This window comes from Amycolatopsis sp. NPDC049253 (assembly GCF_040678995.1).
Classification (GTDB): Bacteria; Actinomycetota; Actinomycetes; order Mycobacteriales; family Pseudonocardiaceae; genus Amycolatopsis.
This window is the reverse complement of the sequence record NZ_JBFAQX010000014.1, coordinates 56,110-112,454: the sequence shown is the minus strand read 5'-3', so window position 1 is coordinate 112,454 and position 56,345 is coordinate 56,110. Positions and strand designations below refer to the sequence as shown.

At 70.6% G+C, this 56,345-nt stretch carries 53 protein-coding genes and 2 pseudogenes (2 of these 55 only partly in view); 22 read left to right on the top strand and 33 right to left on the bottom strand.

Annotated features, from left to right (window positions below):
• Positions 1-2,985 carry the 5' portion of a S8 family serine peptidase gene (locus AB0K15_RS28525; RefSeq protein ID WP_364056890.1) on the bottom strand. The gene continues 720 nt to the left of window position 1, outside the view, so the window shows 2,985 of its 3,705 coding nt (coding positions 1-2,985); it begins with the start codon at positions 2,983-2,985; its stop codon lies off the left edge, out of view.
• A gap of 156 nt (positions 2,986-3,141) precedes the next feature.
• Here AB0K15_RS28525 and AB0K15_RS28520 point away from each other — a divergent pair, with 156 nt between their 5' ends.
• Positions 3,142-4,137 carry a helix-turn-helix domain-containing protein gene (locus AB0K15_RS28520; RefSeq protein WP_364056887.1) on the top strand — a complete coding sequence of 332 codons (996 nt, stop codon included), beginning with the start codon at positions 3,142-3,144 and terminating at the stop codon, positions 4,135-4,137.
• 41 nt (positions 4,138-4,178) lie between these two features.
• Positions 4,179-4,928: an MBL fold metallo-hydrolase gene (locus tag AB0K15_RS28515; protein ID WP_364056884.1), complete on the top strand. Its 750-nt coding sequence runs from the start codon at positions 4,179-4,181 to the stop codon at positions 4,926-4,928.
• A 316-nt stretch (positions 4,929-5,244) separates the two neighbouring features.
• Here AB0K15_RS28515 and AB0K15_RS28510 read toward each other — a convergent pair whose 3' ends face one another.
• The 5 genes and pseudogenes from AB0K15_RS28510 to AB0K15_RS28490 form a co-directional block, all read right to left on the bottom strand.
• Positions 5,245-6,267 carry an FAD-dependent oxidoreductase gene (locus tag AB0K15_RS28510; protein ID WP_364056881.1) on the bottom strand — a complete coding sequence of 341 codons (1,023 nt, stop codon included), beginning with the start codon at positions 6,265-6,267 and terminating at the stop codon, positions 5,245-5,247.
• A 113-nt stretch (positions 6,268-6,380) separates the two neighbouring features.
• Positions 6,381-6,665, bottom strand: coding sequence for a dienelactone hydrolase family protein (locus tag AB0K15_RS28505; protein ID WP_364056878.1), 285 nt, complete (start codon positions 6,663-6,665; stop codon positions 6,381-6,383).
• 481 nt (positions 6,666-7,146) lie between these two features.
• Positions 7,147-7,338 (bottom strand): annotated as a pseudogene (locus tag AB0K15_RS28500) (dienelactone hydrolase family protein); the annotation flags it as partial.
• A 309-nt stretch (positions 7,339-7,647) separates the two neighbouring features.
• Positions 7,648-7,899 (bottom strand): hypothetical protein, encoded by a 252-nt coding sequence (locus tag AB0K15_RS28495; protein WP_364056875.1) that lies wholly within the window; start codon positions 7,897-7,899, stop codon positions 7,648-7,650.
• Between the two features lie 744 nt (positions 7,900-8,643).
• Positions 8,644-9,573: an NADP-dependent oxidoreductase gene (locus AB0K15_RS28490; RefSeq protein WP_364056872.1), complete on the bottom strand. Its 930-nt coding sequence runs from the start codon at positions 9,571-9,573 to the stop codon at positions 8,644-8,646.
• Positions 9,574-9,656: 83 nt separating this feature from the next.
• Here AB0K15_RS28490 and AB0K15_RS28485 point away from each other — a divergent pair, with 83 nt between their 5' ends.
• A complete protein-coding gene (locus tag AB0K15_RS28485) occupies positions 9,657-10,226 on the top strand; it encodes a helix-turn-helix domain-containing protein (RefSeq protein ID WP_364056869.1) in 570 nt (189 codons plus the stop codon).
• Between the two features lie 97 nt (positions 10,227-10,323).
• Here AB0K15_RS28485 and AB0K15_RS28480 read toward each other — a convergent pair whose 3' ends face one another.
• The 4 genes and pseudogenes from AB0K15_RS28480 to AB0K15_RS28465 form a co-directional block, all read right to left on the bottom strand.
• Positions 10,324-10,509, bottom strand: coding sequence for a hypothetical protein (locus tag AB0K15_RS28480; protein WP_364056866.1), 186 nt, complete (start codon positions 10,507-10,509; stop codon positions 10,324-10,326).
• Positions 10,510-10,608: 99 nt separating this feature from the next.
• Positions 10,609-11,580: a hypothetical protein gene (locus AB0K15_RS28475; RefSeq protein WP_364056863.1), complete on the bottom strand. Its 972-nt coding sequence runs from the start codon at positions 11,578-11,580 to the stop codon at positions 10,609-10,611.
• A gap of 214 nt (positions 11,581-11,794) precedes the next feature.
• Positions 11,795-12,167, bottom strand: a pseudogene (locus AB0K15_RS28470) (PHP domain-containing protein); the annotation flags it as partial.
• 146 nt (positions 12,168-12,313) lie between these two features.
• The gene (locus AB0K15_RS28465; protein ID WP_364056860.1) at positions 12,314-12,949 is read right to left on the bottom strand and encodes a hypothetical protein; all 636 of its coding nucleotides are present in this window, start codon (positions 12,947-12,949) and stop codon (positions 12,314-12,316) included.
• Positions 12,950-13,331: 382 nt separating this feature from the next.
• On the opposite strand from AB0K15_RS28465, the gene AB0K15_RS28460 reads away from it, so the two are divergent.
• Positions 13,332-14,348, top strand: a complete 1,017-nt coding sequence (locus AB0K15_RS28460) for a terpene synthase family protein (protein ID WP_364056857.1) — start codon at positions 13,332-13,334, stop codon at positions 14,346-14,348.
• Positions 14,345-15,115 carry a squalene/phytoene synthase family protein gene (locus tag AB0K15_RS28455; RefSeq protein ID WP_364056854.1) on the top strand — a complete coding sequence of 257 codons (771 nt, stop codon included), beginning with the start codon at positions 14,345-14,347 and terminating at the stop codon, positions 15,113-15,115. Before AB0K15_RS28460 ends, AB0K15_RS28455 begins: the two co-directional genes overlap by 4 nt.
• 434 nt (positions 15,116-15,549) lie before the next feature.
• Here AB0K15_RS28455 and AB0K15_RS28450 read toward each other — a convergent pair whose 3' ends face one another.
• The 4 genes from AB0K15_RS28450 to AB0K15_RS28435 form a co-directional block, all read right to left on the bottom strand.
• On the bottom strand, positions 15,550-16,602 hold the full coding sequence (locus AB0K15_RS28450) for a hypothetical protein (protein WP_364056851.1): 1,053 nt from the start codon (positions 16,600-16,602) through the stop codon (positions 15,550-15,552).
• A 427-nt stretch (positions 16,603-17,029) separates the two neighbouring features.
• Complete coding sequence (locus AB0K15_RS28445) at positions 17,030-17,521, bottom strand: hypothetical protein (protein ID WP_364056848.1); 492 nt, start codon at positions 17,519-17,521, stop codon at positions 17,030-17,032.
• 522 nt (positions 17,522-18,043) lie between these two features.
• A complete protein-coding gene (locus AB0K15_RS28440) occupies positions 18,044-18,223 on the bottom strand; it encodes a hypothetical protein (protein WP_364056845.1) in 180 nt (59 codons plus the stop codon).
• Positions 18,224-18,308: 85 nt separating this feature from the next.
• Entirely contained in the window at positions 18,309-18,857 is a 549-nt protein-coding gene (locus tag AB0K15_RS28435) for a CGNR zinc finger domain-containing protein (RefSeq protein WP_364056842.1), read from the bottom strand.
• Between the two features lie 124 nt (positions 18,858-18,981).
• On the opposite strand from AB0K15_RS28435, the gene AB0K15_RS28430 reads away from it, so the two are divergent.
• A complete protein-coding gene (locus tag AB0K15_RS28430) occupies positions 18,982-19,989 on the top strand; it encodes a zinc-dependent alcohol dehydrogenase family protein (protein ID WP_364056839.1) in 1,008 nt (335 codons plus the stop codon).
• A 266-nt stretch (positions 19,990-20,255) separates the two neighbouring features.
• Here the strand turns inward: AB0K15_RS28430 and AB0K15_RS28425 are convergent, their stop codons facing one another.
• Positions 20,256-20,606 carry a hypothetical protein gene (locus AB0K15_RS28425; protein ID WP_364056836.1) on the bottom strand — a complete coding sequence of 117 codons (351 nt, stop codon included), beginning with the start codon at positions 20,604-20,606 and terminating at the stop codon, positions 20,256-20,258.
• A gap of 164 nt (positions 20,607-20,770) precedes the next feature.
• The gene (locus tag AB0K15_RS28420) at positions 20,771-21,430 is read right to left on the bottom strand and encodes a dienelactone hydrolase family protein (protein ID WP_364056833.1); all 660 of its coding nucleotides are present in this window, start codon (positions 21,428-21,430) and stop codon (positions 20,771-20,773) included.
• 93 nt (positions 21,431-21,523) lie between these two features.
• Between AB0K15_RS28420 and AB0K15_RS28415 the strand changes: the two genes are divergently transcribed.
• Positions 21,524-22,876, top strand: coding sequence for a TrpB-like pyridoxal phosphate-dependent enzyme (locus AB0K15_RS28415; protein WP_364056830.1), 1,353 nt, complete (start codon positions 21,524-21,526; stop codon positions 22,874-22,876).
• 42 nt (positions 22,877-22,918) lie between these two features.
• Here AB0K15_RS28415 and AB0K15_RS28410 read toward each other — a convergent pair whose 3' ends face one another.
• Both AB0K15_RS28410 and AB0K15_RS28405 read right to left on the bottom strand, forming a co-directional pair.
• Positions 22,919-24,511, bottom strand: coding sequence for a hypothetical protein (locus tag AB0K15_RS28410; protein WP_364056827.1), 1,593 nt, complete (start codon positions 24,509-24,511; stop codon positions 22,919-22,921).
• Positions 24,487-25,239 (bottom strand): ABC transporter ATP-binding protein, encoded by a 753-nt coding sequence (locus tag AB0K15_RS28405; protein ID WP_364057131.1) that lies wholly within the window; start codon positions 25,237-25,239, stop codon positions 24,487-24,489. Before AB0K15_RS28405 ends, AB0K15_RS28410 begins: the two co-directional genes overlap by 25 nt.
• 211 nt (positions 25,240-25,450) lie before the next feature.
• Between AB0K15_RS28405 and AB0K15_RS28400 the strand changes: the two genes are divergently transcribed.
• Positions 25,451-25,939: a hypothetical protein gene (locus tag AB0K15_RS28400; protein WP_364056824.1), complete on the top strand. Its 489-nt coding sequence runs from the start codon at positions 25,451-25,453 to the stop codon at positions 25,937-25,939.
• Positions 25,940-25,984: 45 nt separating this feature from the next.
• Here AB0K15_RS28400 and AB0K15_RS28395 read toward each other — a convergent pair whose 3' ends face one another.
• The 3 genes from AB0K15_RS28395 to araD form a co-directional block, all read right to left on the bottom strand.
• A complete protein-coding gene (locus AB0K15_RS28395; protein ID WP_364056821.1) occupies positions 25,985-26,224 on the bottom strand; it encodes a hypothetical protein in 240 nt (79 codons plus the stop codon).
• Positions 26,224-27,987: a VanW family protein gene (locus AB0K15_RS28390; RefSeq protein ID WP_364056818.1), complete on the bottom strand. Its 1,764-nt coding sequence runs from the start codon at positions 27,985-27,987 to the stop codon at positions 26,224-26,226. Before AB0K15_RS28390 ends, AB0K15_RS28395 begins: the two co-directional genes overlap by 1 nt.
• A gap of 90 nt (positions 27,988-28,077) precedes the next feature.
• Complete coding sequence (gene araD / locus AB0K15_RS28385) at positions 28,078-29,796, bottom strand: L-arabinonate dehydratase (protein WP_364056815.1); 1,719 nt, start codon at positions 29,794-29,796, stop codon at positions 28,078-28,080.
• A gap of 145 nt (positions 29,797-29,941) precedes the next feature.
• On the opposite strand from araD, the gene AB0K15_RS28380 reads away from it, so the two are divergent.
• From AB0K15_RS28380 to AB0K15_RS28370, 3 genes are read left to right on the top strand one after another with little or no spacing between them, the layout of a single operon-like run.
• Positions 29,942-30,601: a GntR family transcriptional regulator gene (locus tag AB0K15_RS28380; RefSeq protein WP_364056812.1), complete on the top strand. Its 660-nt coding sequence runs from the start codon at positions 29,942-29,944 to the stop codon at positions 30,599-30,601.
• 5 nt (positions 30,602-30,606) lie between these two features.
• Entirely contained in the window at positions 30,607-31,110 is a 504-nt protein-coding gene (locus tag AB0K15_RS28375; protein ID WP_364056810.1) for a metallophosphoesterase, read from the top strand.
• Positions 31,111-31,128: 18 nt separating this feature from the next.
• Entirely contained in the window at positions 31,129-32,127 is a 999-nt protein-coding gene (locus tag AB0K15_RS28370) for a PHP domain-containing protein (protein ID WP_364056808.1), read from the top strand.
• Here AB0K15_RS28370 and AB0K15_RS28365 read toward each other — a convergent pair.
• The 3 genes from AB0K15_RS28365 to AB0K15_RS28355 all read right to left on the bottom strand — a co-directional run bounded on the left by AB0K15_RS28365 (position 32,114) and on the right by AB0K15_RS28355 (position 35,179).
• Positions 32,114-32,797, bottom strand: a complete 684-nt coding sequence (locus tag AB0K15_RS28365) for a L,D-transpeptidase family protein (RefSeq protein ID WP_364056806.1) — start codon at positions 32,795-32,797, stop codon at positions 32,114-32,116. The two genes, AB0K15_RS28370 and AB0K15_RS28365, sit on opposite strands and share 14 nt — an antisense overlap.
• Positions 32,798-32,860: 63 nt before the next feature.
• A complete protein-coding gene (locus tag AB0K15_RS28360; protein ID WP_364056803.1) occupies positions 32,861-33,712 on the bottom strand; it encodes a chitosanase in 852 nt (283 codons plus the stop codon).
• 306 nt (positions 33,713-34,018) lie between these two features.
• Complete coding sequence (locus tag AB0K15_RS28355) at positions 34,019-35,179, bottom strand: saccharopine dehydrogenase NADP-binding domain-containing protein (RefSeq protein WP_364056800.1); 1,161 nt, start codon at positions 35,177-35,179, stop codon at positions 34,019-34,021.
• 75 nt (positions 35,180-35,254) lie between these two features.
• Here AB0K15_RS28355 and AB0K15_RS28350 point away from each other — a divergent pair, with 75 nt between their 5' ends.
• From AB0K15_RS28350 to hrpA, 4 genes are all read left to right on the top strand, one after another.
• Positions 35,255-36,106 (top strand): LLM class flavin-dependent oxidoreductase, encoded by an 852-nt coding sequence (locus AB0K15_RS28350; protein WP_364056797.1) that lies wholly within the window; start codon positions 35,255-35,257, stop codon positions 36,104-36,106.
• 283 nt (positions 36,107-36,389) lie between these two features.
• Positions 36,390-36,704 (top strand): hypothetical protein, encoded by a 315-nt coding sequence (locus AB0K15_RS28345; protein WP_364056794.1) that lies wholly within the window; start codon positions 36,390-36,392, stop codon positions 36,702-36,704.
• A 43-nt stretch (positions 36,705-36,747) separates the two neighbouring features.
• Positions 36,748-37,929, top strand: coding sequence for a cation:proton antiporter (locus AB0K15_RS28340; protein WP_364056791.1), 1,182 nt, complete (start codon positions 36,748-36,750; stop codon positions 37,927-37,929).
• A 62-nt stretch (positions 37,930-37,991) separates the two neighbouring features.
• Positions 37,992-41,873, top strand: coding sequence for an ATP-dependent RNA helicase HrpA (gene hrpA / locus AB0K15_RS28335; RefSeq protein WP_364056788.1), 3,882 nt, complete (start codon positions 37,992-37,994; stop codon positions 41,871-41,873).
• On the opposite strand, the gene AB0K15_RS28330 is transcribed toward hrpA, so the two are convergent.
• A complete protein-coding gene (locus AB0K15_RS28330; protein ID WP_364056785.1) occupies positions 41,866-42,183 on the bottom strand; it encodes a hypothetical protein in 318 nt (105 codons plus the stop codon). The two genes, hrpA and AB0K15_RS28330, sit on opposite strands and share 8 nt — an antisense overlap.
• Before the next feature lie 132 nt (positions 42,184-42,315).
• Positions 42,316-43,188, bottom strand: coding sequence for an AraC family transcriptional regulator (locus tag AB0K15_RS28325; protein WP_364056782.1), 873 nt, complete (start codon positions 43,186-43,188; stop codon positions 42,316-42,318).
• Between the two features lie 152 nt (positions 43,189-43,340).
• Between AB0K15_RS28325 and AB0K15_RS28320 the strand changes: the two genes are divergently transcribed.
• A complete protein-coding gene (locus AB0K15_RS28320) occupies positions 43,341-44,423 on the top strand; it encodes an aldo/keto reductase (protein ID WP_364056779.1) in 1,083 nt (360 codons plus the stop codon).
• A gap of 3 nt (positions 44,424-44,426) precedes the next feature.
• Here the strand turns inward: AB0K15_RS28320 and AB0K15_RS28315 are convergent, their stop codons facing one another.
• The 4 genes from AB0K15_RS28315 to AB0K15_RS28300 form a co-directional block, all read right to left on the bottom strand.
• Positions 44,427-44,864, bottom strand: coding sequence for a hypothetical protein (locus AB0K15_RS28315; RefSeq protein WP_364056776.1), 438 nt, complete (start codon positions 44,862-44,864; stop codon positions 44,427-44,429).
• A gap of 69 nt (positions 44,865-44,933) precedes the next feature.
• Entirely contained in the window at positions 44,934-45,401 is a 468-nt protein-coding gene (locus tag AB0K15_RS28310) for a hypothetical protein (RefSeq protein WP_364056773.1), read from the bottom strand.
• Positions 45,402-45,468: 67 nt separating this feature from the next.
• Positions 45,469-45,903 (bottom strand): hypothetical protein, encoded by a 435-nt coding sequence (locus AB0K15_RS28305; RefSeq protein ID WP_364056770.1) that lies wholly within the window; start codon positions 45,901-45,903, stop codon positions 45,469-45,471.
• A gap of 29 nt (positions 45,904-45,932) precedes the next feature.
• Positions 45,933-47,624 (bottom strand): bifunctional 3'-5' exonuclease/DNA polymerase, encoded by a 1,692-nt coding sequence (locus AB0K15_RS28300; protein WP_364057128.1) that lies wholly within the window; start codon positions 47,622-47,624, stop codon positions 45,933-45,935.
• A 152-nt stretch (positions 47,625-47,776) separates the two neighbouring features.
• Here AB0K15_RS28300 and AB0K15_RS28295 point away from each other — a divergent pair, with 152 nt between their 5' ends.
• Positions 47,777-49,414 carry an acyl-CoA synthetase gene (locus AB0K15_RS28295; protein ID WP_364056767.1) on the top strand — a complete coding sequence of 546 codons (1,638 nt, stop codon included), beginning with the start codon at positions 47,777-47,779 and terminating at the stop codon, positions 49,412-49,414.
• 6 nt (positions 49,415-49,420) lie between these two features.
• Here AB0K15_RS28295 and AB0K15_RS28290 read toward each other — a convergent pair whose 3' ends face one another.
• Complete coding sequence (locus AB0K15_RS28290) at positions 49,421-50,344, bottom strand: hypothetical protein (RefSeq protein WP_364056764.1); 924 nt, start codon at positions 50,342-50,344, stop codon at positions 49,421-49,423.
• 413 nt (positions 50,345-50,757) lie between these two features.
• On the opposite strand from AB0K15_RS28290, the gene AB0K15_RS28285 reads away from it, so the two are divergent.
• The 4 genes from AB0K15_RS28285 to AB0K15_RS28270 are packed head-to-tail and all read left to right on the top strand — an operon-like array spanning position 50,758 to position 53,913.
• On the top strand, positions 50,758-51,510 hold the full coding sequence (locus AB0K15_RS28285; protein WP_364056761.1) for an SDR family oxidoreductase: 753 nt from the start codon (positions 50,758-50,760) through the stop codon (positions 51,508-51,510).
• A gap of 20 nt (positions 51,511-51,530) precedes the next feature.
• The gene (locus AB0K15_RS28280) at positions 51,531-52,187 is read left to right on the top strand and encodes a histidine phosphatase family protein (RefSeq protein WP_364056758.1); all 657 of its coding nucleotides are present in this window, start codon (positions 51,531-51,533) and stop codon (positions 52,185-52,187) included.
• Positions 52,188-52,197: 10 nt separating this feature from the next.
• Positions 52,198-53,115, top strand: coding sequence for an SMP-30/gluconolactonase/LRE family protein (locus AB0K15_RS28275; RefSeq protein WP_364056755.1), 918 nt, complete (start codon positions 52,198-52,200; stop codon positions 53,113-53,115).
• 42 nt (positions 53,116-53,157) lie between these two features.
• Entirely contained in the window at positions 53,158-53,913 is a 756-nt protein-coding gene (locus AB0K15_RS28270) for a fumarylacetoacetate hydrolase family protein (protein WP_364056752.1), read from the top strand.
• 63 nt (positions 53,914-53,976) lie between these two features.
• Here the strand turns inward: AB0K15_RS28270 and AB0K15_RS28265 are convergent, their stop codons facing one another.
• Together AB0K15_RS28265 and AB0K15_RS28260 are read right to left on the bottom strand one after the other, a co-directional pair.
• Positions 53,977-54,804: an enoyl-CoA hydratase family protein gene (locus AB0K15_RS28265; protein WP_364056749.1), complete on the bottom strand. Its 828-nt coding sequence runs from the start codon at positions 54,802-54,804 to the stop codon at positions 53,977-53,979.
• A complete protein-coding gene (locus AB0K15_RS28260; protein ID WP_364056746.1) occupies positions 54,801-55,493 on the bottom strand; it encodes an SDR family oxidoreductase in 693 nt (230 codons plus the stop codon). The genes AB0K15_RS28265 and AB0K15_RS28260 overlap by 4 nt, the downstream gene beginning before the upstream one ends.
• Before the next feature lie 68 nt (positions 55,494-55,561).
• Here AB0K15_RS28260 and AB0K15_RS28255 point away from each other — a divergent pair, with 68 nt between their 5' ends.
• Positions 55,562-56,345, top strand: partial view of a PaaX family transcriptional regulator C-terminal domain-containing protein gene (locus tag AB0K15_RS28255; protein ID WP_364056743.1) — the 5' portion only. The gene runs 62 nt beyond the window's last position; only the first 784 of its 846 coding nucleotides appear in the window; the start codon lies at positions 55,562-55,564; its stop codon lies beyond the right edge, outside the window.

Sequence of the window (56,345 nt, the reverse complement as noted above, 5' to 3'; positions counted from 1 at the left end):
CGCGACGCCCCACTCGCCCAGCACGCCGTCGGTGACCTCGTGGCCCCACCGGTTCGCGCCGTCGGTGGTGACCCAGTCGGTGCGGTGGCCCCCGGCGGCCATCGCGACGTAGGTCCCGATGCCCCACTCCGAGTACGTCGGGAAGTCGTACCGCCACTCCTCACCGCCGCCGCTGGGGACGGCACCCGCGAACGTCTCGTCGACCCGCGCGAGGTTCTTGCCCGACGCGTGGACGACCATGTCCCGGGGCAGGTCGTCGTCCCACGTGTGCATGAGGTCGTAGAGGTACGCCGGCGCCGGGTGCGACTCCGTGCGCAGCGTCGCGTTGTGCTGCTTTGCCTGGGCGATCAGCTTGGCGCCCTCGTCGGGGCTGAGGAGCCCGACGTCGATCGGACTCGGGTGCAGCGAGTCCGTGCCGAAGAACAGGCTCTGCCGCCCGGGCCGGTCGTTGGCCACCAGCAGCAGCTTGGCACCGGCGTCGGCCGCGGCCTTGGCCAGCTCGGCGGGGTTCGCCGACGCGGTGCGCCCGACGACCACCGCCTTGCCCCGCGCGCCGAGACCGGCGTAGTCCGACGGCGCGCCATTACCCGCGAAGACGAGCGGCAGGTTCCGGGTTCCGTCGGGCAGCGGGGTGACACCTGCCTGCCGCAGGACGTCGGTGTAGTCGGTGCCCCGGGCGGAAAGCGTCAGCGCCGGCTGTTCCTTGCGCCACCGCGCGCCGACGATGAAGTCGCCGTGCGTGACCTTGCCCTGCGGCTGGATCCACAGGCTGTCCACGCCCGTGTCGGCGAGACCGAAGTCGTGCCAGCGGCCGTCCTGGTTGAGCATCCGCGAGTACTCGAGCCGCAGGTAGCTGGGGACGCCGGGCTGCGGGGTGGTCTCGTCGACCAGCCGGACGTGCCGGGCGTCGAGCGTGATCGTGCGATCCCCGTCGAACGTGAAGTCGGGGTCGCCGAGCAGCGCCACGCCTTGGGAGTTCGGGCCGTGGACACCGGGCACGGCCAGGTAGCCGAGCGCCGAGTACTGGTCGTCGGGCGTGTAGAAGCTCACGCTGCCGTCGACCGGCACGGGGATCGGGTTCGGATCTCCCGCGCGGAGCACGATGACGAAGGCGGACGCGGGCCGGCCGGCGGCGTCCTTGACGTCGATGGTCAGCAGGTGCGTCGGCGCGCCGAGCGAGACGGCGGTGTGCGCGGCGAGCGCGCCGTCTCCTCCGGTGGCCAGGATCTGGGCGGTGACGCCGTCGGAGGCGCCGGGCGCGGCGTGCGGGTCGATGGTCACGGTGACCGCGGCGGTGCCGTGCGCGGGCACGGTGACCCGGTCTGCCGAGAGCGTGAACATGCCCTGGGGCACGCCGGTCCCGGCGATCGAGAGGGCGAGGTTCACCGGAGTGGCACCGAAGTTGGTGTAGGTCACCGGGCGGCGGACCGCGCCGGACCCGTCCTGCCCGGCGTACGCGGTGGCCGAGGCGAAGATTCCGGCGCGAGCGGCGGCCGCCACGTCCACGCGGCCGCTGCCGGCCTGGAACGCCGTGTAGTCGGGAGTCTGCTTCGCCGTGCTGGTCAGCAGGTCCTTCAGCTGGGCGCCGGTGAGCTCGGGGTGCTTCGCGGCGAGCAGCGCGGCGGCGCCGACCACGTGCGGCGTGGACATCGACGTGCCGCTGAGCGTCTGGTAGAAGCCCTCGCCTTCGGCCGCGTACTGCGAGCGCGCGGCGAGGATGTCGACGCCGGGGGCGGTGATCTCCGGTTTGAGCGCGCCGTCGCCGACCCGGGGACCTTGGCTCGAGAACTCGGCGAGGTGGTCGGTGCTGTCCACGGCGCCCACGGTCAGCGCCGCGTCGGCGGCGCCGGGCGAGCTGACGGTGCCGGGGCCGGAGGTGTTGCCCGCGGCGATCACGAACAGGGCGCCGGTCTGCGCGCTGAGCCGGTTCACCGCCTGCGACATCGGATCCGTGCCGTCGGAGGGCTCCTGCGTGCCCAGGCTCATGTTGATGATCTTGGCGTGCTCGTCGACCGCGGCCCACTCCATGCCGGCGAGGATCTCGGAGTCGCTGCCGGAGCCGGAGTTCGCCAGCACCTTGCCGATGTGCAGGCGAGCACCCGGGGCGACACCCTTCTCGGTGCCGCCGGACGCCGCACCCGTGCCGGCGATGGTGGAGGCGACGTGGGTGCCGTGGCCGTGGAGGTCCTCGACGTCCTCGCCGGGGACGAAGCTGCGCGTGTCGACGATGCGTCCCGCCAGGTCGGGGTGGCCCTCGTCCACGCCCGTGTCGAGCACCGCGACGTCGACGCCCTGCCCGGTGTCACCACCGGTCCAGACCTCGGGCGCGCCGATCTGCGCGGTCGATTCGGCGAGGTCGGCGTAGACCTTGCCGTCGAGCCAGATCTGCTTGATGCCGTCGGCGAACGCCCGTGAGGCTGCGAAGGACGACGGCGTCCCCGCCGTCACGGCGGCCCAGAAGTCCCGCGCCTGCGCGTGGTTCTCGGTGACGGCGGCGCCGTCGACGCTCGCCAGTGGCCGGACCAGAGCCGAGCCGCGGGGCGCGGTGTTCGCGCGAAATCCCGGGGCAGGGTTGGTGTAGGAGACGATCAACGGCAGGTCGGCGCGGTGCGCGTCGTCGTAGCCGGCGGCGATCAGGTCGGTGACGTCGAAGAGACGGCGGTCCAGGATCCCCTGGGCGAGGTAGGACATCGCCGAGGTCGGGTAGACGTACACGTCGCCCGCCGACTCCAGGATCCGCGCGTCGGCGGGGCCGCCGTCGGGCCCCTTGACCGAGATCGTCCCCCCGCTGTCAACGGTGTCGCCGGTCGTGTTCACCGTGACGACATCACCGGTGACCAGGGTGACGGTGTGGGTTGACGGGGCCGTGGGCCCCGAGGCTCTGCCGGGAGCGGCCGAGGCCGGACCGGCGACCAGAATCGAGCTGAGCGACGACGCGAGGCACGCGGCCGCCGCGACGGCCCGACGCTTGCGTGAAGTTCTCAACGAGGGGATTCCTTTCTGCGCAGGGGCAGACCGGCGGGCGCACTTGCCACGCCGGAACGGCCGAACAGTGCCAGCCGCCGGAACCCGTCACAAGATCCCCGCGTGGCTGCTCACTGCCACCTGGCACAATCCCGACAACTCGGGTAGGACATTCGCATGGAGCTCGGGGTCCTGGGGTTGTCCGCCGACGAGGAACGGGTCTATGAAGCGCTCGTCGCCCTGCCCGGGTCGACGGTCGCCGCGCTCGCCGACCACCTGTCGAACCCGCCGGACCCGGTGCAGCGGACGCTCGACGCTCTCGTCGGCAAGCACCTCGTGGCCGCCAGCGGCAGCCCGGCGCGGTACCTGGCCGCTCCGCCGGACATCGCGATCAACCAGCTCGTGCAGCAGCGGGAACGCGAACTGAGCGCGGCGCGGGCGAAAGTGCACGCGCTGTCGGAGATCCACCGCAGTGCGCACCGCACGAGCCCCGAGCTCGTGATCGAGCAGCTCACCGATCGCGAAACGATCGCCGCGGCCGTCGCGCACCTGGAATCCGAGGCGCTGCACCAGGTCCGCGTCTTCGACACGCCGCCGTACTACGAGCCGCCCGGGGGCGAAGGCGCCGCCCGCAACACCCAGGCGCAGATCGCCCGCCACCAGAACGACGGCGTCGCGCACCGCGTGATCTACAGCCTCGACGCGGTGGCCTGGCCCCGGAAACTGGAAACCGACATCCTGCCCGCCGTACGCGGCGGCGAAGAAGCCCGGACCCGCCGGACCCTGCCCATCAAACTCATCATCCGCGACGACCAGGACGCCCTCATCCCGTTCGACCTCAGCCAAAGCGGCCTGCAGGTCGCCTACCTCGTCCGGCGCTCCCCGCTCCTCACCGCGCTCGAAGCCCTCTTCGAAGGCGAATGGGCGCAGGCCGCTCCGCTCGACGCGTCCGCGGTGACGCCGGGTGGTTTCGGCAGCGGCCCCCGGCCGGACGACGAAACCCGCGCCCTGCTCACGATGATGATGGCGGGCCTCACCGACACGGCCATCGCGCGCGTGAACGGCTGGAGCACCCGGACGACGTACCGGCGGCTTCAGCGCCTGATGACGGAGCTGGGCGCGTCGACCCGGTTTCAGGCCGGCAGCCTGGCGGAACGCCGCGGCTGGCTGTGAACGTCCTCGCTTCGGGTCCGGGCACCTGACACAGTGGACCGATGCTGAATCAGGTGGCCGACGGCGTCTGGGTGCGGCAGAGCTCCTGGGTCTGGAGCAACGCGACGGTCGTGCGCGGGGAGGACGGGCTCGTCCTGGTCGACCCCGGCATCAGCGGCGCCGACCTGGACGAGCTCGCCGACGACGTGGCGCGGCTCGACGTCCCGGTGGTGGCCGGGTTCGCGACCCATCCCCACTGGGACCACCTGCTCTGGCATTCCCGGTTCGGTGACGTGCCGCGCTACGCCACCGCCGCCTGCGCCGAGGTCGCGAGCGGAGCCCGGGAGCGGGCGCGGGCGATGGCGGCGGAGAGCGCGTCGGGCATCCCGCTCGAACTGGTCGCGCTGCTGACCCCGCTGCCCGCGGACGGAGGCCCGCTGCCGGGCGAGCTCGTCGAGCACGAGGCACACGCGGCCGGCCACGCCGCGCTCCTGCTGGCGGACCGGGGCGTCCTGCTCGCCGGCGACATGCTCTCCGACGTCTTGATCCCGCTGCTGGACCCGCGCCGTCCCGGCCAGGTCGACGCCTACGCGGCGGCCCTCGACCGGCTGGCCGAGGCCGCCCGGCAGGTCGACGTCCTGGTCCCCGGCCACGGCGCCGTCGCCTCGGGGCCTGAGGTGGCGGCCCGCCTCGCCGCCGACCGTGCGTATCTCGACGCACTGCGACGAGACGAGGAGCCGGTGGACTTGCGGCTCGAACAGGAGTGGCTCGCGGGCCCGCACCAGGCGAACCTGGAGCAGGCCCGGCGCTAGCCCGGCTGACTGTGCCGTCAGGCCGGCGACGTCCGCCCCAAAACCACCGTCAGGTTCCCGAGCCGCTGCCTCCACCACGGCGACATCCGAACGCCACCGCGGCGGAGTGCCTTTCGTTCACCTGGCGTGACCTGCGCGACGGACACCAACCGCCGCGGCGTCTGAGGCCGGGCGCAAATGCCGTTTCCCCCAAGGAAATCCGGGGACAGGAGGACTTGATCCCAGGACTCACCGTGTCGCTCGGTGATCTCCGGGTCCTGGTCGCTGGTCGGCTTCGCCCATGGGTGACGAGAGCCCGTGATGCGGATTCGGGGCACTAGAAGCGGTGGAGGCGGCAGCCCGCCAGCGCGGGCTCGACGGTGCCGTCGACCAGTTCCCGCGCGACCAGGTGGCCTACGGCCGCGGCGAGCGTGACCGCCGAGTGCATGACCGCCAGGTAGAGGCCGGGCACTTCGGGAACCGGGCCGATGATCGGCTCGCCGTCGGCCGGCATGGGGCGCGCGCCGACCCGTGCGCTGAGCAGCTCGACTTCCGCGGCGCCGCGGAAAGTCGACCCGACGGCGGCGAGAGTCCGCTCGGGCGAGTCCGCGGCGGCGTGGAGCCGGTCCGGGGCGACCTGCCGGAGATCGAAGTCCCCGTTGTGGACCACGGTGCGGACCAGCCCGGCCGGGGCGCGGAGCCGGAGGAGCGTCGCCGGTGACGGGTCGACCGGGACGCGAATGCCGAGCGGCGCGGCCAGCGCGGCGGTGGCCACTCCGGCCGCGAGCACCACCGTCGCACCGGCGAGAGGCCCCGCGGCCGTCTCGACCCCGGCAACCCGCCCCGCGGCGTCCCGACGGACCGCGACGACCGGGGTGTCCGGGTGAACCCGGGCGCCGTGGTCGCGGGCGCCCGCGACCAGCCGCTCGACCACACCCACCGGGTCGGCGGCGCCGTCACCGGGTGCCCAGACGGCCCACTCCGGGGGCCGGCGCAGGGTGGGCTCGAGCCTCGCCACGGTCGCCGCGTCCACGATCTCCTGCCCTGGCCCGGCCTCCGGCGCGGTGTCCGCCGCGCCCCAGGACAGGGAGCCCGACCAGGTCACGGGGAGTCCCGGCAGCTCGGCCTCGAGCCGGCGGTACTCCGTCGCCGCGGTCACCCGCAGCCCGGCGGCCGGACCGGTGCGCACACCGGCCGCTCCGATCCAGGCGAACGACCCCGCCGTCACCCCGGCGCCCGGCCGCCCGCCGTCGACCAGCGTCACGACCGCCCCGGCCCGAGCGGCGTGATAGGCCACCGAGGCGCCGACGATGCCGCCGCCGACGACCACCAGGTTCCCGCTCACCAGTGGGCTCACCACGTTGACGATCTTACGGTCAGCAGGCTCCGCCGCCGCTCTGTTCCGAGGCGGGTGTTCAAAGCGGCAGGGTCGTGGTCATCTCTTCCCGTCGCCACCCAAGGGCCGGTGGCACCTCAACCCAGTCGTCCCGCAGCCGGAGGCGTTACCGGCAGGGTTCGCGCCAAGAACTCCACTGTCAGGTCCCACGCCCGAGCCGCCGCCTCCGGCCGGTGGAACATCGGCGCCACCCGGTTGTGGAAGGCGTGGCCCGCGTCCTCCTGCACGTGGATCTCCGCCCCGGGGTGCGAGGCCACCGCAGCCTCCACCACGCGCACGTCGGGCCGCGGGATGAACGGGTCCTGCCCGCCGAGGCGGAGTGGGTTTTGTTTACGTACTCGTGTCTCGCGCGAAGCGGTCACTTTGGACGTGCCGTCTTGGCTTGTAGCCGCGGCGGCGACAACCGGGCGCCGCTCACGAGTCGGCCCATCGTCCCTTCTTTGGCTGGGTGAACCACTCGGCAGCGCGCCGCGCCAGGTCCTCGACTGACGAGCCGTTCGCTGGGAAACACAGACCGTCGGGTCCTGGCAGGTCGATCAAGGCCTCCTCGGCCCTCACCCCATCGTCCCAATTGGGGCATGACGGACTCCAGCCGCCGCGGAGGCCGCGGCGGTCGAAGTCCACTCGCAGAGCGTCGCGAATGACGTGTTCCTCGATCAGATCCAGGGACGCCAGGAGCCAGGGCGTGCCGTCGTCGCGTGCAGCCAGTAGTCCAGTCCTGGAGCCAGTGCGTTGAGCGACGTCGCGAAGGCGAGTTCCTCTGCAATCGGCCCACCCTCGCGCTGTCAACCCCGTCAACGAGCTCGGCGGTCCCCAGCTGACCCTACAGTCGTAGTTCCGCCTTCACGCTGGCAATGTGCGCGCCAAGAATTCCACCGTCAGGTCCCAAGCCCGGGCCGCCGCTTCCGGCCGGTAGAACATCGGCGCCACCCGGTTGTGGAACGCGTGCCCGGCGTCCTCCTGCACGTGGATCTCGGCGCCGGGATGCGTAGCCACCGCCGCTTCCACCACCGCAGCATCCGTGCGCGGAATGAACTGGTCCCGGCCCCGAGGAGGAGTGAATCTTGTTTACATATCGTGACTCGTCAAGCTGTAAAGCGAATCGGGGCCGGGGAAAGTCGCGGGCTCCTCAGGGAGGGTTGCACGTAGGCGACTATGGGTAACTCGCTGACATGTGGCGTACGTCAGGGCTGCTGGGCGGGCGGTTGTCGTTGCTCACTCGATGCGCTGCCTGCCACTCGGACTCCCTGCGCCGGGGACTGCCATCACTCAGCTTGCGGTGCTGGCGCCGTGGTTTCCGCTCTTGGTTTCGTCGGTGGTGCCACTGATGGCTTGTTTATCTCCTCATCGCGCGCGGGACTCGGCTTCCTTGATCGCCAAGTAGCGGTCGTGCATGTCGGAATTCCCAACGTGTGTGATGGCGGCGTCGAGCACGCCGTCCATCCATAGCCGCTTGACGCCGCGCATCTGCCGGTCTCCCTCGTCCAAGAGCGTTCGAGCGGTTGCCTGATCGCGCACCAGGGGGACGAGCAGGAAGTGCTCTTTGACGAAGTAGCGCCAGAGTCCTGCGTTCTTCCAGAACGGATCGGAGGACATGGCACCGGCGCATTCACGCAGCGTCGCCCAGGTGCCCTCGAAGTCGCCCGACGTTCCTCCACTAATTCCAGTAGTAAAAAGCAGGACTATAGAAGCCCCTGACTCCGATTCTACGGAGCCAGGGGATTCTCGTCATCCTGATGGGGAAAGCGTAGCCCATTCGCCTTGAGGGCGCCAGGGTTTCACTCGGGAAGTTCACCATTCCACGGCGATCGGAAACTCATTTTTGAGTTGAACTCTCGGCAATTTCTCGGTTGGCAAATGCCGCGTTTTCACAGGTGGTGGCTCCGCCGGTTGGCACCGCTGGGTTCCCGTGGTGCTTCGGTGGTGGTGTTTACGCAGGTCAGATCGGATATCGCTCGGCCGCTGCCGCCCGGGACCCGGCGGGAGGGTGGTTCGTTGGTGCTTGCGCTGGTCAGGGTGATGAGTCGCAGCAGGAGGAGCATGGCCCCGCGCTGCGATCACTGGGGTTCGCCGCCCAGCCATGCATCCGACGAGGCTGTGCGCGTACTCGACGCTCTCGCCCGCGACGTAGTGGGGCCGGTGCACTGCGTTGGCTCTGCAAGCACAACGCCGTCCGCGGCGAGGTGCCGCTGGGGGCTACTGCCCACCGGGGTGTCCCAAGCACCGGCGGTGCAGGTTCTCAGATCTCGTGACATATCGATCTTGGTTTACCGGCGGTTTCGTCGGTTGTCTCACTGGATGTCATGCGGATTGGTCTCAGTTTCGTGGCATTTCTTCGGTTCACAGTGTGATCACGAGTTTGCCGTGGACATGGCGTCCGGCTTGCTGTGTCACAGCGTCGCGGATCTTCTCGATCGGGAAGGTAGCGGCGATCGGCACGGTGATCTCGCCGGCGAGGATCGCGTCGGTGATCCGCTGAGCGGCGCCAGGAACCGCGTCGAAGCCGCCGGTCGCGCGCACGCCGCCTGGCGGGTTGGGCCCCGCGGCAATGGTGGAGATCCGCTCGGGCGGCACGCCGAGTGCAAGCGCGGTCTCCGCCGTCTCGGTGCCGAACAGGTCGGTTGCCGCGGTCACGCCCTCGGGGGCGAGTGTCCGTACGCGGTCGGCCAGCCCGGGGCCGTATGTCACGAGCTCGGTGCCGAGCTGGCGCAGGAAGTCGAACGTGCTCTCCGAGGCGGTCCCGATCACCCGGGCGTCGGCGAGCTTCGCGAGTTGTACGGCGAACACGCCCACGCCGCCCGCGGCGCCGCCGACCAGAACGGTGTCGCCCGCCCGCAGATCAATGGCCGCCAACGCGGCGGCGGCGGTCATGCCGGCCACCGGAAGCGTGGCCGCGACCTCGTCGCTGATGCCCTCCGGCGTAGGCCAAAGAGCCTCGGACGCCACAGTGGGCGTCTTGACCACCACGAAATCGGCAACCGCCCTGCCCAGCGCGCCGCCGTAGACACGCTCGCCCACCGCGAAATCCGTGACGCTGTCGCCGACCTCGTCCACAACGCCGGCGAAGTCGTATCCGAAGCCGGAGGGCACGGTGATGCCGAACTGGGCCGCCGCTTCGGGCCGTGAGGCAATACCCCAGTCCATGGGGTTCAGCCCGGCGGCCGTGACGCGGACGCGGACCTCGCCGGGCCCGGCGTGCGGTTCCGGAACCTCCCGCAACTCCAGTACTTCGGGACCACCAAACGTTTCGTAGATGACAGCTCGGCTCATGGGAACCTCCAACAGGCACGGTGATGAGACTTGGTCCCATCACCGTACACGAGTGACGGGACCAAGTGCCGTAAGCTGTCCCCATGGCCCGCTGGCAGCCCAACGCATCACAGCGACTCGTCACTGCTGCCCTGGAACTGTTCGAGGAGCGGGGCTACGAGAACACGACGGTGATCGAGATCGCCGAACGCGCCGGGCTCACCAAGAGCACCTTCTTCCGTCATTTCCCGGACAAGCGGGAGGTGCTCTTCGGCGGGGGCACGATGACCGGACTGGTCGTCCAGGGGATCGCCGCGGCGCCGGCCGGGGCCGGTCCGCTCGAAGCGGTGGCTCATGCTCTGGACGTGATCGGGAAAGAAGCCTTCACGCTCGATCGTCGTGAATTCGGCGCCCGGCGGCAGGCAGTGATCACCGCCAACCCCGAACTGCGAGAACGCGAAGCGCTGAAGGGACTTGGCCTCACCGCATCGATGGTCGACGCGCTCAAGCGCCGCGGCGTTCCCGCCCTGACCGCACACGTAGCCGCCGAACTGGGCGCGCTCGCCTGGAAGATCGCCTACGAGCGCTGGAGTGACACGACCAACGACGAGGAGTTCGGCGAACTCGCACGGCAAACACTCGCCGAAGTCCAAGCAGCCAGCGCCTTGTGCTGACGGCAGACTCTCGGCAACACCACCCAGTCTCAACCACGCTTCGCAAATGAAGCCGAGAGGAAAACGCCGCTGAGAAAATGAAGTCAGTTTGGAGACGCTACAGGCGGGCAGCAGTCCTGTGAACGGTCACCGAAAGTCGCGGGGACGCTGCGGCGAGACTCTTCAGGTCCAGCGGGGTGACCTGGTCGGCGACGAGGGACACGGTGCCCGGCCCGACCTGGGCGATGCCGCGCACGAGCAGAGCCGGGCTGGACAGCCACAGCTGCCGGTGCCGGCGCCACACCGTTGACCGGATTACGGGGCGACACGCCGGTGCACCGTCGGCTGCGTGAGCCCGGCTGGACGCAGCATGCGGAGACATGTCGGACAGGCCCCGCTGGTTTCAGGCATGGGCAGCGATCAACCGCTCCATCACTTCGACGGGGAGTGACGGGTTGGCGACCGCGTGTCGGGCCAGGCTCGGGTCTTCCACGAGTTCGATCAGGACGTCGGTAGGCAGATTCGGGTGCTCCGCGGCCCCCCGTCGCGCGACGTCGTCCCCAAGGCAGAGCAGGAGGGTTTCCGCGCGGGTGTTCGGGTGTTCGGCAATCGCGCGGTAGGTCCGGCGTGCGGTGGCGTTGCGCGCCACGTGATGCAGCAGCTCCGGGTCGCAATGGGGGTTCGTCGCGAGCATGCGGAACAGGCTCGGCCCGTGCCGCGCGGCGAGTGCCCGCAGCCGGTCCGCTGACAGGGCGGGGTGCGGGGCGATCCCTTTGACGACACGGATGTCGTTGTCCTTCACGAGCACTTCGAAGACGTCCGCGGGCAAAGCGGTGCGCTGGGCGACCAACATGCGGACCCGTGCGGACTGTGACACCGCGAGAAGACGCAGTTCCTCGTCGGTCGCCGCCATGACGCGGGCCAACAGGTTTGGCCCGATCCGGGTCGACTCGGCCAGGTGCGTGAGCACGTCCAGCGGGACGGACGGGTTGTGCGCCACGCTTCGCCGCACGTCCGCGTACTCATCGTTCGCCAGCTCGCGCAGGATCGACTCCGACACCACGGCGGGGTTAGCGGCCAGGTCCGCACGGACACCAGCTGTGCGATCGGTCGCCAGCCGTTTCCTGGGCCCGCGAGGCAGGTCCGGCAGGCCAGCGAGTGTCCACCGAAAAATCATGCTGTTGTGGTCCAGCAGGGCGATCACCTCGTCCAACGGTGTGGCCGAATCAACTGCCCGAGCGACGTCCGGCTCGTCGTGCCAGGCTGTGTCGTGCGGCGATGCCGCCGGTCGGTCGGGCAGGCGTGCGCGCAGGTGGTTGGGCAAAGCCGGGTTTGCCGTCAGGCCGAGCAGGATGTCTCGGGCTTGTTCGTCCACTCCGCACTCCGGTCGGATCGCCGCGGTTCGCGGGTCCGCCTGGCGCGGAACAGTCCAGGGTACGGCCAGCACGGCACGCAGAACGCGACCCAGCTGGCAATCAGCCTGTACATCGTCTACAACGTGGAATCATTGAAGCGACCCCGTCGAGCACTTCCGAAGGGTCGGGCGCCTAACCCCAAGGAGGCGACGGGTGGCCCGTCACCTTCCGACGGGACAACCTGAGTGACAGTTCGGCGCCGTGGCCGGTGCGGATGCCGAGCTCGCGGCCGGCCTCGGCGAAGCGGACCGCGCCATACATGCCGTCGTGATCAGCCAGCACGACCGCGTCCAGCCCGCCGCGCGGCTTCTTCGACGAGTTGTTCGGGGTGGCTGGCGCCGTCGAGGAAGCTGAAGTTCGAGTGGCAATGCAGCTCCGCGTACGGCACCCGCGCGCTGGCGGCCTCGACATCCGCGCGCGGCCGCAGGCCCTGGGGCGGCTGGTAGCCCTCCCTCTTGTGCGAGCGTGGCGCCTCCTCGTCACCGACCGGCCGCGCGGGCGGCACTCCCCGGCCGGACGCGATCCTCTCCAGCTCCGACCTGGGCATCGGGGGTTGTTGAAGGCCATCGACGGCTCCCACTACGTCTTCGCCGTGGGGAGCCGGCAATCAGGTTCTTTCTCGAACGTGTGTTCGTATAGTGTGCCTGATGTGTGCTGATCGCAACATGCCCATCGTCACTGTGACTGTGACTTCTACTTGTCACTTGTGAGCGGAATCTGTCGCCGCCGCGCGTACGGCAGGTGCTGGGCTGAGATGTCATCGAGTTGGGCGGCGAGTCGCTGGGCGTAGGGCTCGAGCGCGTGGAGAAGCGCGAGAGTGTGGCTACCGCGGCCGCCATGGACACCGCGGCGGCCGTACATCATCAGCTTGTAGGCGAGGTTGCGAAACGGCAGGTCGGTCGGGCGGACGTGCGTGCGGTTTCGGAACAGCGGCAGGGCTGTGTAGTCGCTTCGGGTGATCGTCGCGGCGACGATGAGCGACGCGCAGTCCCGTTTACGTGGCCCCCAGTCGGTTCTGAGGAGCCTGAGGACCTCGTGCTCAGCCTCGGCGCGACGGAGCGGCTCGGTGAGGGCGTCCCAGTCGTTCGCGGGGATCAGCCACCCGTCGAGCCGGCGCCGCCGGTGCCGGTAGTTGATGGCTGGTGGGTCGGCGTTGAGGCTGTTGATGGTCGCGGCGGCGGCGGGGGCGTCGACTGCGGCTGCGGAGCTGTGCTGGTCGGCCCAGTTTTTGACCGCGTGCACGGCGGCGATGCCGAACGCGTCGGGAAGGTCCAGCTCGGCGTTGGCCTGCGCGACGGTGACGCCGAAGCCTGAGCACAGGCTGCTCACGGCGGCGAACCGGTGTTGTACACCACCCACAGCTGTCCGGGACGGATTCCGGCGATTGTCTCGCGGTTCCGGTGCGGCATTTCCCACGTGAGCGCCTTTTCGCCGCAACGGCACCCGATCCGGTGACCTCAGTGGCCCCAGGAATCTCGATCGGTGGGTTTCCTGGATCTGGCGTGATCACTTCGTCACCCAGACAGGGAGGGCCGACGAACCTGCTCGGCGGTCCCGTGCCGGTCAGCCCGGGCACCACACTTGTTCGGTGGCCTGGACTTCGCCGGGGGATACGGTTGCTGTCCATTGTCGAGGTCCGTCGAAGTCCGAGCTGTAGGAGGCTGATCATGTACAACGTGCGCGTCCCGTCTTCCGTGGGCAGGTGGTGACTGTGGCGGAGTTGTACTTCCCGTTTCCCGTCCACTCCGAGATCGGGCACGAGGAATACGACCGGGAAGCCGCGAAGTGGTTATCCCGATACAGCGACCTACCACAGGAGCAAGTGGATTCGATCGTGCGGTCGCGCACGGCCGCGGTCATGGCATTCCTGGTGGATCCGGCAAGCGCGGAGCGTCTCGAGCCGACCGTGGTGTGGGGCCCGGTGTACTTCCTGGTCGACGACGTCCTCGAAGCGGCATCCGCCGAGGATGCCGCGATCATAGCCGCCTGTGGCCAGCGCATCTGGGACGACCCGGACGCGCCTGCACCCGACACTCCGATCACCGCCATGGTCCGGCAGAACGCCCGGGAACTCCTGGCGCTGGCAACACCCGTGCAGCGGCAGCGGTTGAGGTCGGCCCACCAGCGGTACTTCGCCGCGATCGTCTCGGAGCACCTGCTCGAGGCCGCGGAACAACCGCCGTCGGTGGAGGTGTACACCGGGGTGCGCGAAGCCGCGTCCATCATGCCGGCAATGTCGGCCGTGGTGGAGTTCGCTACCGGAATGGAAATTCCCGAGCACGAATTCCACAGTCGATCGGTACAGGCGTTCTTCCAGGCCGTCCACCTCGCGACGAGCTGGGGCAACGACGTCGCCACCATCGCCAAGGATTTCCGGGAAGGCCACCACAACCTGGTCACCGTGCTGGCCCATCGATCCGGTTGTGGCGTCAGGGAAGCGGTCGACGAGGCAATCGCGGTGATCAGCAGCGTCTTTCATGCCATGGACGTGTTGTCCCACGAATTGACGCGTGACGGCGGGCCGGCGCTGCGCGCGTACGTGCGGTCCATGATCCGCATGGAGGGCGCGTTCATCCCGTGGCAGCTCTACTCCTCGCGATACTCGGACGTGCTGGCCGACGACCCCCTGACCATCACCCACACTCCCCCCCACGGTGTCGAGACACCACCGGACATCGCGGCGATCGCCTGGTGGTGGGACCACCTCCCCGTGCGGGACGCGGTATGACCGCGCCGGCGCTGATCGAGGCGCACCGGATGCTGCGCCGCTACTCCACCACCTGGTACGAACCGACGCTGGCCATGCCGGCGGGGCTTGACGAGGCGATCACGGGCGCTTACCTGTGCCTGCGCGCGATCGACGAGATCGAGGACCACCCCGAACTCGGCGCGGACGATCGGAGCACCCTGCTGATCGGGGTGGCCCGCACCCTGGAGTCCTCGATCACCGACCCCCGGTTGGACCGCGTGTTCGGCCCGCACCGCGAGAGTCTGCCCGAAGTCACTCTGCGCCTGGCCGAGTGGGCGGCGGTGATCCCGGACAGTATCCAAGCCCGGGCGCTGGAGACGGTCGCCGTCATGGCCGCCCGCATGTCCGGCTGGTGCCGTCCGGGCGTGACCATCCGGACCGAGCAGGACCTCGACCGCTACACCTACGCAGTGTCCGGCACCGTCGTGATGCTGTACAGCGACTTCTGGTCCTGGTACGACGGAACCGACACCGACCGCACCAACGGGCTGCACTACGGCAGAGCACTGCAAGCAGGCAACATCTACCTCGACCACGACGAAGACCTCACCCGCGGGGCAGACTACTGGCCGAACGGCTGGCACGCGGCCGAGATGATCCGCTACATCCGCGGCAACCTGGCCGGCGCGCAGGCCTACATCGATGCCATGCCCGAGGAGAGCCACGCCCGCCGCTTCTTCGGACCACCCCTGCAGCGTTACCTGGGCAAGCTGGCTGAGGTACAGCAAGCGAGCCACACGGGGTGACCAGCTTGATCGGGCTGCTTGCAGTGCGGCGCTAGCAGCCGGCGGCTAGGTCGATGACCCGTCGTCTTCGCCGATCGCGCCGAGAGCGAGGTGTTCCGCCGAGGGCATCGGCGCCGCTCTACGGTGGCGTCGAGTTGAGTGACGAGTTGCCGACAGACCCCAGCCCCACCGGCAGCCCACGGCCCGCGAGGACCGCCGCCTGGCTGCACCGCATTCAACGCCTGCATGCCGTTTGGTGACAGAAACCGTGCAAACTTGGTGACAACTGCTGAGCAAGCACGCCGCCGAACGCCGCGACTTGGTGGTGATCAGGTGACAACTACCGCGCACAGTCACAGTCACTGTGACCGTGATTTTTCTCTGTCACTTGTGAGCGGTATCTGTCACCGGCGTTGCTGGTGCGGTCCCGGTAGAGCACCGGTGTTACGGCCTGCTCAGGTGAGTCGGACCGCGCCCATGACCGCATGGCCCGGGATGCCGGCGATCGCGGACTTGCCGGGAAGCGGCACCCCGGCGATCCACAGCTGCCCGGTCGTGGCCGTCGCGAGGCCGAACGCGACGGCCACGTTCCGCATTCGGAAGCCGACCGTGCGGCCGTCGGGCAGGACGGCCCGGCCCTGGAGGCGGACGAGACCACGGCCGTTGATCGAGACCGGCCGGTCGAGCACCACGGCCAGCTCGGTCCAGGTGTCGGCCGCGAGTGGAGCGCGCAGCCGCACCGCGCGGACCACCACAATCAGCGCTAGAACACCGATGAACGCCGCGATGAACACTGCTCCGCTGCTGGCCGTTTGAAGGGCCCGCTCCTCCGGCAGGTCCGCCGCCGCCCAGCCCGCGAGGACGGCGATGACGCCGTATACCGCCGCCGGGTACCAACACAGGCGTGCGAGGTAGCGCCGATAGGCCGTGAGCACCGGATCGAGGCGTGGCGAGGTCGGCTCCCGGGCGCCGATCGGCAGTACCCGCGCACCAGGCGGCGGGCCGTCGGTGATCCGCGCCGCCCCGAGAACGCCGGACCCCGGCAACGTGATCATCGCCCGCTCACCCACCCGCAGCAGCCACAGCCGGCGCTCACCGGCCAGCTGCACCCGCAGCGGTGCAGGCATCCTGGTGCGCAGCCACCGGCCGTCGGGCAGGCGGACGCCGACCTCGCGACCCGCGAGGACCACCCCGTCCGGCGGGCAGTCGACTGGTTCGAACCGGGCCCCGAGGAACGGCACCGCCCGGCGGAGTGTCGCGAGAATGGCGATGGCCGCGACCAGGGCGATGCCGAAGAACACGACGAGGAAGAGTGGCGCGGCGACACCCTTGCCGGCGAAGAACAGGCCTATCCCGCCGATCACGAACGGCAGCGGGAAAAACAGGCTCGCAGCCGCACGGCGGCGCGCGGCCGCGTGAAGCTCGCCGAACACCGGTAGCGCGCCCGCAGGCACGGCGGGATCCGGCTCCCAGAGCCGGACGCGAACGGATTCCGGACGAACGGTCATTTCTCTCCCAACGTGCGCACAAGGTCAACCGATCGTCGGTACCCAGGCGAGCGGCGTTACTCGGCGACCTGATCAAGCTCCGGGTCGGCGTTGTACTCGGTGGCGTCGTTGGTGCCGGCAGGTGGAGGTGATCACGGGGAAGCCCTCAGGGTGGACGGAGGCGGGGCTGCCTTCTACGCATCGGGTTTCGCGCCGTCGTTCTTGTGGACCGAGGGCCAGTTTCGTGAGCGCGGCCTCCGGCCTGACGGCGGTGTCTGCGCGTTCGTCGATTCCGAGTACGGGCCGGCGGCGTTGTACCTGATCAGCGAATCCGCGCTGGCCGACCCCCCAGCCTGGCCGCCGAGCCGCGACGACGTCCCTTGCACCCCCTGGGTGAGGAGGCTGTGGTGGCCCCCGCCCGGGGGTGCGAAAGGTCGAGCAGCGGACGTCAGCCGGCGGCCGAGTCGGCGGGGCCTTCGATGCGAAGGATGCCTTCGTCTTCCTGGGCCAGGTACAGCGCCCTTGACGTCGGCTCAAGGTCGATGAGCACAGGCCGGCCGAGAGAGTCGAAGCAGCGGATCGGCTCGCGGGTGGTGCCGTCGGAGAACACCACGATCATGCCCGGCGGCGCCGGGGTGAACGGCCCGCGGATCCCGGTTGGCCCCGCGGTAGTGCGCGGTGGCTTGATGCCTTCGAAGGTCTCGTGCTGGCGGGCGGCGTGGCGAGCCCGCACCAAGCGTCCGAGCCCTTCGTTCAAGACGAGCGCGTACCGGTCGGCGGTGAAGCCGTGCACCGTTGCGGTGCGCTCGTCGCCGGTCTCGTCGTGGCGATAGACAGCTTCGAGTGGTTCCGCGGCCGGGATGGCCACGTGGCCGTCGAACTTCGGCAGGTTGTCAACATCGACTTGGGCGCGATCGCTGACCACTACCTCGTCGGTCAAGGGCGCTCCTCGTGTTCGGGCTGCAGGCCACGACCTCCAACGGAGAGAGCGCAGCCCGAGTTCCCCGCGAAGAGCCGCCGACGACGACTCCAGATCACGTGGACTCCTCGCTGCCCCTCGACCGGGTCGCTGGGGCGGTCGTCTGGTCGTGTGTCCAGCGGCCGGTCGCCGACCGCAGCGCTGCGCGGAGGTCGTCGCGGTCCGCGTGCCGGCGGCGACGTCGCGCTGGGCCGTGAACAGGTCCGTGGTGTCGATCAGGACGTCGCCTTCGGCGACGAGGTTTTCCAGGTCCCCGTCGCTGGGGATCGGCGTCGGGCGCGTGGCCGGGTCGTTGTGGCGGAAGCGGGTTTCCTTGACATAGTGCGATTTCCGGCGCAGGAGTTTGGCCAGGTCGTTGACCTTCGCTCCGGCGGTGTAGCCCTTGACCTCGACGAGTGCTTCCCACCCGGGCTGGGGTGTGGGGGTCGCGTACGCGCAGGTTCTTCGAGTCGCTGGCCGGGTGGGTTGACCTGGTCCCTGTCCTCACGGTGAAGCCCAGGTCTCGAGTGCGGTCTGGACCGCGTGTGCGAGGTCGTCGCCGTCGGCGGTGAGCAGACGGGCCGGACCTGCCGCCGCGGCGGCGTCCTCTTCGGCGACGCGTTCACGAGCGGCGGTCAGATCGCGGTCGAGCTCCTGCCACGCGAAGCTCGGGGTCGGCTGCATTGACCTCGTCGGGTTCGGAGTCGCCGACACCGCGGTGCAGCTCGACCTCCACCACGCGCACCGGACGCGCTCGGCGCCGCCTCGCTCACTTCGAGTGCTTGGTCCGCTTCCGGTACGTGGCGACGTTGACGCGGTTCCCGCAGATCTCGTAGGAGTGCCAACGCTGGGTGCGGCTGCGTGTGCTGTCGTAGAAAGCGTGGGAGCAGTCCGTGTTGGCGCACAGCCGGATGCGGGAGAACGTGCCGGCCGCGACGAGGTCCGCGATGGCACGAACGACCGCGCCGACGGCCGGTGACCCGGACACCTGCCGCAGCTCGACCCGCCCGTCGCCGAACATGGGGTGGAACGCGACGGAGGCGGCCGGCTGGTTCACCGCGACCCACGCGTCCTCCGCGCCAAACCGGCCGACCACCTCGACCAAACCGTCTCGCAGTGCCCGCACCTGCGGGAGATCGTCCTCGGCCAACGGCTGCGCGAGGAGCGGCTGCAGCAGCAGGTTGGCGGCCTCCGGGTCCGTGAGCGTTTCGTCGGAACGCGGAGTGGCGTGCGGGCGCGTGTTCAGCAGATTCACGATCGTCTTCGCGAGTACCGGCTCCTGCCGTGGCACCGCACCCGTCGCGTTTTCGCCCGCCATGTCCCCAGCGTACGGCGACATGGTCTTTTTGGCAAAGACCTTTACGGCAGCTCCGCGGCCCTGCTAGAAAGAACATGGTCATCTTTTCAAAGACAATTACATCTCAGCTAAAGGAACAACTTCCATGAGCCAGCTCATCCTCACCGCCATCGGTGGCGACCTCGCCGACACCGTCGAAGCGGCCGAGCACCAAGACCTGACCGTCGGCCGGCAGGACGTCCTGGTCGAGGTCGACGCCGCGCCGGTCAACAACGCGGATCTGCTGTTCACCATGGGATGGTTCTCCGTCACGCCCCAGCTGCCGCAGCCGCTGGGGGCCGAAGGCGTCGGCCGGGTCGTGCGCACGGGCGAGGACGTCGACCGGACGTTGGTCGGCCGGCGCGTGCTGATCCTGCCCACGTTCGTCCACGGCACGTGGACCGACCGGGTCGTGGTTCCGGCGAGCACTGTCATCCCACTGTCCACGTCGGACACCACTGAGGTGCTGCAACTCGCGATGCTCCCGGTCAACCCCGCCACGGCCTACGCACTGATCCACGACTACGCCACGCTTGACCGCGGCGACTGGATCGGCTTGAACCTCGCGAATTCCGCGGTCGGGCACCACGTCATCGCCCTGGCGAAGCGGGCCGGGATCAGGACTCTCGCCGTCGTCCGGCGGGAGGGGGCCGCCGAGCAGGTCCGGGCGCTCGGCGCCGATGCCGTCGTCGTCGACGGTCCGGACCTGGGCGACCGCATCGCCGCCGCATTGTCCGGTGAACAGCTGCGGCTGGCTCTGGAGGGCACGGCCGACCCCGAGCAGGCCGCCGCACTGGTGCAGTCGCTGGAGGACGGCGGCACCGTCGTCACCTTCGCTGCGGCAACCGGGCAGGCACCGGCCATCCCCGTGGGCGACTTGATCTACCGCGGCATCGTGCTGCGCGCGTTCTTCATCCTCAACTGGATCCGCGACACGCCACGCCACGAACTCGAGCGCGTGTACGGCGAACTCGCCTCCTTGGTCGAACAGGGCGTGCTCATGGCGCCGGTCGAGGCGACCTATTCCTTGAGCGACCACCGCACCGCACTGGCCCACGCGGCACGCCCCGAACGCTCCGGCAAGGTCCTCTTCGTGCCGAACGACCGGAGCTGACCTCTTCGGCGCCGTCCGCCAGCGTGGCCGGACGGCGCAACACCTCGCGCTCGTCCACTGGGGCTGAGCGCGGAGCCGGGCAACCCGGGGCCGCGGTGCGTCTCGTCGCCGCCCCGCGTGCTCAGTTACTGGCCCACAAGAAACACATCGACCGGGGCAGGTCTGTCAGATCTGCCCCGGTCGATCCAGCGGCTACTCGCCCGAGTCATCAACAACCAGCGCGACTCGACCGTCCTGGTCGCGGGGCGCATGCGGAACGACTTCGCTCACAGGGCGAAAGAGCTGCGGCGCGCCTGGTCGATCTCGGCCGGGCCGAGGCGTAGCACCGCACCTTGCACCGCGAGATGATCCTGAGCGAGCTGACACTGGTCAGGGTGACGTGGCCGTCCCTGGCGTCGTGTCGAGGGCTTGCCCAAGTGCCGGCAGATGGTGGGTCGGGTGATGCCGAACTCGGCGGCGATCTGGGCGACGGTGTAGCGGCGTTTGCCGTCGTCGTCACGCTCGTCGTACATCTGCCGGGCCAGCTGCACCCGGCGGGACCCGGGCTTCGGTTTCTGCCCGCTGGGGCGACTGCGTGCCCGGGCTGCGGCCAGGCCGCCCATCGTCCGCTCGGACATCAGGGCGTGCTCGAACTCGGCGATCGAGCCGAGGAGCTGGAAGACATCCGCCCGACCGCGGTGGAGGTGTCGATGCCCTGGTCGAGGACCACCAGGTCCACACCTTTCGCCTACAGCGTCGAGGATGAGGTGCGGATGACGAGCGAGGGTTGGGGTGCGTCGGTTCAGAGTTCCGTTGCGGCTTCCCGCAGATACGCCTCGAGCTGTCTGCTCGGGGCGGTCACGCCTCTGGTACCGAGCCGGCAGGTGCAGAGACGACGGACGATGGTGGGCTGCCGCATCGGGAGAACCACCACGCTCGGCGGAGCGTCCAGCACCAACAACCGCGGCAGCAGGGCGACGCCGAGGCCTGCTGAGACGACCACCTCGTCCAGCGAAGCAATCTCCGCGGCCACCGTCGAGCCGTAGAACGACACCGCCGTATCGGGCGTGCCCGCCGCGGCAGCGGCGAAGGCGAGAGATCCGCCCAGGCAGAAGCCCAGCACGCCGGCGCCGGAGGTCATCGCGCGCAGGTGCGCGAGGGTCGCCAGGACGTCCGACAGTGCCAGCGCGGGGTCCAGCTGACCGGAGACCTCCATCGACCGGGCGACGCCGGCCTCGTCGTGGGCCGACGACCAGCCCGGCGCGAAGCGGTGGAACAGCTCGGGCACGGCGACCACGTAACCCAGGTCCGCGAGATCGGACGCGACGCCGGAGAGATAAGCGTCCAGGCCGAAGATCTCCTGGACCAGCACCAGGCCGGGGCCGCGGCCGCCGGCGGGGAGCCACACGGGCAGGTCGACGGGGCCGTCGGCCAGCTGCAGGCGATCGACGCGAGTGGGCAAGTTTCCTCCCAAGTAGATCCACTGTGGACAATCAGGCTGGCCCACCGGGCCCCCGGCGATCTATCTTGAGTTTTCCAGATCTCAGGAGGCGTGATGGCGGAGCGCACCAAGTACATCCTGGACGAAGCCGATCTCCCGACGCAGTGGTACAACGTGGTGCCCGACCTGCCGGAGCCACCGCCCCCGCCGCTGCACCCGGGCACGCGCGAGCCCGTGGGACCCGAGGACCTGGCGCCGCTGTTCCCGCAGGCGCTGATCGCTCAGGAGGTGAGCACGGAGCGTTACGTGGACATTCCCGAGGAGGTCCGCGACGTCTACCGCCTGTGGCGCCCCTCGCCGCTCTACCGCGCGCACCGGCTGGAGAAGGCGCTGGGCACGCCGGCGCGGATCTACTACAAGTACGAGGGCGTCAGCCCGGTCGGCTCGCACAAGCCGAACACCGCGGTGCCGCAGGCGTTCTACAACGCCGCGGAGGGCGTCACGCGCCTGACGACCGAGACGGGCGCCGGCCAGTGGGGCAGCGCGCTCGCGTTCGCGTGTGCGCAGTACGGGCTCGAGTGCGAGGTGTGGCAGGTCCGCGCCTCCTACGACCAGAAGCCCTACCGCAAGCTCATGATGGAGACGTTCGGCGCGACCGTGCACCCGAGCCCGTCGGCGCTCACCGAGTCCGGACGGAAGATCCTCGCCGACGACCCCGAGTCCACCGGCAGCCTCGGCATCGCGATCAGCGAGGCCGTGGAGCAGGCCGCGGCCGATCCGAACGCTCGGTACGCGCTCGGCAGCGTGCTCAACCACGTGCTGATGCACCAGACGGTGATCGGCGAGGAGACGCTCAAGCAGTTCGAGCTCGCCGGCGACACCCCGGACATCCTCGTCGGCTGCACCGGCGGCGGCTCCAACTTCGGCGGGCTCGCGTTCCCGTTCCTGCGCGAGAAGCTGGCGGGCCGGATGAACCCGGTGATCCGCGCCGTCGAGCCGGCGGCGTGCCCGACGCTCACGCGCGGCACGTACGCGTACGACTTCGGCGACACGGCGGGGCTCACCCCGCTGCTGAAGATGCACACGCTCGGCCACGGCTTCATCCCCGACCCGATCCACGCGGGCGGCCTGCGCTACCACGGGATGTCGCCGCTCATCTCGCACATCTACGAGCTGGGCCTGATCGAGGCGATCGCCGTCGGGCAGCGCGAGTGTTTCGCCGCGGGCGTGCGTTTCGCCCGTGCGGAGGGCATCGTCCCGGCGCCCGAGCCGACGCACGCGCTGGCCGCGTGCATCCAGGAAGCGTTGCGCTGCAGGGAAACCGGGGAGGAGAAGGTGATCCTCACCGCGCTGTGCGGCCACGCGCACCTCGACCTGCCCGCGTACGGCGCCTATCTCTCGGGCGAGATGGTGGACAACGAGCTGTCCGACGACGTGCTCGCCACTTCGTTGGCCGAGTTGCCGTGAACACCGCGGGCCGCGGGTCACGTCGACCCTTCGGCCCCCGGTTCACTGCTCCTTCGACACCGTCGCCAGCAGCTCGGGGCCGCGCGTCGCCAGGCGTTGGCGCGCGAGCCCGCCCCACCACCACGCCAGCACGGCGCCGACCACGATCCCGACCGGCACGCCGAGCCACTGCAGCACCGGCGAGCCGAGCACCGCGCCGGTGATGCACAGCGCGAGCACCGGCAGCGCCCCCGCGGCGACCAGCAGCATCGTCGCGAACATCTGCAGCACCCGGGCGCAGCCCGGGCGGCCGCCGGAGGACCAGGGGCTCGAGCTCCTGCGCTGGTCGGGCAGCGGGTACGCGAGGTACACCGACTGCAGCATCAGCACGCCCGCACCGGCGCCAAGCAGCGACGGCACCAGGCCGAACACCCACGGGTACGCGCCGGTCTCGCCGACCGCGCCGGGCAGGACCGCGGCCAGCACCAGCGCCACCGGCGCGACGATCAGCGCCCACGCGAGCTGCCGGCCGCGGACGTCGGCGCGTTCGGCGCCGGGCACGGTGAGCGTGTGCCACAGGGCGCTGCCGTCGAAGCCGTAGAGGTTGCCCGACTGCATGCACGCGAAGAACACCACCGCGACGCCGAGGTAGGGCACGATCGCGGGCCGCCCGCCGCCGGACAGCGCCGGGAGCACGGTGACCACGACCCCGACGATCAGCGTCGACAGCAGCGCGACGCGCCGGCGGGCGTCACGCCACCACGTGAACAGCTCCTTGCGCGCCACGGCACCCACGGGCGTCTCGGGCAGCAGGCTGCGGCGCACGCGCGCGCCCTCGGCCCGCACCTTCGTGCGCGACGCGCCGCGGAACGACGGGCTCGTCACCTGCCGCGCGAGCAGCGCGCCCCACGCCGCGATCAGCACGGCGATCAGCGCGAGCATCGCGACCAGCAGCCCGAGCGCGGTGCCCCACTCGCCGGTGCCCGCCGCGTGCACGGCGACCGTGCCCCAGCCGGACGGCAGCACGTGCATCACGTTCACGAAACCCGGCACGCGGCCGTTGATGATCGCGGGGCCGAGGCTGTTGATCGCCAGGTTCACGCCGACGCCGGACAGACCGGTGAGCGCGACCAGGATGATGCCGAGTTCTTTGCCCTTGCGGGACGTCAGCAGCGCGCCCAGCGCGGCCATCACCACGCGGTAGAGCAGCACCACGAACGCCAGCTGCAGCACCGTGAACACGAGCCCGACCAGCGCCGCGCCCGCGCCGAGGCGCAGGCCGTAGAAGAACAGGCCGAGGAACGCGACCAGGCTGACCAGCGTCGTCACGCCGACGAAGCTCGCGGCCAGCAGCCCGACGGCAAGCTTGCGCCGCCCGATCGGCAGCAGCGCGAAGTGCTCCGGCCGCAGCGTGTCGTCTCCGCCGCCGGTGGCGATGGGCGCGAGCACCCAGCCGGCCGCCCAGCCCGCGTAGATCGTGCTCAGCAGATCGACGGTGATCCCGCTGCCGCCGCGGATCGGCACGAGGGCCAGCACGATCGTCAGCACGGCGGCCGTCAGCCCGATCACCCCGCCGACGACCATGCCCGCGACGCGGCTGCCGCGCAGGGAATTGCGCAGCACGCGCAGCTTCAGTCGGACGAGGACGCCAACCACGACAGCCCTTCCGCTCCGCCGGTGCGCCCGCCCACGATGTGCACGAACGCGTCTTCCAGGCTCCCGCCGCCCCGCACGTCGTCCACGGCGCCCGCCGCGACCACCCGGCCGCGCGTGATCACCGCGACGTGGCTGCACAGCTGCTCGACCAGCGCCATCACGTGGCTAGAGAGCACCACCGCGCCACCCGAGCCGACGAACCGCTGCAGGATCGTCCGGATCGTCGACGCCGACACCGGGTCCACCGCCTCGAACGGCTCGTCCAGCACCAGCAGCCGCGGCCCGTGCAGCAGCGCCATCGCGAGCCCGATCTTCTTGCGCATGCCCGCGGAGTAGTCGATCACGAGCGTGCGCTCGGCCTCCAGCAGCTCCAGCACGCCGAGCAGCTCCTGCGCCCGCTCCGCGACCGTGTTCGGCGGAAGTCCCCGGAGAAGTCCCATGTAGGTCAACAGCTCGCGGCCCGTGAGGCGCTCCGGAATGGACAGTCCGTCCGGCAGCACGCCGATCAGGCTTTTCGCCCGCTCCGGCTCGCGCCACACGTCGACGCCGAACACGTTCGCCTGCCCCTGATCCGGCCGCAACAACCCCACCGCCATCGACAGCGACGTGGTCTTGCCCGCGCCGTTCGGCCCCACGAGCCCGAAGAACGAGCCCCGCGGAACCTCCAAGGTGACGCTGTCGACTGCGAGCGTGGTGCCGAACCGTTTGGTGAGCCCGTACAGGCCCATTGCGGCGTCCGCGCCGGTTTCGGCCACGAGTGCCCCCTTCCGTGGTCTGGATGGGGAGATTACGCGGGTTGGGGGAGCTGTGCGCGGTGTTTGCGGTGTGTTGGTGGGGTGCGGTTGGGGTGGGTTGCGGGTTGATGCTGGGTGGTTACGTTCGGTGACGGTTCCGGCTGGTCGACGTTCATTCCGCGCCGGGCTATACCTTGAACCCGTCATGAGGCAGCACGACTCGGAGGTTCGCTTGCCGGACAAGCGCCCCGTCGGCGATGCGCTCGCCATCGCTCGAGGTCTGGTTGTCGGGGACGGCCCAGTCGGCCCGCCCGTGCCGGCTCTTGTCGAGCTGGCCCGCAGGTTCTTCGCGACGGAGTTCGACGTGCCAGCCGGCCAGGATGCGGACGGACTTCTCTTTGAGTACGGGCCAGTCGGCTGGCTGCCATCGCCTACGTTGGTCGTCGGCATGGTCCGGCAATTGGAGGTTTGCGATCCGGCCGGTGCACACGAGGCTTTTTCGCAGGTGCAGTTCGAGTACAGATATGATCTGGACCGCGATCTGGAAGCTGCCGGGAGATTTTCGGATTGGTGGTTTCCTGACGGTGGGACGCCCCTCGAATTCTGGCTGGACACCGTCTCGAGGGTGCCTATTGGTGATCTTCTCGCGAGCAGGGAACCAAGAGAATTCTTGGTCTGGCACGATCGGGTGTGATCGTCGATATCAGGGGTGATCTTCAGGTCGAAACGCGCCACCGCGTCAGTCGACCTGCGCCGAGGCGACGAACCAGGAGCCCGACTCGACGTCGATGGGCTCGCCGACCCACGGCTGCACGATGGCGGCGATCGCCGCCGTCATCGGCCACTCGTTCATGATCCAGCCCTCGGGCGTCATGTCGACCTGCCCGCGCAAGGGCTCGACGACCTCCGCCGGCAGGGTCCACTCCCGTTCGAGGAACTCGTCCGCACCGAACTTCTCGACCAGGTTGACCACACACATCAGGCCTCGCAGGTGATCTTCGGCTGCGGGTTGTACCGCACCGTCCGCGTGTGGCGTGAGACTTCCTGCCCCGTGGCGGCGTCCTTCAGCACCCGGGTGTCCGTCGTCGTGAACCCGGGCGCGCCGTTCGACGGGTGGCAGTTCTCCGCCGGCCCCGGCTTCGTGGGTGGTGGAGTCGGATTGGTTCGCTCCCCGGGGATCGACTCCACCGAGTACCGCTTCGTGCCCCACAACTTCACCGTCAGCGACGAAGGCGACCAGATGGTCTGAATGGCGATCCCCGTCGCGGAGTCGTTCGTGAACTTCAGGTCGATCACACTCGACCCGTTCGGGTTCTGGAAGACCGTCGCCTCGCGAGCCGCCGGATAGCGGCTGATGTAGTAACTGTGCTCCTTGTGCCCCGCGTCCTTCATGCCCGCGAAGTACGCCGCGTTGTACAGCGTCGTCGCGAACTGGGAGATGCCGCCGCCGACTTCGCGGGCCGGGGCGCCGTTTTCGATGACGCCGGCCTCGACGTAGCCCTGGGGTTTGCCGCGGGGACCGGTGAAGCCGTTGAGGCTGAAGGTCTCGCCGGGCTTCACGATGGCGCCGTTGACCTTCTGGGCGACGACGCGGATGTTGACGCCCGAGTCGGGAGCGAAGCCGCCGGTGGTGAACTCGCCGACGACCTCCTTCACGCCCAGCGCGTTGGCCTGCTCGGTCGTCACCTTGGCCGGGCTGTTCTTGTACACGGCCTTCAGCGAACGACCGTCAGCGCGCTTCAGCACGTCGGGCAGCGGCTTGAGGCTCGGCTCCCAGTCGACGGTCTTGCCGTCCACCGAAGGCTCGACGGTCGGCTTCCCCCCGCTGAACCCGATGGTCGCCTCCTTGCCCTCCTTCTCGGTGGACTTCAGCTGCGGGCCGGCGACCGCGACGACCTTCTTCTGGTCCACGACCGGCACGAGCCCGCCGCCGTCGGCAGGCGCAAAAGTCAAAGCCGCGGCGATGTCACGGGGCTCCAGCACGGCCGAGGCGCCCTCGCCGTCGACCTTCACCGGCGCCGCCACCGCGGGCCGGGCGAACTGCTCCAGAGCCGCCTGCACCCCGGCGGCAGTGGTCCGCACCGGCGCCGCCGCCACGGGCAGAGCCAGCTCGGACCCCGAAGCCCACTGGCTCAGCACGGCGGCCTTCGCCGCGGCGACGTCGAGCTTCTGCCCCGGCTGCGGCGCCACGGCGACCGGCGTGGTGCCGTCGAACCGCACGGTGCCCTCCACCGCGGCACGATCCACCCGCCCGCGCAGATCCTCCAGCGCCGGATCCAGCCGATCGCCCTCGGCGTGCGAGACGACGCCGATCTCGTGCGTCGAGAAGAACGACGCCAGCCGCGTGAACGGGTTCAGCGGCTGGTCACCGGCCTGGTCCAGAGTCGCCGACCAGTCGAGGCGCAAGCCGGCCAGCGTCGGCGACAAGGTGGTCCGAGCCGCGCCCGCGGTCACCGTCAGCGGCTGCGTCAGCCGCGGCTCGATGAGCCCCCGCAGCTCCCGCTCGGCCACCGGCCGGTCGAGGCCACCGACGTCGACGCCCGCCACCGTGGTCCCGCGCGGCACGCTGCCCTGGCTGGTGAGCAGGTCGATGAGGTACACGACCAGCAGCGCGGCGAGCACACCACCGGAGACCCACAGGGCTTTGCCCAGGCGAGAGCGCGATTCGGGCTCGGCGGGGACCGCCGGCAGCACGACCGTCTGCTCGTCCTCGGACTCCGGCCAGCGCGGTTCGTACGGCACCTGTTCGACCCTTCGTTTGCTGCGTCCCGCGCCACAGCGTACGGCCTGAGCCGGACATGACGGACTAGTGCCCCTTGGGGAACAAACCGGTCAGCGCGCGTCGGGCTCCGGGTTGGCGCCGGTGCGCGCGAGGAAGTCGAAGTCGCAGCCCTCGTCGGCCTGGGTGATGTGCTCGGCGTACAGGGCACCGTAACCGCGTTCGAACCGCGGCGCAGGCTCGAGCCAGTCCGCCCGCCGGCGCGCCAGCTCGTCGTCGGGCACCTCCAGCCGCAACGCGCGAGCCGGCACGTCGAGCGTGATCAGGTCGCCGTCGCGGACCAGGGCGAGCGGGCCGCCGACGTGCGATTCCGGGGCGACGTGCAGCACGCAGGCGCCGTACGAGGTACCGCTCATGCGCGCGTCGGAGATGCGCACCATGTCGCGCACGCCCTGCGCGAGCAGGTGGTCAGGGATCGGCAGCATGCCGTACTCGGGCATGCCCGGGCCGCCGAGCGGGCCGGAGCCGCGCAGCACCAGCACGGAGTCGGCCGTGATGCCGAGCGACGGGTCGTTGATGCGCTTCTTGAGGTCGGCGTAGTCGTCGAACACGACAGCGGGTCCCGTGTGCGTGAGCAGCTCCGGCGTCGCGGCGATGTGCTTGATGACCGCGCCCGACGGAGCCAGGTTGCCGTGCAGCACGGCGACGCCGCCTTCGGCCGCCAGCGGGTTGTCGCGCGGGCGGATCACGTCGTCGTTGTGCACGCGCGCGGTCGCCAGCGTCTCGGCCAGCGTGCGGCCGGAGACGGTGAGGCGGTCGGTGTGCAGCAGGTCCGTCAGCCGCGACAGCAGCCCGGGCAGGCCGCCCGCGTAGTAGAAGTCCTCCATCAGCCACGCGCCGCCCGGGCGGATGTTCGCGAGCACGGGCACGCGGCGCGCGATCTCGTCGAAGTCGGCCAGGCTGAGGGCCAGGCCGCTGCGCCCGGCCATCGCGATCAGGTGGATCACCGCGTTGGTCGAGCCGCCGAGCGCGAGCACGGTGGTGATGGCGTCGGCGTACGCGCGCTCGTCGAGGACCTTCGTGATCGTGAGGTCCTCCCACACCATGTCCACGATCCGCGCGCCGCTGGCCGCCGCCATCCGGTGGTGCGCCGAGTCCACGGCCGGGATCGACGCCGCGCCCGGCAGCGTCACGCCGAGGACCTCCGCGGCCGAGGTCATGGTCGACGCCGTGCCCATCGTCATGCAGTGGCCGGGGGAGCGGGCGAGGCCGCGTTCCAGTTCGGACAGCTCCTCGTCGCCGATGGTGCCGGCGCGGCGTTCGTCCCAGTACTTCCACATGTCCGTGCCGCTGCCCAGCACCTCGTCGCGCCAGTGGCCGCGCAGCATCGGCCCGGCCGGGACGAAGATCGCGGGCAGGCCGGCGCTCGCCGCGCCCATCAGCAACGCGGGGGTGGTCTTGTCGCAGCCGCCCATCAGCACCGCGCCGTCGGCCGGGTAGGAGCGCAGGATCTCCTCGGTCTCCATCGCCAGCAGGTTGCGGTACAGCATGGGCGTGGGTTTCTGGTACGTCTCCGACAGCGTCGCGACCGGGAACTCCAGCGGGAAACCACCCGCCTGCCACACGCCGCGTTTCACCTGCTCGGCGCGCTCGCGCAGGTGCATGTGGCACGGGTTGATGTCGCTCCACGTGTTGAGCACGGCGATCACCGGCTTGCCCAGGTGTTCTTCGGGCTCGTAGCCGAGCTGGCGGGCCCGGGCGCGGTGGCTGAAGTTCCGCAGCTCGTCGCCGCCGAACCAACGGTGGCTGCGCAGGTCCTCCGGTGTTCTCATGGCCGGGCCGCCTTTCGTCGCTACGGGCAGTATGGCATCTGATATATGATCACACCCGCCGTGCGGGCCACGGGCACCGCCCGCGCCCGCCTGGTTGAATGTCGGTCTGTTCACCGCGGCAGACCGCGCGAGCCTGGAGTGTCCGATGCCACCGACGTTCAGCCTGCCCGCCTCCCGGACCGAAGTGGTCCTGGAGGAGATCCGGCGCGGCATCCTGACCCGCGAGCTGCTCCCGGGCCAGCCGCTGGTGGAGGCCGAGCTGGCGCAGCGCCTCGGCGTGTCGAAGACGCCGGTGCGCGAGGCGCTGAAGGTGCTGTCGAACTCGGGTCTGGTCACGTTCAGCCCGTACCGCGGCGCGTCGGTCTGCGTGGTCGACGCGGAGCTCGCGCGTTCGGTGTACGACGTGCGGATGGTGCTGGAGCCCGAAGCGCTGCGCCGTTCGGTGGCGGCGGGCGCGTCGTTCGACGACGCGGCCGAAGCGCTGAAGGAGGCGCAGGCGGCGCTCGCGGACAAGGACCACACCGCGCTCAGCCTGCTCAACCGCCGCTTCCACGGCGCGCTCTACGCCGGCTGCGGCAACCCGCTGATGGTCTCGATGCTCGACGACCTCAAGGACCGCGCCGCGCTCATCACCGTGGTCGGCTGGGACGCGAACCCCAGCTGGCGCAAGGAGTGGACCGAGCACAAAGCCGTGCTCGCCGCCGCGAAGAAGGGGGACGCCGAGGGCGCGGCCGAGCTGCTGCGCAAGCACATCGGCGCGTTCCTCGAGCGGGTGCTGGCCGCGATCCCGGACGAGGGGGCGTAACGACCGTGCGGCTGCTGCTCGTCGCGGACACCCACCTGCCCAAGCGCGCCAAAGAGCTGCCCGACGCGGTCTGGGCCGAGGTGGAGCGGGCCGATGTCGTCGTGCACGCCGGGGACTGGGTGGATCTCGACGCGTTCGACGAGCTCGCGGTGGCCAGCAAACGGCTCGTCGCGGTGTACGGCAACAACGACGGTCCCGAGCTGCGCGAGTGGCTGCCGGAGGTCGCCCGCGTGACGCTCGGTGGGGTGCGCCTGGCCGTGATCCACGAAACGGGCGATGCGAAGGGGCGCGAGGCACGTTGTGAAGCGCAGTTCCCCGACACCGACGTGCTCGTGTTCGGCCACAGCCACATCCCCTGGGACACCGTGACGCCCGGCGGCCTCCGCCTGCTCAACCCGGGTTCGCCCACCGACCGGCGGCGGCAGGAGTTCTGCACCTACCAGACCGCCGAAATCCGCGCCGGGAAACTCACCGACGTCGAGCTGCACGAGCTGCCCCGGCGCGCCTGAACGGGTAGAACAGGACGCATGGACCCGGCACGCGCACTGCGCGACATCGCGTTCCAGCTCGAACGCGCGGCTGAGCCGACCTACCGCGTCCGCGCCTTCCGGCAGGCGGCGGCGGTGGTCGACAACCTGTCGCAGGAGGAGCTGGAAAGCCGCGTGCGCTCGGGCACGCTGCAGGCGCTCAAGGGCATCGGCAAGGCGACGGCCGGGGTCATCGAGGACGCGTGGCTCGGCCGCGTGCCCGCGTACGCGGCGAAGGTCGCCGAAGCCGACCTGCCCGACGGTGGCGAACTGCGCGCCGCGCTGCGCGGCGACTGCCACACGCACTCCGACTGGTCCGACGGCGGCAGCCCGATCCAGGAGATGGCCGAGGCCGCGCGCGACCTCGGCCACGAGTGGATCGTGCTCACCGACCACTCGCCGCGCCTGACCGTGGCCAACGGTCTTTCACCTGAGCGCCTGCGCAAGCAGATGGACGAGGTCGCGCGCGTCAACTCCGAGCTCGCCCCGTTCCGGCTGCTGCACGGCATCGAGGTCGACATCCTCGACGACGGTGCGCTCGACCAGCGGTCGGACTTGCTGGAGCGGCTGGATTTCGTGGTCGCGAGCGTGCACTCGAAGCTGCGCATGCCCTCGCGTGAGCTGACGCCACGGCTGCTGGCGGCCGTCGCGAACCCGCACGTGCGCGTGCTGGGGCATTGCACCGGCCGGCTGGTGCGAGGTCCTCGGGCGCGGCCGCCGTCGACGTTCGACGCCGAGAAGGTGTTCACGGCCTGCCGGGACCACGGCGTGGCGGTGGAGATCAACTCGCGCCCGGAGCGGCTCGACCCGCCGATGCCGCTGCTGCGGATGGCCGTGGAGCTGGGCTGCGAGTTCGCCATCGACAGCGACGCGCACGCACCCGGGCAGCTGGACTGGCAGGTCTACGGGTGCGCACGCGCGGAAAAGGCCGGTCTCACCGCGGACCGCGTGATCAACACCCGGCCCGCGGACGAGCTCTTTCAGTCTACTGTGGACTGATGCCGATGTTGATCACGGGATGCCCGGCCGGGTCGAGCCAGCGCATCACGGCGTCGAGGTCCGCGCCCGGGATGGCCACGCAGCCCGCCGTCGGTTTGCCCGACGAGACGTGCAGGAAGAACGCCGAACCCTTGCCCGGCACGGCGGGCGAGCGGTTGTAGTCGATCACGGTGGCGTGGTCGTAGACGGGCCCGGCCTTGCCGAGGTCCTCGCCGGCCGACTCGTCGAACGGGCAGGTGCCGGGCGCGCACGAGTAGTGCGTGTTGTAGAAGGGCGACTCGACGTCGGAGACCCACCAGTCGTTCTCGGTCACCTGGCGGTAGGGCAGCCGGGTCCCGTTGGTCGGCTGGATGCCGAATGCTTCGGTGAGCGACCAGACACCCGCGGGAGTGTGCGACGTCGTTTCGCTCGCGACGCCGATGCCCTGCGTGCCGACGAACGCCGGGAACGGACCGAGCGCGCGGACCCAGTGGGAACCCTTGCGCTGCCAGGCGATGAGCGTCGCGGTGGTCGACGACGGGTCCGGCGCGGTGACCGTGACCATCTGGCCCGCGGAACCGTGGTAGCCCAGCGGGGGCTCCTGCGCGGGATTCCGGGCGGGTGACGCCGGTGCGGCGGTGGCGAGCGTACCCAGCGCGACGCAGACCAGCGTCCCCAGAACGGTTCTCATGGAGCGCGAGCTTACGGTAGGAACCCGGGCCGCCGCAGGGAAATCGGCGGCCCGGGTCGTGGATCAGCCGATCTGGTAAGAGTCGCCGTAGACCTTCCACTTCAGGGGCGTGTGGAGGTCGAGGTTGCCCGCGTTGAGGAACACGAGCTGTTCGGTGTCCACGCGCGAGGTGTCGGCGTGGGCTTCTTCCTGCTTCATGATCACCTTGCGGGCGTCGAGGAACGCCTTGAGGTAGGTGGTCTCGTTGCCGCCCTGTGACGGCGGCTTCGCCTTCTTGATGGCGGAGTTGCGGATGCCGCCGAAGCTGTCGGAGCTGTTGCCCGGGCCGTGCATCACGATGGCGTCGTAGTAGATGAACTGGCCCAGTGCGCCGAGGCCGTCGGACTTGGCCTGGTTCACCGACGGGTTGAAGTACACGCGGTCGCGCTCGCTGTTCTGCGCGGCCTGGAACTGCGACGTCTTCGCCGCGGCCTTCCACGCGTCCACGAACGCTTGGCCGAGGCCGGAGTGCGAGTCGGTGCCGTTGACGTTCCGCAACGCCGGCAGGTACTTCGCCAGCGGGTTGTTCGGCGCGGAGTCGGTGTAGGCCTCCACGAGTTCGAGCATGTCGCCGGTGCCCGAGCAGAAGCCGATGATGCCGGCGGTGTAGCCGCGGCCGTCGCCGATGTCCTCGATGTAGCTGTACTGGGCCTTCCAGTCGAGGCTCGAGTTCTCCGCACTGGAGACGAGCTGCATCGCGATGTCCTTCTTCTCCGGCGAGGCGAGATCGCCGCCGGAGGCGAGGACGGCGGCCGCGCTGGTGAGGGACGCGGGGGTGGGCGCGGCACTCGAGAGGGCGGGGGTGGCCAGGACGACGGTGAGGGCCGACGCCACGGTGAGGCCGGCGACAAGGGCAGGCCGCATCGTCTTGCGCATGGGGGGAATTCCCTTTCCGCAGAATTGTCAGGGCGGGGCCATGACAGGTGGGCAAGGCGGACGAAGCCGGGAATTCCCTGGCGTACCGGGGTAAACACGGCTCCGGTGCTGCTGCGGCGTAGCGCAACGATAACCGCGCGTGATCCCGGCGGCAAGGGGTTGATCGGGTTTTCCCGGACGGTGATGGGCGTGGCGGGAGGTGGTGCCCGGGGGGCGGTCCAGGGTTCCGGTGACCGGTACCGGCTCTCGCGGTCCGCGCCTGATGAGTCCTTTGTGGACCATTTCTGGTCCACAAAGGATGTTGGATCACAAGGTCCTGAACGACATTCCCGCCCGCATCAGCCGCTCGATCAGCGCGTCACCCATCGCCGTCGCCGTGGTGACCTGGCCGGCCGTGGCGGGCAGATCGTCGAAAGCCAGGCACAGAGCTGATTCCGCCAGCATCTTCGCCGTTTCGTCGTAGCCGGGGTCGCCGCCGGAGACCTCGGTGGTCACGTGCTGCCCGCCGCCTGAGCCGGCGAAGCGGACGGAGAACCACGACTTCGCCCGGCGCGCCAGGCTCGGTCCCTGGCCCGGCGCGAGCAGCTTCGACAGTGCGTCCCGCGCGGGGGCCAGCTGGGCGGCGGCGAACAGCGCGCCCGCGCCGGCTGTCGCGGCCGCCACCGACGGCAATCCCGAGAAGGCTGCGAAGTGGCGGTAGCGGAAGTCCGGGCCGTAGCGGGCGGACGCCCGCGCCGAGTGGCCCACGACCTGCGGGTCGATCGTCGGCAGTGGCACGGCCCACTGTCCGGTGCCGGGCACGCGGTGCGGCCCGCCGAGCGGGGTGCTCACGCGGCGGCCGGCCGGCGGGGGTTCGGCCGCGGCGCGTTCCTTGGCCACGCGGTTGGCGGCGGCCTGGCGGGAGAACGCCGTCATCGCCGTGAGGAAGGTGCCGCCCGAGGGCAGGGCGCCGACGCGGACGTAGCCGTCGACCTGCAGCGGGACGTTCTCGGGCAGCTGCCGCACGGTGTACCAGGCGCCGAGGTCGTGGGGGATCGAGTCGAAGCCGCAGCTGTGCACGAGCCGCGCGCCCGTCTCGGCGGCTTTCGCGTGGTGGGCGAGGTACATGCGGTCGACGAACTCGGACTCGCCGGTGAGGTCGACGTAGTCGGTGCCCTCGGCGGCGCACGCGGCGACCAGCGGCTCGCCGTAGTGCAGGTACGGGCCGACGGTGGTGGCCACGACCTTCGCCGACGCGGCGAGCGCGCGCAGCGAGTCGGGGTCGGCGATGTCGGCGCTGAGCAGCGGCAACGTGCCCAGGCGCTCGTCGATCGCCGCCAGCCGGGCGCGCAGGTCCTCGAGCTTGGCGCGGTTGCGGCCCGCGAGCGCCCAGCGGCAGCCGGGCGGGGCGGAGCGCGCGAGGTACTCCGCCGTCAGCGTGCCGGTGAAGCCGGTGGCGCCGAACAGCACCAGGTCGTAGTCGGCCATGCGCGTGCCTCCCGAAGGTCCTGCCCCGAGGTTACCGCCGGGTCACTTCGGGGCCGGAATCTCCGCTCTTCCGGCGTGGTTGAGCCGGGTGTGACGGATTTCGGGCGGGACATCTCGACGGGCTATTTCCTGGTGCCGAACGCGGCCGACCCCCTGGTCGAGCACGCGCGCGAGCTGGAGCGGATCGGGTTCGAGCACCTGGCCGTGCAGGACCACCCGTACCAGCGCCGGTACGTGGAGACCTTCTCCCTTATGGGCGTGCTCCTCGGCGCGACCACGACCATCCGGGTGTTCCCCGACGTCGCCACCCTGCCGCTGCGCAACCCCGCCGTGCTCGCGAAGGCCGCCGCCAGCCTCGACCTGCTGTCGGGTGGCCGCTTCGACCTCGCCGTGGGCGCCGGCGCGTTCTGGGACGCGATCGTCGCGTACGGCGGCCCGCGCCGGACCCCGGGCGACGCGCTCGCCGCCGAGGAGGAGGCGATCACCATCATCCGCAAGATCTGGAGCGGCGACCACAACCTCCGCTTCGACGGCCGCTTCCACTCCCTGGCCGGCGCCCACTCCGGCCCCGTGCCGGCGCGTCCGATCGGCCTGTGGCTCGGCTCGTACGGCCCCCGCGCCCTGCGCCTCACCGGCCGCCTCGCCGACGGCTGGGTCGTCAGCCTCCGCGACGACCCAGCCGAAGCTCTCCGCATGGCCTCCGCCGTGGACGCCGCCGCGCTCGACGCCGGCCGCGACCCGGCGTCGATCCGCCGCGTGCTCAACGTCGGCGCCACCCCGACCGCCTCGGAACTCGCCGACTTCGCCCTCGCCGGCGGCTTCGACACCTTCGTGCTCTCCGGCGCGGACGACCGGGCGTCGCACGTGTTCATCGCCGAGACGATCCCGGACGTGCGCGAACAGGTGGCGGCGGAACGCTCGGCGTGACGGCCGCTGAGAGGTCGGCGTCCAGGCGTCCTGCGCCGGGAAGCGGCCCTCGCGATCGGGTCAGAGCACCTGCAGAAACGGGACGGCGGGCGCGTGGCGCGGTAGAAGCCTTGTGCCCTCCCGAAGAACACGTTCGTAAACGTCCAGCGCGCGCTGATCTCGTCTTCGGGCTGGATCGCGAGCGGCCCCGGTCCAGCCCGGGTGCCGCTGAAAAGTCCCTGTCCCGAACGTCCACTGTGGATCGCCAGAGTCACGTTAAAGAGATGGTAAACTCTCGCCCACGATGACTGCTGCCGCCGCCGCCACCGCGCCACGGCACCGGTCCATGCTCAGCGTCCTGCTCGCCGCGTTGCTGCTCCTCGGCGTCGCCGCGCCCGGGCCGGTGCACCCGGGCCGGTCGCACGAGGACGCGAAGCCGGTGCTGGTTGCCCAGCAGTCGCCGCACTTCGTTGCCGCGCAACCGATCCCAGAGGCCACGCCGCCGGAGCGGGAGAAGCCGCGGCCGGCCATGGCTTGCACCACGACCGTCGACAAGAACACCACCGCGGAGCAGCGGTCCGACCCGGAAGCACCTGCCCGCGCGCCTCCCGCCGGCTGAGTACGCCATCCCCTCACCCGTACTCAGCTGTTGGAGGTTTCCCATGACCAACGGTCATGCCTTGCTGGCCGTCGGCGGTGCGTTCCTGGCGGCCGGGGTCGTCGCGCGTCTGGGCAGTAAAATCGGGCTGCCGACGATCCCCTTGTTCATGCTGGCCGGCTTCGTGTTCGGCCCGCACACGCCCGGGTTGTCGCTTGTGGACGACCCCGCCGAGCTCGGCGTGCTGGCCGGGCTCGGCCTCGTCTTCCTGCTGTTCTACCTCGGCCTCGAGTTCTCGGTCGACGACCTCGCGCGCGGCGGCAGACGCCTGGCCGCGGCCGGGCTGGGTTACCTGGCGCTCAACGTCGGCGGCGGGCTCGCGTTCGGGTTCACGCTGGGGTGGGGCACGCGGGAAGCACTGGTGATCGCGGGCGCGATCGGCATCTCGTCGTCGGCCATCGTGACCAAGCTGCTGCTCGAAACCCGCCGCACCGCCAACCCTGAATCACGCTTGATCATGGGCGTGATCGTGCTCGAAGACCTGTTCCTCGCGCTCTACCTGGCCCTGCTGCAGCCCGTGCTGAGCGGCGCCGACGGCTTCGGCGCGGCGCTCGCCGACTTCGGCAAGGCGCTCGGCTTCCTGCTGGTGCTCGCGGCGCTGGCGCGCTGGGGCGGCCGGCTCGTGTCGCGACTGTTCGCCTCGGCCGACGACGAGCTGCTCACCGTGTGTTTCGTCGGCGTCGCGGTGCTGGGCGCGGCCGTCGCCGAGGAGGTGGGCGTGTCCGACGCGATCGGCGCGTTCATGGTCGGCATGATGCTCGGCGGCTCGAAGGTCGCGCCGCGCGTGCACAAGCTGGTGCTGCCGCTGCGCGACGCGTTCGGGGCGCTGTTCTTCTTCATCTTCGGGCTCTCGATCGACCCGGGCGCCGTGGGGACGGTCGTGGTTCCCGTGCTCGCGGCCGTCGCGCTGACGCTCGTGCTCAACCTCGCGGCCGGCGCGTTCGCCGCCCGGCTGCACGGCTTCGACCGCCAGGCCGGGGTGAACATCGGGCTGACCGTGCTCACGCGGGGCGAGTTCTCGCTGGTCCTCGCCACGCTCGCGGCGGCGGCCGGGCTCGACGCGCGCGTGGCTCCGTTCGTCGCCGGGTACGTGCTGCTTCTGGCCGTGATCGGGCCGCTCGCGGTGGTGCGTTCGGAGCGGCTGACCTGGCTGTTGCCGGCTCGGCTGACCCGGCAGCGGGTGTGACGGGAGACCCCGGGCATATTCAGGAGCCAGGCCTGTCACGCACCGCTATCCTCGAAACAAGTATGTCCACTCAATCCCCCCTCGAGGCGTTGCGCGCGCGGCTGCCCGAGCTGATGTCGCGCGACGAGCACCGCCTGCGCCGTCGGCTCGACGGCGCGCGCCGGTCGCGCGACAAGCAAGCCGTGGCCGAGCGCATCGCCGCCGACGTGACCGCCGCCGAGCTGCGGGTGCAGCGCCGGCGCGAGAGCGTGCCCAAGATCGAGTACCCCGAAGAGCTGCCGGTCAGCAGGCTCAAGGACGAGATCGGCAAAGCGATCGCCGAGAACCAGGTGGTGATCGTCGCGGGCGAGACCGGCTCGGGCAAGACGACCCAGCTGCCGAAGGTCTGTCTCGAGCTCGGCCGCGGCATCCGCGGGCAGATCGGGCACACGCAGCCGCGGCGGCTGGCCGCGCGCACGGTCGCCGACCGCATCGCGAGCGAGCTGAAGACCGAGCTGGGCGACGCCGTCGGGTACAAGGTCCGCTTCACCGACCAGTCCGGCCAGGACACGCTCGTGAAGCTGATGACCGACGGCATCCTGCTCGCCGAGATCCAGACCGACCGGATGCTGCGCCAGTACGACACCCTCATCATCGACGAGGCCCACGAGCGCAGCCTCAACATCGACTTCATCCTCGGCTACGTCAAGCAGCTGCTGCCGCGCCGTCCCGACCTCAAGGTGATCATCACCTCGGCCACGATCGACCCGGAGCGCTTCTCGAAGCACTTCGACAACGCGCCGATCGTCGAGGTCTCCGGCCGCACCTACCCCGTCGAGGTCCGCTACCGGCCGATCATCGACCCCGACGACCCCGAGGCCGACCCCGACCGGGACCAGACGCAGGGCATCCTCGACGCCGTCGCCGAGCTGAGCGCCGAGGGCCCCGGCGACGTGCTGGTGTTCCTCTCGGGCGAGCGCGAGATCCGCGACACGGCCGACGCGCTCAACCGCCTCGACCTGCGCAACACCGAGGTGCTGCCGCTGTACGCGCGGCTGTCGTCGGCCGACCAGCACCGCGTGTTCCAGCGCCACACCGGCCGCCGGATCGTGCTCGCGACCAACGTCGCCGAGACGTCGCTGACCGTGCCGGGCATCAAGTACGTGGTGGACCCGGGCAACGCGCGCATCTCGCGCTACAGCCACCGCACGAAGGTGCAGCGGCTGCCCATCGAGGCGATCTCGCAGGCGTCGGCCAACCAGCGCAAGGGCCGCAGCGGCCGCACGTCCGACGGCATCTGCATCCGGCTGTACTCCGAAGAGGACTTCGAGTCGCGGCCGGAGTTCACCGACCCGGAGATCCTGCGCACGAACCTCGCGTCGGTGATCCTGCAGATGACCTCGCTCGGGCTGGGCGACATGGCGGCGTTCCCGTTCGTGGAGCCGCCGGACCGCCGCCAGGTCACCGACGGCGTGCAGCTGCTGCAGGAGCTCGGCGCGTTCGAGGCGGACGATACGTCGAAGCTGACGGACATCGGCCGCAAGCTCGCGCAGCTGCCGGTGGACCCGCGGATGGGCCGCATGGTGCTGGAGGCCGCGCGCAACGGGTGCGTGCGCGAGGTGATGATCATCGCCGCGGCGTTGTCCATCCAGGACCCGCGGGAGCGTCCGGCGGAGAAGCAGCAGGCGGCCGACCAGCAGCACGCGCGCTTCGCCGACCCGACGTCGGATTTCCTCGCGTACCTCAACCTGTGGGAGTACGTGAGCGAGCAGCAGAAGGCGTTGACGGGCAACCAGTTCCGGCGGCTGTGCCGCAACGAGTACCTCAACTACCTGCGCATCCGCGAGTGGCAGGACATCTTCAGCCAGCTGCGCCAGCTGGCCAAGCCCCTCGACATCTCGCTGAGCACCACGCCGGCCGACCCGCAGCACGTGCACACGTCGCTGATCGCCGGGCTGCTCTCGCACATCGGCCTCAAGGACCCGGCCAAGGGCGACTACCTCGGCGCGCGCGGGGCGCGGTTCTCGGTGTTCCCGGGGTCGGCGCTGTTCAAGAAGCAGCCGCGCTGGGTGATGTCGGCGGAGCTGGTGGAGACTTCGCGGCTGTGGGGGCGCGTGAACGCGCGCATCGAGCCGGAGTGGGTCGAGCCGCTGGCCGCGCACGTCGTGAAGCGGTCGTATTCGGAGCCGCACTGGGAGCGCAAGCAGGGCGCCGTGATGGCGGTGGAGAAGGTGACGCTCTACGGCGTGCCGCTCGTCGCCGACCGACGCGTGAACTACGGGCGCATCGACCCGGAGCTGTCGCGCGAGCTGTTCATCCGCCACGCGCTGGTGGAGGGCGACTGGCACACGAACCACCGGTTCTTCTCCGAGAACCGCGCGCTGCTCGACGAGGTCGAGGACCTGGAGAACCGCGCTCGCCGCCGCGACATCCTCGTGGACGACGAGACGCTGTTCGAGTTCTACGACCAGCGCGTGCCGGCCGACGTGGTGTCGGTGCGCCACTTCGACAGCTGGTGGAAGAAGGCCCGCCGCGGCGACCCGGACCTGCTGTCGTTCGAGAAGTCCATGCTCATCAACGAGACCGCGGGCGGCGTGCGCGAGTCGGACTACCCCGACTCGTGGACGCAGGGGTCGCAGGTCTTCGGGCTCACCTACCAGTTCGAGCCCGGCGCGGACGCCGACGGCGTCACCGTGCACATCCCGCTGCCCGTGCTGAACCAGGTGACGCCGGACGGTTTCGACTGGCAGGTGCCGGGCCTGCGCGCCGAGCTGGTGACGGCGCTGATCAAGTCGCTGCCGAAAGCCTTGCGGCGCAACTTCGTCCCGGCTCCCGACACGGCCGCGTATGTCCTTTCACGAGTGTCGCCTTCGGACGGTCCGCTGATCGAGGTCCTGTCCGACGAGCTGTTCGCGCTGCGCCGCGTCGACGTGCCGCTGTCGGCGTACGACCTGTCTTCCGTGCCGGACCACCTGCGGGTGACGTTCCGCGTGGTCGACGACCGCGGCCGCAAGGTGGCCGAGGGCAAGGACCTGGAGGCGTTGAAGCTCAGCCTCGCCCCGAAGGTGCGCGAGACGATTTCGAAGGCCGCCGACAGCATCGAGAAGGCGGGGCTCACGCAGCCGGCCTTCGGGTCCCTGCCCAAGGTTTTCGCCTCGACCCAGCGCGGCCACGACGTCAAGGCGTACCCGGCCCTGGTGGACGAGGGCTCGTCGGTCGCCGTCCGCCTGCTCGACACCCCGGCCCAGCAGACGCACGCGATGTGGGCCGGCACCCGGCGCATGCTGCGGCTGAACCTGAACTCGCCGATGAAGTTCATCACGCGGTCGCTGTCCAACTCGTCCAAGCTCGTGCTGAACCGCAACCCGCACGGCAGCGTCGCCGCCCTGCTGGAGGACTGCGTCGACTGCGCGGTCGACTCCCTGATGACCGCGGCCGGCGGCCCGGTCTGGGACGAGGCCGGTTTCGCCGTCCTGCTCGATCGCGTTCGCGCGGGCCTGAACCCCGCGGTGCTCGCGGTGCTCACGGACGTCGAGCGCATCCTGCGCGCGGCCATCGAGGTGGAGACGGTCCTGCCCGACGCGCGTGGCCCCGCGGAATCCCTCGCCGACATCCGCGCGCAGCTCGCCGGCCTGGTCCACGCGGGCTTCGTGACGGAGACCGGCGCGTCGCGGCTGCGCGATGTCGAGCGCTACCTGCGCGGGATCTCGCGCCGGCTGGACAAACTCGTCTCCGAGCCCACCCGGGACCTGCAACGGACGGCCGACATCGCGTGGATCACGGAGGAATACCGCTCGGCTCTGGCTTCGCTGCCCGCCGGGACGTCGTCGCCCGCGCTGTCGGAGGTGCGGTGGATGATCGAGGAACTGCGGGTCTCGTTCTTCGCCCAGACGCTGGGGACGGCGTATCCGGTGTCGCTGAAACGCATCACCAAGGCTTTGGACGACGCCTTGGCAGCTATTTGACGGCCAGCGTCACGGTCGCGGCGCCTGCCGACACCATCCCGGCGAACGCCGAAAAGGTAGCGGCCTGACCGCCGACACTCTTGAAGACGGCCGCGGCGGCTTTGCGCCATGCTCGCTGTCGCACGGCGAGCTTGAGCTTCTCGAACTTGTGCTGCCGCAGGTGACAGCCGAGCAGGATGCCGTTGGCATTGTTGCGGCAGAACTGGCTCGCCCCAGTCGGAGCGCAGCACCACATCGGAGCCTGGAAGAGGCAGTACAGCACCACGAAGACCGACGGAACCGCGGTGACGCCCGGCCCGACGGACGGCACCAGCCAGGATAGCTGCCCACGAGGGAATCCGCCGCTGTTGGCAAAGCGTGAACTGCGCGCTGTGCGATCTTTGTTGCGCCGAACGGATTTCTTCGCGTTGGGCCGTGTGGTGCCTGGGGCGGGAAAATTCAGTTAGCTGATTCCCGCCCGCAGCCGGGTCGAGTCCTGGCCCGGGGGGACGCCGAACTGGCGGCGGTATTCGCGGCTGAACTGCGATGCGCTGTCGTAGCCCACGGCGTAGCCGATGGAGGCGACGTCGTCGTCGGTGCGGGAGAGGAGGAGCAGGCGGGCTTCCTGGAGGCGGATGTGTTTCTGGTACTGGATGGGCGTCATGGCCGTCACGGCGCGGAAGTGGCGGTGGAAGGACGACTCGCTCATCGCGGCGAGGCGGGCGAGGTCGGCGACGCGCAGGGACTCCGCGTGGTGGTCGCGGATCCAGCGGATGGCGCGCCCGACGTGGGACAGGCTGCTGTCGGCGAGGCCGATCTGGCGGATGGTCGAGCCCTGGTCGCCGGTGACGAGGCGCCAGAGGATCTCCTTCTCGATGAGCGGCGCGAGCACGCGGCGGTCGGCCGGGTGGTCGGTGAGCCGCAGTAGGCGGACGAACGCGTCGAGCAGCTCGGCGGGCGCGTCGCTCACGGTGATGGCTGACGGGGTGGCCGGGGCCGAGTTCGCGGTGCCCGTTTCGAGCAGGAGGGCGGCGACGGCTTCCGGCTTGAGGACCAGGCCGGCGCCCAGGAACGGCTCCGTGGGGCTGGCCTCCACGAAGTGCCCGGTCACGGGCATGTCGACGGTGACCACGAGGTACTGGCCGGCGCCGTACTCGTAGGTGCGCTCGCCCGTGCCGATGCGCTTGCGGCCCTGCGCGACCACGGCGAGCACCGGGCCCGTCAGCGAGGCCGCCGGGTCGGTGGGCGCGCGCTCGCACGACAGCATCAGGCCGCCCGGCAGGTCGGTGCGGCCGGCGTGGCGGATGATCAGCGTGCGCAGCTCGGAAAGGGACACGCGTCGATTCGACCACGGTCGATGGTGTGACGGCAACTGGCGATCGTGACAGGATCAGGCAAGAGGCTACGACTTTCGGGCTCACGGTGGCAGGCGTGCTGCTGGTGTCATTGAACGGCAACGAAGTCCCGTGAAGAGCCAGGAGAATTCCCGTGAGCCTTGATTCCTACGTCCATCTCGGCCGCTCCGGCCTCGTCGTGAGCCCGTTCTGCCTCGGCGCCATGAACTTCGGCGAGGACACCGGCACCGGCTGCAGCGTCGAAGAGTCCGAGAGGATCCTGCAGACCTACCTCGACCGCGGCGGCAACTTCATCGACACCGCCAACTTCTACACCAACACCCACTCGGAGAAGATCGTCGGCGATTTCCTCGCCGCGACGCCGGGGCTGCGCGACCGCGTGGTGCTGGCGACGAAGTTCTTCGTCAACCTGCACCCCGGCGACCCCAACGGCGGCGGCGCCGGCCGGAAGGCGATCCTGCACCAGGTGGACGACTCCCTGCGGCGGCTGGGGACCGACTACATCGACCTCTACTACCTCCACAACTACGACCGCCACACGCCCGTCGAGGAGACGCTGCGGACGCTCGATGGCCTGGTCGCCGCCGGCAAGATCCGCTACGTCGGGTTCTCCGACACTCCGGCGTGGTTCACGGCCAAGGCCCAGACGATCGCGGAGTTCCGCGGCTGGGCGCCAGTCGCCGGGTTGCAGATGGAGTACTCGCTGCTGGAGCGCACGATCGAGGGTGAGCTGCTGCCGCTCGCGGAGGACGCGGGCATGGCGATGCTGCCTTGGAGCCCGTTGAAGAGCGGCTTCCTGTCCGGCAAGTACGCCCGCGACGGCGCGGCGGCGGACACCCGGCGCGGCGCGGCGTTCGGGGTGGGGCCGACGGAGGAGCAGTTCCGCGTGATCGACGTGGTGGTGGGGATCGCGAAGGAACTGGGCGTGAGTCCGGCCGCGGTGGCGCTGGCCTGGGTGCAGGGGCGGCCGGGGATCACCTCGACGTTGATCGGGCCGCGCCGCGTGGAGCACCTGACGGAAAACCTGGCGGCGTTGGAGTTGAAGCTCAGCGCGGAGCAGGTCGCCGCGCTGGACGAGGTTTCCGCGCCGCAGCTGAACTTCCCGGCCGAGCTGAACCGCGGCATGGCCCCGCTGCTGCGCTACGCCGGCGCGACCGTGAACGGCCAGGAGCACGGGGTGTACCCGCCGCTGCTGCAGAACTCCGTGCGGTACTGACCGTCAGACGGCGAGGTAGCAGTACAGACGGCCGCCCGTGGGCTTCGCCTGCTTGGCGAGCGCGGCCAGTTCGTCGACGACCGGCAGCAGGTCTTCGGCACTGGCCTCGCCGCCGAGGTCTTCGGCGTGGGACCAGAAGTCCGCCAGTTCGCGACGGCGCGGTTCGTCGGTGGCGGCGATGGCGTCGCGGAATTCGTCAGTCAGGGTAAGGACCGTTACCGCGCCTTCGTCCGCTTCGACGACGAGCTTCATGGCCCGGGGATTGTCGGCGGCGGCCTCTTCGGTGGTGCCCGTCAGGAAGGCTTCGGCTCGGGGCACCTGCATGTTCGGGTCGATGCCGTTGAAAGCGGCCGTCGGGAAGAGGGCGGCCGGGCCTTCGGGTGCTTCGAGGGCGGTCGCGGCTTCGTCGTCCGAAGTGGCCGTGAAGTAGGTGTAGAGCATGAGGGAACTCAACCACAGGGCGACCTGACGGAAAAGCGGATCGCCCTGTGGGCTGAGGAGCCGCGGAATTCAGTCGCCGGAGAAGCCCCAGAAGAAGACCTCGGTGGGGGTGCCGTGGTGATACAGCACCAGGCTTCGGCCGGTCCAGCGCTCGCCCATCAGGTCGGCGAGGGGGCCGGAAGGGCCGGGCCGGAAGACGCGGTCGAAGTCGGCCGCCGACGGTTGGTGGGTGCCGAATACCTCGGTGAGTTCGGTGGGGCTCAACGGGCGGATGGTGCCCACGCTGTCGGCTTCGGAGACCTCGTGGGTGTCGAGGATGGTGTGGGTGCCGGCGTCCCAGAAGTTTTCGGAGTCCTTGGCGGCTTCGAGGTCGGGCAGGGAGCTGGGCCGCGGCACGGGCGCGACGTACTCGGGATCGAAGCTCTCCCACGGCCAGAGGTAGTCACCGCTGGACAGGAGTTGTGCCTGGACGAACCGGTGTGTTGCTTTGACACTGCCGACATAAGGCGCGCGGTAGTGCCAGCCTGACGCTCCCACTGAACCTCCTGATCTCGGCCGGCCTGAGGCCGGGTGAATTTCGCTTCGGCGGCTGACGCTTCGGGAGTTACAGGCAGGTCCGGCAGTACAGACGATCTCCCGCCGCTTTCGCCTGGCGCGCGAGATCGGCGAGTTCGTCGACCACCGGGAGGAGATCGGCCGGGTCGATGTCGCCGTCGAATTCTTCGGAACGCGCCCAGAGTTCGGCGACCGCCCGGCGGTGCGTTTCGCCGGCGGAGGCCAGGGCGTCGGGCAGTTCGTCGGTGAGAGTGGTGACCCAGATGGATTCGTCGAGTTCGGCGATGAGGTGTTCCGATCTCGGGTTGGCCGAAACGGTGTCGTAGTCCGTCGCCGTGAGGAGGGCTTCGGCGCGGTTCAGGTGGATGGTCGGGTCGATGCGTTTCAGTGCGACCACGGGGAAGTTCGTCACGGTGGGGGATTGCAACGCCGTGGCGGCCTGTTCGTCGGAGCTCGCGGCGAAGTAGTCATACAGATTGCCCATGAGGTGTCCTTTGACTGGGAGTGGTTGAGTTATTTCGCGTCGGCGTAGGTGTCGACGGCGAGGGCTTGCATCGGGAAGTGGACCGGGCACGCCTCGCCGAACAGCAGCTGTGCCGACTCCGTCACGGTGGACTCGATGAGGGCCGACACGGTGGGCGCGAGCTCGGCCGGGGTGTGGACGATCACCTCGTCGTGCTGGAAGAAGACGAGGTGGGCGGGGGCGGGGAGGCGGCCGCGGAGGGTGGCGAGGAGGACGGCTGTCAGGTCGGCCGCACTGGCTTGCACGACGAAGTTGCGGGTGAAGCGGCCCCAGCCGCGGGAGGCGCGGCGGGCGCGGGTTTCCGTGGCTTCGTCGTCGGCGAGGCCGCCGGTGAGGGCGCGCCACGCGGCGGACGGGGCGGGGGAGGTACGGCCCAGCCGGGACCGCACGCGTTCGCCGCGCTCGCCGGCGGCCGCGGCCTGTTCCACATAGGACACGGCGTCGGGGAAGCGCTGGCGCAGCAACGCCAGCAGCGGGCCGGCCTCGCCGGAGGTGCCGCCGTACATGGCGGACAGCATGGCGATTTTCGCGCGGGAGCGGTCGTCCGAGGAACCGGACGGCGGGGGAACGTAGCGGGCGCCCGAAAAAAGAGCCTCGCCCAGCCGGGCGTACAGGTCCGTGGCCGCCGAGACCTCGGCCAGCCGGCGGTCGCCCGACAGCGCCGTGAGCACTCGTGGTTCCAGTTGCGCGGCGTCGGCGACGACGAGTTTCCAGCCGGGATCCGCGCGGACGCACGTGCGCAGCACCTTGGGGATCTGCAGTGCCCCGCCGCCGCGGGTGGCCCAGCGGCCGGAGACCACGCCGCCGACGACGTAGTGGGGACGGAAGCGGCCGTCGGTGACCCATTCGTCGAGCCAGGCCCAGCCGTTGGCCGAGTGCAGGCGCGAGAGTTCCTTGTACTCCAGCAACGGCGCGACGGCCGGATGGTCGAGGTCGCGCAGCAGGTACTTCCGCGCGGCCGGCACCTCGATGCCCTCCCGGGCCAGCGCGCGGATGACACTCGGCGACGAGTCGGGGTTCACCGGCCGCCCGCCGAACGCGTCGGTGATCTGCGCGGCCAGTGCGACCAGCGCTTTCGGCCGCTGCCCGGACGGCACCCGCGGGCCGAGCCGGGACTCCAGGAGCGTTCGGTGCAGGTCCGCCCGCCACGGCAGCCCGGCCGCCGACATCTCCGCCGCGGTCAGCGCGCTCGCGGACTCCGCCGCCAGCAGCAGCCGCATCCGGCCCGGCGAAGCGACGGCAGCCACGCGTTTCTCCTGCTCGGCGAGCACGCGCCGCGCCGCGTCGGCGACCGTGACGCCTTCGGGCAACCCCGGTCCGCGCGGCGAGAACAGCGTGGGCTGCGAAGCTTCGCCGAACGCGGGCCCGTCGTCCGGCGGTTCCTCGCCCTGCGCCCGCGCCCACGCCGCGCGCAGGCTGCGCGACTCGCTCTCCCGCCCCTCGTACGCGAGCAGCAAGCCCTCCGCCAGACCCAGGTCGTGACAGCGCCCCAGCCGCACGCCCGCGTCGATGAGCTTCGGGTACAGCGCGTCGACCGAGGGCAGCACCCAGCGCGGCGCCTCGGCCTCCTCGAGCCGCCGCACCTCGGCCACCCAGTCGGCCTTCGACAGCCCGCGGGAGGTCCCCGCCGGCGTCGAGATCGTGTAGCCGGAGTCCTCCTCCTGGCCGGTGATCACCTGCACGCCGTCATTGTGCTCGGGGGCACCGACAATTCCGGTCACCGAACCCGTCCGCCGCGGTCTGGTGCACACGCGCCCGGCTTGGTCTACTGTCGAGTAGCCACCCATACCGGCGGTACGGGCGGCTTTCCCGAAGCAGCGACGGAGGTGCCCGGATGAGGAACCCGGCCGGGGTGTTCGGCCTCGCCAGCCAGGTCACGGACAAGGTGGCCGAGACCGTGCGCAGCATCGACGTGATGCGCCGCGCGGGGCTCGTCCCGTTCCCGCGGCTCGACGAGGGCGTGCGCTCGGTCGTCGCCATCCGGAAGTACGGCCCGTTCGCCGGCGCCAACCACATCGCCGCGCGCCGCGACCCCGCGGCCGTCGGGATCGTCGACGAGCTCGGCCCGCTCACGTTCAAGCAGCTCGACGACCGCTCCAACGCGCTGGCCAGGGCCTGGTCCGAGCGCGGGCTCGGCGAGGGCACCGTGATCGCCGCGCTGTGCCGCGACCACCGCGGCCTCGTGCTCACGATGGCCGCCGCCGGCAAGCTCGGCGCGCGCCTGCTGCTGATGAACACCGGCTTCGCCAAGCCGCAACTGGCCGACGTCGCGCAGCGCGAACGCGTCACCGCGCTCGTGTACGACCAGGAGTTCACCGGCCTGCTCGACGCGATCTCCGGCGATGTCGACCGCTACCTGGCGTGGGTCGACGAGCCGGGCGATCACTCCGTGCCGGTGCTCGACGAGATCATCGCCAGCACCGACGACCGCCCGCTGCCCGCGCCCGCCAAGCCCGGCGGGTTCGTGCTGCTCACGAGCGGCACCACCGGCACGCCGAAGGGTGCGCCGCGGCCGCACACGTCGCCGCTGGCGTCCGCGCAGTTCCTCGACCGCATCCCGCTGCGCGCGGGCGAAGCCACGTACATGGGCGCGCCGCTGTTCCACGGCACCGGGCTTTCGCAGTTCATCCTGAGCTTCGCGCTGGGCTGCAAGGTGGTGATGCGGCGCAAGTTCGACCCGGAGCAGACGCTCAAGGGCGTCGCCGAGCACCGCTGCACCACGCTCGTGCTGGTGCCGACGATGCTGCAGCGCATCGTCGACCTGCCCGCTTCGGTGCGGAACAAGTACGACACGTCGTGCCTGCGGATCATCTTCGTCGCGGGCTCCGCGCTGTCGCCGGACCTGGGCAACCGGGCCAACGAGCAGTTCGGCGACGTCGTGCACAACCTTTACGGCTCAACGGAAGTCGCCGTCGCGACCGTCGCCACGCCGGAAGACTGGCGCAAGGCGCCGGGCACCGTCGGGCGTGCGCCCGTGGGGTGCCGCGTCGCGCTGTACGACGAGCACGGCAAGCAGATCTCCGAGCCGAACGTGACGGGCCGCGTCTTCGTCGGCAGCGGCCTCAGCTTCGGCGGCTACACCGACGGCCGGCACAAGGAGATCATCGACGGCCTGCTCTCCAGCGGCGATGTCGGCCACTTCGACGAAGACGGCCTGCTCTTCATCGACGGCCGCGACGACGAGATGATCGTCTCCGGCGGCGAGAACGTGTTCCCGGTCGAGGTGGAGAACCTCCTGGTGGAACGGGACGACGTGATCGAGGCCGCCGTGATCGGCGTCGAGGACGCGCAGTTCGGCCAGCGGCTCAAGGCGTTCGTGGTGCGCAGCGAGAAGTCCACGCTGGACGCCGACGGGCTGCGCGACTACGTGAAGTCGAACCTCGCCCGTTACAAGGTGCCGCGGGACGTGGAATTCCTGGACGAGCTGCCGCGCAACGCGACCGGGAAGGTGTTGCGCAACAAGCTGAGCTGAGCCGGCTCACTCCCACCCGATGCCGAAGATCCCCGGCCCGAAGTCCAGCGCCACGGCGTGCACGCCGCCCGCCGAGTCCAGGCGCAGGCGGCGGCGCGTCGGGGCCGAGTCGCCGCGGGTGTACTGCCAGCAGCGGACGGGCTCGGCTTCCGGGGCGAAGCGGATTTCCAGCAGGTATTCGCGCACGGGGCGGCGGAACTCGCGGTAGTGCGTGGCGCGGCACTGCGGGTAGGGCGGGCCCGCGTTGGTCAGCGAGTACTCGATCAGGTGCGTCTCGCCGCGGTCCAGCGGACGGTCGAAGAGCAGCTCCGCCACCAGGATCCCGTGCGCGGAATCCGCCTCGACGCGGCCGACGCGGCAGTTGCGCACGGCGTGGACCTGCGGCACGGACGCGGCGTCGTCCTGGGCGTAGACGAGCACCCAGCGGTCGAGACCGTCCGCGCCGGCCTGGAAGACCGCGCGGGACGTGACGGCCCGCTGGCCGCCGTCCGCGGCGATCTCGCAGCGGTCGTGCAGGCCGACGAGCTTGAGCTGCTGCTGCTGGTCGAGCATGTTCGGCGCGCCGACCCGATCCAGCAACGGCTGCAGCGTTTCGCGGGTGAACGTGAGCGGTTCCTCGCCGACTCGGTCGCGGCGGGTCGCGCCGCGCGGACGGGGCGGTGGCAGCAGGCCGAGCAACGAACCGGCCGGGACGTCGAGGATCTCCTCCAGCACGCGCACCGCCGACAGCGACCCCGCGCGTTCGGGCTGGCGTTTGCCCGACTGCCAATAGCTCAGCGCCGTGACGCTGACGGCCGCGCCGCGGGCACGCAGCCGCGCCTGGATCCGGTCGAGCGACAGGCCGCTGGCGGTGATCGCCGCGCGCAGCGCGCTCGCGAACGCGGTCCGGGCGCCGTCGGCCCCGGACTCGTCCGCAGTTCCACCAGCCATGCCCCCGCCCGTGGTCTCGCATCGCACCGGTTCGTGGTGAAAACCCGTGTCCGAAAACCCGTGGTCGGCCGACCGGGGGTCCCACGGAGTGTCCGAAAACCCACGGTGTCCGAACCGACACGTCAGACCGTATCAGCAGCCGAACAGGCACTCCGCGTCACCACTGGGGCGAACGGGCTAGTACTGGCAACTGTGAACCATTGCCCTGACCTGCGGGGTCGCGTTTGTATGGCCATCGAGCCCCGCACCGGCGATCCCGGTCGCGGCGCAGCTGCTTCGGCCCCGGCCCGCGGTCCGCGCCCCGTGCACGGCCGGCGGCCGTACCCGGTACCGGTGGCCCGGCGATGCCCCCAGCGCCGGGCCACCGGTCAAGGGCCGCGGCACGGTGGTTACCAACCGGTAGGATCCGGCTCATGGTCCTGCGGAAGAACATCCTGATCACCGGCGCCAGCTCGGGGCTCGGCGAGGGCATGGCGCGCCAGTTCGCGGCGCGCGGCCGCAACCTCGCCCTCTGCGCGCGGCGTACCGACCGCCTCGACGAGCTCGCGGCTGAGCTCAAGGCCGCCTTTCCCGGGATCACGGTCGTCACCCGCCCGCTCGACGTGAACGACCACGACCGGGTGTTCACCGTCTTCGAGGAGTTCCGCGGCGAGCTCGGCTCGCTGGACCGCGTGATCGTCAATGCCGGGCTCGGCAAGGGCCAGCCCGTGGGCAAGGGCCGCTTCGACGCCAACCGGCAGACGCTGGAGACCAACTTCGTCGCCGCGGCCGCGCAGATCGAGGCCGCCGTGGGCATCTTCCGCGAGCAGCGCGAAGGCCACCTCGCCGTGATCTCCTCGTTCAGCGCGATCCGGGGCCTGCCGAAGAACCTCACCGCGTACGCCGCTTCGAAGGCCGGGATCTCCGCGTTCGTGGCGGGCACGCGGGTCGAGCTGCGCCGCACCGGCATCAGTGTCACCGAGATCCGTCCCGGCTACATCGCGTCCGAGATGTCCGCGCGCAGCGGCAGCACGCCGCTGCTGACCGGCGCCGAGGCGGGTGCCCGCGCACTGGCCAAGGCGGTCGAGGCGGAGCCGAAAATGGCGTACGTTCCTTCGTGGCCGTGGGTGCCGCTGAGCGCGGTCATGCGCGTGCTGCCCGCCGGGCTGCTGGCCAAGTTCTCCTGACGAACAAAGGAGCGAGTGCGTTGGGTGCGATCTACCTCGTCCGCCACGGTCAGGCCTCGTTCGGCGCGGCCGACTACGACGCGCTGTCCGAGCGCGGTTTCGAACAGTCCACTGTGGTCGGTCGAGAGCTCGCGCGCCGCGGCGTCGAGTTCGCGCAGGTGCGTTGCGGCTCGCTCGCCCGCCAGCGCGACACAGCGGCGACGGCGCTGAAGACGCTCGGTTCGGACGTGGCCGTGGTCGAGGACCCGAGGTGGAACGAATACGACCACGTGGACATTTCGCGTCACCACGCCGGCGGTGCCCCGCAGGAGGATTCGCGCGAGTACCAGGGCGTGCTCGACGCCGCTCTCGGTGCGTGGGTCGCGGCGGGTGCCGACGGGCCGTGCGCCGAGACGTGGCCGGCGTTCCTCGGCCGCTGCACCGCGGGCCTGACCGACCTCGTCGAGTCCCTCGGCAAGGGGGAGCACGCGCTCGTGTTCACCTCCGGCGGCGTGATCGGCACGATCGCGGGCGCGGTGCTGGGCGTGCCCGAGGTCGGCCTGCTGAAGTTCAACCGCGTCACCGTGAACACCGGCATCACCAAGCTCACCTCGGGCCGCGGCGGCGTGAACCTGTTGACGTTCAACGAACACCCGCACTTCGAAGCGGAGGCGGCGCAGCTGCTCACCTACCGGTAGGAGGTTCGTCATGGACTTCGGTGACGTCACGGTGGTCCCGGTCAACGGGCACGCACCCGAAGACGTGGTGGTCGACGCCGAGGGCCGGGTCTACACCGGCGTCGACGACGGCCGGGTCCTGCGCGTGGCCCCCGACGGCCGCCGCATCGACGTCCTCGGCGACACCGGCGGCCGCCCGCTGGGCCTGGAGCTCTACGGCGACGACCTGCTCATCTGCGACGCCCGCGCCGGCCTGCTCGCGATGCCGCTGGCCGGGGGAGCGGTGCGCACCCTCGCGACCTCCGCCGCCGGCCTCGACCTCGTGTTCTGCAACAACGCCGCCGTCGCCACCGACGGCACGATCTACTTCACCGACTCCTCGCGCCGCTTCGGCATCGACCGCTGGCGCGACGACCTCATCGAGCAGACCGCCGGCGGGCGCCTCCTGCGCCGCACCCCGGACGGCGCCATCGACCTGATCGCCGACGGCCTCCAGTTCGCCAACGGTGTCGCCCTGCCCCCGGACGAGTCCTTCGTGGCCGTCGCCGAAACCGGCGAGTTCCGCGTCACGCGCTTCTGGCTCCACGGCACCCGTCAGGGCCAGCGCGACACCCTCGTCACGGACCTGCCCGGTTTCCCCGACAACATCGCCACCGGCAGCGACGGCTTGATCTGGGTCACGCAGGCCTCCGTCCGCGTCCCCGCCCTGGACGTCGTCCGCAAGCTGCCCGAGCCCCTGCGCGCCGCGGTGCGTGCGCTGCCGGATGCCCTGCAGTTCGCCCCGAAACGCCAGGTGGGAGTGCTCGGCATCGCCGCCGACGGCGCGGTGGAGCACCAACTGTGGGGCGAGATCCCGGGCTTCCACATGCTCGTCGGCGTCCGCGAACACGCCGGCCGCCTCTGGTTCGGTTCGCTGGAGGGCCACGCCATCGCCCACACCGAGGTGTGATCAGATGTCCGGGCCCCATTCCGGACCCTCGAGGAGCACACGGTGGCGGACGACGACCTGGCCCGGCGCTTGACCAAGGCGACCCACGGCGGCCCCGCCGTCGCCCCCGAACCCGTGGCCGATCTCGCGGCCGCCTACCGCGTCTCCCGAGCGACCCGCGACCTGGCGCTGGCCGCCGGCGACCGCCTCGCGGGCTACAAAGTCGGCCTCACGTCCGAGCCGGCCCGCGCCACCTACGGCGCCGCCGAACCCGCCTTCGGCTACGTCCTGGCTTCCACGGTGCTGAACGCGGGCCAGGCCTTGCCGACGGCCGGCATGTTCGCCCCTCGCGCCGAGGTCGAAATCGCCTTCGTCCTCGGCCGGCCGCTCTCCGGCCCCGGCACCACCCCCGAGGACGTCCTCGCCGCGACCGCCGCGATCGCCCCCGCCTTCGAAATCGTCGACTCCCGCTGGTCCGGCGGGCCGACGACGTTGGCCATGCTCGCCGCCGACAACACCAACGCCGCCTACGCCTTCCTCGGCCCCCAGGTCCCGTTGCCGGGAGACCTCTCCGGCGTCAAGTGCACGCTGAAGATCGGGGACAAGGTCATCCCCGGCTCCGCCGCGGCAGTGCTGAACGGCAACCCGGCCGCCGCGGTGGCGTGGCTCGTGAACCACCTGGCGGAGTCGGGCGAGTCGCTTCCGGCGGGGGTCGTGGTCCTGACGGGCACGCTGTGCGCGCCGACGCCGTTCACGGGCGGGGACACGCTGTTCGCCGAGGTGTCGGGTCTGGGCAGCCTGACCCTGGCGACGGAGTAGCCGGCACCGAGACGAACCGATGCCCCGGCACACGGCGTGCCGGGGCATCGGTTCGTCGGGGTTCTACCGCCCGGTCCACTGTGGACTGCGCCCCGCCGACCACGCGGCGTAGAACTCCTTGTGGTCGTGCGCCGTCATCAGCAACGCCTGCGTCATCGCCTCGAGTTCGATCGACGACCCCAGATCCATGTCCAGCTCCCGGGTCAGCAGGACCTTCGTGGTCGAATACGCCAACGCCGGACCGTCGGCGAGCCGGCGCGCCAGCGCGGCAGCCGTCGACGTCAGGTCGGCGTCCTCCACGACCGAAGTCGCCAGCCCGATCGCCTCGGCCCGGGCCGACTCCAGCTTGTCGCCCAGCATCAGCAGTTCGGTGGCCCGGCCGAGGCCCACCAGCCTCGGCAGCAGGTAAGCCGAGCCCATGTCCGCGCCGGCCAGCCCGACCTTCGTGAAGAGGAACGCGAACTTCGCCGACTTCGCCAGCACACGGAAGTCCGAGGCCAGCGCGATGACCGACCCGGCCCCGGCCGCCACGCCGTTGACGGCGGCGATGACCGGAATGGGCGTCTCCCGCAACGCCTTCACGACCGCGCCGGTCATGCGGGTGAACTCGAGCAGCTCGGCGGTCTCCATCTTCTGGAGCTCGCCGATGATCTCCTCGACGTCGCCGCCCGAGCAGAAGCCGCGCCCCCGGCCGGTGATCACGAGCACCTTCACGTCCCCGCGATGCGGCAGTTCCGTGACCAGATCCCGCAAGTCCGCATACACGTCGAACGTCAGCGCGTTGAGCTTCTCCGGCCGGTTGAACGTCAGCGTGGCCACGCCGTCGTCCACGGTGAACTCGAAGTGGTCCCACGACTTCGTGATCGGGGCGGTCGCACGGAACGGGCTCATTTCTGAATTCCTCCACCATCGAGTACGAGGGTCTGTCCATTGATCGCGGCCGCTTCCTCGGCGGCGAGGAACGCCACCGCGAACGCGACCTCGGCGGGCTCGAGCAGCCGCCCCAACGGCGACGCGGCCGCCAACGCCGCCTCGGCGTCGGCTTCGTCGCGGCCGGTGCGTTCGCGGATGCGGGCCACCGAGTCGGCCGTCATGTCCGTGCGCACGAACGCCGGGCACACCGCGTTGGCCGTCACCCCGGTCCCGGTGATCTCCGCGGCGACCGCGCGCATCAGGCCGACGGCGGCGTGCTTCGAGGCCGTGTAGCCCGTGGTGTAGCGGTAACCGACGTGCCCGGCCGTCGAAGCCACCGTGACGATGCGGCCGCGGTCGCGCGAGCGCATGCCCGGCAGCACCTCGCGGGTGCACAGGAACGCGCCGGTCGCGTTCACCTCGAACTGGCTGCGCCAGTCCGCCAGCGACGTCTTCGCGGTGGGGGCGCTCGACGAGATGCCGGCGTTGTTCACGAGCACGTCGACCGGGCCCAGCTCGGCGAAGTACGAGCGCACGGCCTGCTCGTCGGTCACGTCGCACTCGCGTCTCCCCGGTGCGTGCACCGTGTCGCCCGCCGCGACGAACTGTTCGGCGATCGCCGCGCCGATGCCGCGAGTGCCGCCGGTGACGACCACCAGCCGTTTCATCCAGCCTCCTGACAATCTTCTCGTTCGAAAGCTACACCGCAGCGGACTGAGGTGTATAGAGTCAGGGCGTGCCCGAACCATCGCCCACCGGACCGCAGGAGCTGGTGATCACCCTCCTCGGCAGCTACGTGCGCCCGCGCGAGAGCCGGCGTGTGTGGTCGGGCGGCCTCGTGTCGCTGCTCACCGAGCTGGGGTTCTCCGACGGCGCCGCCCGGATCGCGCTCACCCGGCTGGTCAACCGCGACCTGCTGGCGCGCCACCGCGAAGGCCGGCTGGTGCACTACTCGCTCACGAGCCGCACCGTCGCGGTCCTGGCCGACGGCGACCGGCGCATCTTCAGCCTCGGCCGCCGCGACCGGCCCGCCGGTCCGTGGACGGTGCTGTGGCAGAACATCCCCGAGACCCGCCGCCAGGCGCGCGAGACGCTCGTGCGGCGCCTGCGGTTCCTCGGCTTCGGCCCGGTGCAGGACGGCACGTGGATCGCACCGCACGACCGCGAGGCCGAGGTGCTCGGCCTGCTCGCCGAGCTCGGCGTGACCGAGCACGCAGGCCTGATGCTGGGCACGCCGTCAGCGGCGCTGGACGTCCGCCGGTTCGCCGGGCGGGCCTGGGACCTCGACGAGCTGTCCGCCCGGTACGACGCCTTCGTGACCGAGTTCGGCAGCATCCCGCGCGGCCCGGACCAGCTGCCCGACGCCCAAGCGTTTACGGTGCGCACGAGACTGGTCCACGAGTTCCGCGTGTTCCCGTCGCTCGACCCCGAGCTGCCGGGCGAGCTGATCCCCGCGCCCGGCCGGCGCGCGGCGGCCGTCGAGCTCTTCCACGACCTGTACGCCGCGCTCGCGCCCGCGG

Coding starts and splice junctions, on each gene's coding strand:
- AB0K15_RS28520 (WP_364056887.1), top strand. CDS start 3,142: ATGGAGCTCGGGGTCCTGGGGTTGTCCGCCGACGAGGAACGGGTCTAT.
- AB0K15_RS28515 (WP_364056884.1), top strand. CDS start 4,179: ATGCTGAATCAGGTGGCCGACGGCGTCTGGGTGCGGCAGAGCTCCTGG.
- AB0K15_RS28495 (WP_364056875.1), bottom strand. CDS start 7,899: ATGTCCTCCGATCCGTTCTGGAAGAACGCAGGACTCTGGCGCTACTTC.
- AB0K15_RS28490 (WP_364056872.1), bottom strand. CDS start 9,573: ATGAGCCGAGCTGTCATCTACGAAACGTTTGGTGGTCCCGAAGTACTG.
- AB0K15_RS28485 (WP_364056869.1), top strand. CDS start 9,657: ATGGCCCGCTGGCAGCCCAACGCATCACAGCGACTCGTCACTGCTGCC.
- AB0K15_RS28455 (WP_364056854.1), top strand. CDS start 14,345: ATGACCGCGCCGGCGCTGATCGAGGCGCACCGGATGCTGCGCCGCTAC.
- AB0K15_RS28450 (WP_364056851.1), bottom strand. CDS start 16,602: ATGACCGTTCGTCCGGAATCCGTTCGCGTCCGGCTCTGGGAGCCGGAT.
- AB0K15_RS28440 (WP_364056845.1), bottom strand. CDS start 18,223: ATGCAGCCGACCCCGAGCTTCGCGTGGCAGGAGCTCGACCGCGATCTG.
- AB0K15_RS28435 (WP_364056842.1), bottom strand. CDS start 18,857: ATGGCGGGCGAAAACGCGACGGGTGCGGTGCCACGGCAGGAGCCGGTA.
- AB0K15_RS28430 (WP_364056839.1), top strand. CDS start 18,982: ATGAGCCAGCTCATCCTCACCGCCATCGGTGGCGACCTCGCCGACACC.
- AB0K15_RS28425 (WP_364056836.1), bottom strand. CDS start 20,606: ATGTCCGAGCGGACGATGGGCGGCCTGGCCGCAGCCCGGGCACGCAGT.
- AB0K15_RS28415 (WP_364056830.1), top strand. CDS start 21,524: ATGGCGGAGCGCACCAAGTACATCCTGGACGAAGCCGATCTCCCGACG.
- AB0K15_RS28405 (WP_364057131.1), bottom strand. CDS start 25,239: ATGGGCCTGTACGGGCTCACCAAACGGTTCGGCACCACGCTCGCAGTC.
- AB0K15_RS28400 (WP_364056824.1), top strand. CDS start 25,451: ATGAGGCAGCACGACTCGGAGGTTCGCTTGCCGGACAAGCGCCCCGTC.
- AB0K15_RS28395 (WP_364056821.1), bottom strand. CDS start 26,224: ATGTGTGTGGTCAACCTGGTCGAGAAGTTCGGTGCGGACGAGTTCCTC.
- araD (WP_364056815.1), bottom strand. CDS start 29,796: ATGAGAACACCGGAGGACCTGCGCAGCCACCGTTGGTTCGGCGGCGAC.
- AB0K15_RS28380 (WP_364056812.1), top strand. CDS start 29,942: ATGCCACCGACGTTCAGCCTGCCCGCCTCCCGGACCGAAGTGGTCCTG.
- AB0K15_RS28370 (WP_364056808.1), top strand. CDS start 31,129: ATGGACCCGGCACGCGCACTGCGCGACATCGCGTTCCAGCTCGAACGC.
- AB0K15_RS28365 (WP_364056806.1), bottom strand. CDS start 32,797: ATGAGAACCGTTCTGGGGACGCTGGTCTGCGTCGCGCTGGGTACGCTC.
- AB0K15_RS28360 (WP_364056803.1), bottom strand. CDS start 33,712: ATGCGCAAGACGATGCGGCCTGCCCTTGTCGCCGGCCTCACCGTGGCG.
- AB0K15_RS28355 (WP_364056800.1), bottom strand. CDS start 35,179: ATGGCCGACTACGACCTGGTGCTGTTCGGCGCCACCGGCTTCACCGGC.
- AB0K15_RS28345 (WP_364056794.1), top strand. CDS start 36,390: ATGACTGCTGCCGCCGCCGCCACCGCGCCACGGCACCGGTCCATGCTC.
- AB0K15_RS28340 (WP_364056791.1), top strand. CDS start 36,748: ATGACCAACGGTCATGCCTTGCTGGCCGTCGGCGGTGCGTTCCTGGCG.
- hrpA (WP_364056788.1), top strand. CDS start 37,992: ATGTCCACTCAATCCCCCCTCGAGGCGTTGCGCGCGCGGCTGCCCGAG.
- AB0K15_RS28315 (WP_364056776.1), bottom strand. CDS start 44,864: ATGCTCTACACCTACTTCACGGCCACTTCGGACGACGAAGCCGCGACC.
- AB0K15_RS28305 (WP_364056770.1), bottom strand. CDS start 45,903: ATGGGCAATCTGTATGACTACTTCGCCGCGAGCTCCGACGAACAGGCC.
- AB0K15_RS28295 (WP_364056767.1), top strand. CDS start 47,777: ATGAGGAACCCGGCCGGGGTGTTCGGCCTCGCCAGCCAGGTCACGGAC.
- AB0K15_RS28290 (WP_364056764.1), bottom strand. CDS start 50,344: ATGGCTGGTGGAACTGCGGACGAGTCCGGGGCCGACGGCGCCCGGACC.
- AB0K15_RS28285 (WP_364056761.1), top strand. CDS start 50,758: ATGGTCCTGCGGAAGAACATCCTGATCACCGGCGCCAGCTCGGGGCTC.
- AB0K15_RS28275 (WP_364056755.1), top strand. CDS start 52,198: ATGGACTTCGGTGACGTCACGGTGGTCCCGGTCAACGGGCACGCACCC.
- AB0K15_RS28265 (WP_364056749.1), bottom strand. CDS start 54,804: ATGAGCCCGTTCCGTGCGACCGCCCCGATCACGAAGTCGTGGGACCAC.
- AB0K15_RS28260 (WP_364056746.1), bottom strand. CDS start 55,493: ATGAAACGGCTGGTGGTCGTCACCGGCGGCACTCGCGGCATCGGCGCG.